Here is a 56,347-nt window from a genome sequence, read left to right as displayed (position 1 = left end):
CAGCAGTGGTGCCGGGGCGGGGGCGCCGCCCAGCAGGACGGCGTTGAAGCGGCGGAGCACGGCAAGGGTTTCCGGCGAGGGATTGTCGAGCAGACGCTGCAGCTGCGTGGGAACCAGGGAGGTGAAGCGGATCTTGTCCGTCAGTTCGAGCGCCGCCTCGGTGAAGGCTTCCGGCGTGAACCCGCCGGACATGTCCATCACCCACGGGCGCGTGCCCGCGAACAGCGAGCGCACCAGGACCTGGATTCCGGCCACGTACTGGACGGGCAGCGCCAGGAGCCACTGCCCCTCGCCCTTGAGCGCCAGGGCTGTAGCCATGGAGGACGCCGCCAGCGATTCGACGGTCAGGACCGTGGCCTTGGGGGCGCCGGTGGAACCCGAGGTGCGGACCACCACTACCGCGTCATCGCAGCCGGGAGTCTCCACGTGGCCCACCACCAGGGCGCCGTCCTCATCGATGGAAAGTTCGACGGCGGGGCCCTCGCCATGGAGGGCGGCCGCCAGGGCCCTGAGGGCCGGCTCGATGTTGAGCGCGTTCATGTGCCGCTCCTGCCTAGAAGTAGTGCGGGAAAGTGGACCAGTCCGGTTCGCGTTTTTGCAGGAAGGCTTCCTTGCCCTCCACCGCCTCGTCAGTCATATAGGCCAGGCGTGTGGCCTCGCCGGCGAACACCTGTTGCCCGGCGAGCCCGTCGTCGGCCAGGTTGAACGCAAACTTCAGCATCCGGATCGCCTGGGGCGACTGGCGGGCGATATCCGCCGCGTACTCAAGGGCAACCTCCTCGAGGCGTTCGTGGTCCACGGCCTCGTTCACGGCGCCCATGCGGACCATGTCCTCGGCGGAATATTCGCGTGCCAGGAAGAAGATCTCCCGCGCTGCCTTCTGCCCGATCTGCCGTGCCAGCAGGGCCGAGCCGTAGCCGGCGTCGAAACTTCCCACCGTGGCGTCCGTCTGCTTGAACTTGCCGTGCTGCCGCGAGGCGATGGTCAGGTCCGCCACCACGTGCAGCGAGTGCCCGCCGCCGGCCGCCCAGCCGTTGACGACGGCGATGACCACTTTGGGCATGGTCCGCATCAGCCGCTGGACTTCCAGGATGTGGAGCCTGCCGGCGCGGGCGGGGTCGATGGTTTCCTGGGTCTCGCCGTCGGCATATTTATAGCCGTCCCGGCCGCGGATCCGCTGGTCCCCACCGGAGCAGAAGGAATGGCCGCCGTCCTTGGGGGAGGGGCCGTTGCCGGTGAGCAGGACGGTGGCCACGTCGGGGGACATCCGGGCGTGGTCCATGGCCCGGTACAGCTCATCCACTGTCCCCGGGCGGAAGGCATTGCGGACCTCGGGCCGGTTGAAGGCGATCCGTACCGTGGGCAGGTCGCGGACCCAGCCGCCGTCGGAATCCCGTTCCACCTGCCGGTGGTAGGTCATGTCCTGGAAGTCCTCGAATCCGGCCACTGTCCGCCAGCGGGTGGGGTCGAAGACGTCGGACACGGGGGCGGGAATCTGTTTGCTCACCGTCCAAGTCTAGTAATCGGCCTCAACTGATGCAGAACTCGTTCCCTTCCGGGTCCGCCATGGTGTGCCAGGAGTGGGGTCCCTGGCTGGCCGTCCACAGGAACGTGGCGCCGCGGGCCTCCAACTCCCGGCGGACCTCGTCCTTGTCCCGGCCGGCGAGGTTCACGTCCCAGTGGACCCGGTTCTTGATGGTCTTGTCCTCCGGTGCGGTCTGGAAGAGGAGCCGCCGGGCGGGGGCTTTTGTTTCCAGTTCCTCCGGCGGGCGGATGGCGCAGCCTTCGCGCCACACCAGCTTGCCCTTGTGGGTCATGGTCTGGTCCTCGGTGGCGAAGCCCTGCTCGATCATGGAGCGGATGAAGCCTTCATCCTGGGGTTCAACGGCCCATTGGAGCGTCTCAGCCCACCAGTCCGCGAGCTCGTGAGGCTTGCTGCAGTCGACGACGATCTGGATGTTCAGTCCCATCCCAGCAGGGTACGGGCGCCGGCGCCGATGCGGTAGGTCCGGAAACAACGCGGGGTCTGGTCACGGCGATAAACAGCGGATTATCGGGCCTGATATGACCACGCGCTGCCGCCTACGGCTGGACCTGCTGGAGCTGTTCGAAGACTTCCGGCGGAATGGCGTAGATGAACACCACGGCCAGCAGGTTCTTGGCGGCGTGCACGAAATAGGCGAACATCAGGTTCTTCCCGGTCCACACGTAGACGAAGACCAGGGTGGCGCCCATGGCCAGGTACGGGAGGAGCGCCGCGAACGTAATGGCCTCCTGGCCCACGATGTGCAGGGCCGCGAACAGGACCACGGACAGCGCGCAGCAGATCCAGATGTTCACCCGGCGGCTCATCTTGCCGATCAGCAGGTGGCGGAAGATGTACTCCTCCACGAATGGCCCCACAACCACCAGAAGCGGAACCATAAGCCAGGCCGGCACCTGCTGCATGAGCTCCTGCAGCCCTTCTTGGTTTGCCGAAGTCTGGGCCTCCCCGCTGGCCGCCACCACCACGGCCGTCAGGATCATCATGGCGATCACCGCCGCGGGAACCATCAGCAGGGTGAACCAGGGCCGGGTCGCGAGCACCTTGAGGTCCCGGCCCACCACCTTCCGGGCGGCCAGGAACGCCAATATGCCCACAGACGCATAGAAGAGGAGGTTCACCGCATAGGAAGCTGCGGCCGGAGTCGGGGCGATCTGGCGGAGGAAGGGTGCCAGGAGTTCTCCGGCCACGGCGAAGAACGCTGCAATGGCCACGTACAGGACGAGGGTTGCGCCGTCCAAGGGGGAGAAGCGGTACAGCTGCGGCTGCGGAGCGGGGGGTGTTCGGTGGGCGGTAGCCATGGCTTCAGCCTATCCCCCAACTAGGTAGCGCTAAGTGTCGTTTTGAGCCCCTAAAACGACACTTAGCGCTACCTGGTTGGGAGAGCGTTGCTGGCGGAAACGTGATTCCCGTAGAATCTTCGGTATGCCTAAATTTACTTTTCGGTGCGCCAAAGTAGCCGCCCGGAGCAACGCCCGGCGCATGGTGCGCTTTAGGGCAGCGGCCGTCGCCGCCGTCGTCCTTTCCCTGCTCTTGACCGCCTGCGGTGGCGGGGCCTCCGGCAACGGCGGGGACAACAAGAAAGTGGTGCTGACCACGTTCACGGTCCTGGCGGACATCGCGCGGAACGTCGCCGGGGACAAGCTCACCGTGGAGTCCATCACCAAGGCCGGCGCGGAGATCCATGGCTACGAACCCACGCCCGGCGACATCCGGAAGGCCTCCAAGGCCGACCTCATCCTAGACAACGGCCTCAACCTTGAGGCCTGGTTCGGCCAGTTCGTGGAAGGCCTGGATGTGCCCCACGCCGTAGTGAGCGAGGGGGTGGAGCCCATGCCCATCAGCGAGGACTCCTACCAGGGAAAGCCGAACCCGCACGCGTGGATGTCGCCGGTGAATGTGCAGGTCTATGTGGACAACATGGTCCGCGCCTTCACTGAACTCGATCCGGACAACGCCGCCGCCTTCAAGGCCAACGGGGATGCTTACAAAGCCGAGCTCCAGGCCGTGCAGGACCAGATGACCACCAGCCTGGCCGTGGTGCCTGAAGCCCAGCGCGCCCTGGTGACCTGCGAAGGTGCGTTCTCCTACCTGGCCCGTGACGCCGGGCTCAAGGAGGTCTACATCTGGGCAGTGAACGCGGAGCAGCAGGCCACGCCCCAGCAGATCACCCGGGCCATCGAGTACGTAAAGGCCAACAAAGTCCCGGCCGTCTTCTGTGAGTCCACTGTTTCCAACGCCCCCATGCAGCAGGTGTTGGAAGCCACGGGCGCACGCTTTGGCGGCACACTGTACGTGGACTCGCTGTCCGAGGCGGACGGGCCCGTGCCCACCTACCTGGACCTGATCCGGCACGACGCCGAGACCATCACCAAGGCGCTCACCGCGGGGGTTGGGCCATGACCTTCCCGGCCATCCTGGTGGACAACGTCACCGTCCACTACGGCGAAGTTCTGGCCCTGGACTCCGCGTCACTGTCCCTTGAGCCCGCGCGGATCTGTGGCCTGGTGGGCATGAACGGCTCCGGAAAGTCCACGCTGTTCAAGGTGATCATGGGCATGGTCAAGCCCGACGCCGGCACGGTGCGGATCGCAGGCCAGTCACCTTCCAGGGCGCGCAGGGAAGGGGGCATCGGCTATGTGCCGCAGAGTGAGGAAGTGGACTGGCAGTTCCCGCTGTCCGTGCGCGACGTGGTGATGATGGGCCGGTACGGCCACCAGGGCTTCACGCGCCGGGCGTCGAAGGCGGACCGGGCTGCCGTGGACGAGGCACTGGACCGGGTGGAACTTGGCGACTATGCCGGCCGGCAGATCGGCCAACTCTCCGGCGGGCAGAAGAAGCGGGCCTTCGTTGCCCGCGGGATAGCCCAGGGCGCCACCACCATGCTGCTGGACGAACCCTTCGCCGGGGTGGACAAACGGTCCGAGGCCACCATCACCCGGCTCCTGCGGGAGCTGGCGTCCGACGGGTGCACCATCCTGGTATCCACCCATGACCTGCACGCGCTCCCGCAGCTCTGCGACGAGGCGGTGCTGCTGATGCACCGGGTCCTCATGCACGGCCCGCCGCACGTGGTGCTGCAGCCCGAAAACCTGGCCATGGCATTCGGCCTGGACGTGCTCAACCGGGAAGGGCGGAACTGACCCGTGGAATTCCTCCTCGAGCCCCTCAGCTACGACTTCATGGTCCGGGCCATCGTCACCACGGCGCTCGCCGCCGTCGTCTGCGCCGTCCTGAGCTGCTGGCTGGTGCTGATTGGCTGGTCCCTCATGGGCGACGCCGTCTCCCACGCGGTGCTGCCCGGCGTCGTCCTGGCCTACATTGTGGGCGCCCCCTTCGCGCTCGGCGCCCTGGTGTTCGCGCTGATCGCCGTGACCCTGATCGGGGTGGTCCGCAATACCAGCCGGGTCAAGGAGGACGCCGCGATCGGCATCGTGTTCTCCTCGCTCTTTGCCCTGGGCCTGGTGCTGATCTCCGTGACGCCCAGCCAGACGGACCTGAACCACATTATCTTCGGCAACCTGCTGGGCGTCAGTGAATCCGACCTGATCCAGGTGCTGGTGCTGGGGGTGGTGGCTTTCGTCATCCTGATCCTCAAGCGCCGCGACCTTACCCTCTACGCCTTCGACCCCACCCATGCCCACGCCATCGGCCTGTCACCGCGCAGGCTCGGGGCGCTGCTGCTGGGGCTGCTGGCCCTGACATCGGTGGTGGCCCTGCAGACCGTGGGCGTGGTCCTGGTGGTGGCCATGCTCATCATCCCGGGCGCCACGGCCTACCTGCTCACAGACCGGTTTTCCCGCATGCTGTTGATCGCCCCCGTGGTCTCGGCCCTGTGCTCCATTACCGGCATCTACGTCAGCTACTACCTCGACACGGCCTCCGGCGCCATGGTTGTACTCACACAGGGAATCGTGTTCGCCGCCGTCTACCTCTTCAGCCCGCGGCAGGGGCTGATCGGAACCCGGCTGGCGAAAGTCCGGCGCAAAAAGGCGGCGGCGCTCGCGGCGGTACCGGGGTAATCCCGACCGGAATGCGTCACTTTAGGCCTCGCCGTGCCGCAGTTGGCCCGGATTGGCGGGGTCTGCTCCCGTCGGGCAGGGCATAAGTGACGCATTTGGGGCAGCACCAGGCCCGGGAAACGGTGAGATTTGCGTTAAGCAGTCTTTACCGGGGGACCGGCGGCCGGAAACATCGGCGGCGGAAGATGGGGCCATGCCCGTCTTTCCGCCGGCCGAAAGGACTTGTCCGTGATCACCAGGAACGTTTTTATGCAGGGCATCTACCACTTCCAGGGCGTCGGGATGGAAAAGCCGGTGCCCCTGCACAGCGAGCTCACCCACTATGTCCCAGACGGCGTCATCAACCAGGCGCTGTACTTCCGCGGCGGCAATTCCAGCAGTGAACTGATTGCGGTGGTCCTCATGCGCAACGGCGTTCCCATGCGCTACTTTCCCATCGGGGCCAGAAGTGAGGTCCACGTTCCGCTGCGGGTGGTGGAGGATATCGACGGCGGCACGGCCATCGAGCTGTACGTGGCCGCACCGGAGGGCGTCCACGGGTCCGTGGTGATCGACCTGGGCATGGTGGAACACTGATGGCCAGCGTGGCGGAGCGGGTGCAGGTGCGTCCGCAGGCCCGGGAGCGGACGCGGCCCGGAAGGCGGGACGACCGCCGTCGGCTGGTGGTGGTCGGCAACGGCATGGCCGGCGCGCGGGCAGTGGAGGAAATCCTGGCGCGCGGGGGCGCGGAGCAGTTCAGCATCACCATGCTCGGCGACGAACCTTACGGAAACTACAACCGGATCATGCTCAGCCACGTCCTGTCCGGCGAGGAGAGCGACGCCAACATCTTCCTCAATCCGCTGTCCTGGTACGAGGACAACAGCATCACCCTGCACGCCGGGGTGAGGGCGGAAAGGATCGACCGCTTCGCCCGGCACGTCTTTTCCAGCGACGGGCGGGTGACGCCCTACGACACTTTGATCATTGCCACGGGAAGCCGCCCCCACCTCCCGCCCATGGACGGGCTCCACACCCCCGCAGGGTCCGTGAAACCGGGGATTTTCGGGTTCCGGACCATCGACGACACCCGCAGGATGGTTGCCTACGCGCAGCACGAGCACCACCGGCACGCCGTGGTCATCGGCGGCGGCCTGCTGGGCCTTGAGGCCGCCGCCGGCCTGCGCCGCTACGGGCTGGGCGTGGACGTGGTCCACTCCGGCGGACACCTGATGAGCACGCAGATGGGGCCCGACGGCGGCGCGGTGCTGCGCAGGAGCGTGGAGGCACTGGGCGTCGGGGTACTGACCGGCAGCCGCACCACAGCCGTGCTCGGCACGGACAGGGTGGCCGGCGTCAGGCTCCGCGACAGGCCGGACATTGCCTGCGACATGGTGGTCATGGCGGCCGGAATCCGCCCCAACGTGGACCTGGCGGTCCTGAGCGGACTGCCGGTGGAGCGGGCGATTGTGGTGGACGACAGCATGCGGGTCCAGGACGAGGACCACATCTATGCCGTGGGGGAGTGCGTCCAGCACCGCGGCCAGGTCTACGGCCTGGTGGCACCGCTCTGGGAGCAGGCAGCGGTGCTGGCCAGCCAGGTCACCGGCACTGACACCGGGGCCGCGTATCTGGGAACGCGCACGGCCACCAAACTGAAAGTGGCCGGCGTCGAGGTTGCCTCCATGGGCCTGCAGGGGCCCGAGCTCGATACGGACGAACACATCGTCTTCTCCGAGCCAAGCCGCGGAGTCTTCAAGTCCATCGTGATCCGCGACAACAAGATGGTGGGCGCCACGCTGCTGGGCGACAGCCGGAAGGTGGCCTACCTGACCCAGGCCTATGACCGCGGGCTGCCGCTGCCCGAGGAGCGGATCGGGCTGATGTTCGATCTCGGCGCCCCATCGGAGGAAGCCGGAGTGGCGGAGCTCGACGACGACGCACAGGTGTGCAACTGCAACGGCGTCAGCAAGAAGGACCTGGTGGACGCGGTGAAGGGCGGGTGCACCTCGGTACCCGGGGCCATGGACGCCACGCGGGCCGGCAAAGGCTGTGGCTCCTGCAAGCTCCTGGTGCGGCAAGTGGTGGAATGGGCGGCGGAGGGTGCGGTGGAAGAAGATCCGGCCGCCGCGTACTACGTGCCTGGCATTCCCCTGGACAAACAGGCCCTGATGGGGGAAATCCGGACACGCGGCCTCCGGTCCGTGTCGGCGGTGTTCCAAGCGCTGGCCCCGGGCGGCGTGGAGGACGCGAAATCCAAGATGGGCCTGGCCTCGCTGCTGAAAATGATGCTGGCGGACCAGTACATCGACGAACGCGATGCCCGCTTCATCAACGACCGGGTGCACGCCAACATCCAGCGGGACGGCACCTTCTCCGTGGTGCCGCAGATGAAGGGCGGTGTGACGTCCGTCCAGCAGCTGCGCCGGATCGCGGACGTGGCTGAAAAGCACAAGGTCCCGCTGATCAAGCTCACCGGCGGGCAGCGCATCGACCTGTTGGGAATCCGCAAGGAGGACCTCCCGCAGGTGTGGGCGGACCTGGACATGCCCTCCGGCTACGCCTACGGCAAGAGCTTCCGCACAGTGAAGACCTGCGTCGGCAAGGACTTCTGCCGCTACGGCACCGGCGACTCCACCAGGCTGGGCATTGAGATCGAGTCCCGGTTCCAGGGACTTGAGGCTCCTGCCAAGCTGAAGCTCGCCGTCTCCGGGTGCCCGCGAAACTGCGCCGAGTCGCTGGTGAAGGACGTGGGCGTGGTGGCCGTGGAGGGCGGCCGGTGGGAGATCTACATCGGGGGAGCGGCGGGTGCCCACATCCGCAAGGGCGATCTCCTGGTCACCGTTGACGATCCGGAAGAAGTGAAGGTCCTCGCCGGGCGCTTTATGCAGTACTACCGCGAACACGCCAACTGGCTGGAGCGGACCTACGCTTTTGTGCCCCGGATGGGCATCCAGCATCTCCGCGCAGTGATCGTGCAGGACGCAGAGGGGATCGCAGCCCGGCTCGATGCTGCCGTGCAGTCTTCCGTGGACAGCCACGTGGATCCGTGGCGGGAACGCGATGACCCGCAGACCCCGGGCCAGTTCCGCACCTCGCTGCCGCTGACTGTCCTTCCGCAGGTGCCGGTCCGATGAACGGCGTCCGGGTGCACGTCCTGGGCCCACTGGACCAGATCCCGCCCGGTGAAGGGCGGGCCTTCGGCATCGACGGGGAGCAGGTAGCGGTCTTCCGGCTGCGGGACGGGTCCCTGCGGGCCGTGTCCGGCGTCTGCCCCCACCGGGGCGGACCAATCGCTGACGGGACCATTGACCAGAAGGTGGTGATCTGCCCGCTGCACCAGCACGCCTTCGACCTGGCGACCGGCTGCTCCACCACAGGGGCAGAACCGCTGCAAAGCTACCGGATCAGCGTGGACGGCGGGCAGAACCTGGTGCTGGAGACCGGGCGGTTGTAGTGCGCGTCACGTAGCACTCCGGCGCGTCTTGTAGGATGGATGAGCCGCGTGAAGCTTCGGCTGTCCGAGGAATTGCGCTCACAATCGTCAGCCTGGATGGGCTTTGACCGAATTTGTGAGCTGCGTTACTCGTACCCCGGATGCGGCCAACCCCCAACCCACAAGGAATCGTTGTGCCTCAAAGTACCCCCACAGAACTCAAGAGCCAGACGCCGCCATCCTCCGTCGTCGACTCGACCCTCAGCGCCGAGGGCTACAAAAAATCCCTGAGCGGGCGCCAGGTCACCATGATCGCCATGGGCGGCGCCATCGGCGTCGGCCTGTTCATGGGCGCCGGCGGCCGCCTCGCCTCCACCGGCCCTGCCCTGATCTTCTCCTACGCCATTGCCGGCGTCATCGCCTACCTGCTGATGCGCGCCCTCGGCGAACTCATCATGTACCGCCAGACGTCCGGTTCCTTCGTCAGCTACGCCGGCGAAATGTTCGGCAAAAAGGGCGCCTACCTGTCCGGCTGGATGTACTTCATCAACTGGGCCATGACCGGCATCGCCGAGCTCATTGCGATTGGGCTGTACTTCCAGTTCTTCTTCCCCAACGTGCCGGTGGAACTCTCGGCCATCGCGGCACTGCTGCTGCTCGTCGGCGTCAACCTCCTCAGCGTCAAGGCATTCGGCGAGTTCGAGTTCTGGGCCTCCTGCCTCAAGGTGGGCGCGATTGTGATCTTCCTGGCGGTGGGCACGTTCATGGTGGTCACCAACGCTCAGGTGGGTGACGGCAATGCGTCCGTCAGCAACCTCTTCGCAGCCGAGGGCGGCATGTTCCCCAAGGGTGCCCTGGTGATGATCCTGGTCCTGAACGCCGTCATCTTCGCATACAACGGCATCGAACTCGTCGGCATCACTGCCGGCGAAATGCAGGACCCCGCCAAGGAGGTTCCCAAGGCGATCCGCGCCGTGGTCTTCCGCATCGTGGTGTTCTACGTCGGATCCGTCACCCTCCTGGCCATGCTGTTGCCGTCCGACCAGTACGTGGCCGGCACCTCGCCGTTCGTCACCGTGTTCGGCCAGATGGGCCTCGGCTGGATGGGCGACGCCATGAACATGATCGTCATTACCGCCGCGCTGTCCTCCTGCAACTCCGGCCTGTACTCGATCGGCCGCATCTTCCGGACCATGGCCAACAACGGGCACGCACCGGAATGGCTGACCAGGATGTCCAAGAACCACGTGCCGTACGCCGCTATCCTGGCCATCGGCGCCGTCTACCTTGTGGGCATCATGCTTAACATCTGGCTCGGCGGCTCGCACGCCTTCGACCTGGCGCTGAACTCGGCGTCCATCGGCGTGATCTTCACCTGGGGCGCCATCTTCGCCAGCCAGATCGCACTGCGGAAGAAGAAGGGCAGGGTCTCCTCCCTGCCCGCACCCGGCGGCGTCGCCAGCAGCTGGGCCGGCCTGGTTGCCCTGCTCGCCATCACGGTGCTGATTGGTTTCGACACCATGACCAGCAAGACGGGCGAGGTGTTCCACCTGGGCCTCTGGACCCTGGCCACCATCCCGTTCTTCGCCCTGGTCCTGTGGCTGGGCTGGCAGAAGGTCCGCAACAACGAACCGAAGAACGAGCTGTACAGCTAGTTCCACCCAAGCAGTACGTACGACGGCGGGACGCCCCTGGGGGCGGGCCCGCCGTCGGCCTTTCCCGTGTGCGTTCCTGCCCACTTAGTCGCTACGGCGCGGGCCCGGGGAGCCCCATGCCGCGGCTGCGCCTGGCTCGCGCCGGGAGTAACTGGGCAGGAACGCCTAAAAGTTCCGGTGCCTGCTGCTTCGCATGCTTGGCGGCGCGCCCACGCCGGGGCAGACTAAGGCGTGTGGACGAACCGTGGGTGCTGCATGTGGACCTGGACCAGTTCATCGCCGCCGTCGAAGTGCTCCGCCGGCCCGAACTTGCGGGTAAAGCGGTGATTGTTGGCGGCCGCGGTGATCCCACCGAGCGGGCGGTGGTGTCCACGGCGTCCTACGAGGCCCGGGCCTACGGCGTCGGCTCCGGGATGCCGCTGCGCATCGCCGCACGGAAAGTGCCGGACGCCGTCATCCTGCCCGTAGACCACGAGGCCTACCTCGCTGCCTCCGAAGAAGTCATGTCTGTGCTGCGCGCCCAGCCGGCCGCCACGGTGCAGGTACTGGGCTGGGATGAGGCGTTTGTTGGCGTGCGGACGGAAAATCCTGAAGCCTACGCGCTGCGGCTTCAGCAGGCCGTCCTTGCGCAGACCCGGCTGCACTGCAGCGTGGGCATCGGTGACACGCTGGTCCGGGCCAAGGTAGCCACGACCTTCGGCAAACCCGCCGGCGTCTTCCGGCTGACGGAAAGCAACTGGCTGGAGGTGATGGGGGAGCGGCCCACCATTGAACTGTGGGGTGTGGGAGTCAGGGTGTCGGCCCGCCTGGCCAAGCTCGGAATAGAAACGGTGGCCCAGCTCGCGGCGTCCAACCCTGATGACCTGGTTCCCGAATTCGGCCCGAAGATGGGCCCCTGGTATGCGCAGCTTGGCCGGGGCGACGGTGCGCGGGTGGTTGATGACACACCCTGGGTGGCGCGGGGGCACAGCCGTGAGACTACCTTCCAGCAGGACCTGACGGAACCCGGGCAGGTTGACGACGCCGTCAGGGAGTTGGCTGCACACGTCCTGGCGGACGTTGCGGCCGAAGGGCGTCCGGTGGTCGGGCTGACGTTGAAGGTCCGTTACGCCCCCTTCACCACCAAGACCTATGCCCGGAAGATTCCCGAGACGGCGGACCCCGAGGAAGTGCTCGCGCGCACCCTGGACCTGGTTGGCAAGATCGAGCCCGGCCGCGCCATCCGGCTCCTCGGCCTGCGGGCCGAAATGACCATGCCCGAAGACTCCCGGCAGGGGCACACCCCAACCCGCAGCGGATGGTGACGGGCGTGGTGCCGCTGAAATAGCGGCTACGCCGGTTCGGAGAATCTAGTCCGCAGATTCCGCTGGCTGGCAGGTCCTTAGCCTCTTATGACTCGGCGTTCACGTCCATAGCATGAGCGATGAGAGGCGCCCTTCGGGCAGCTTTTGGAAGAAGATGAGAGGGAATCAATGTGCTCTGACCGGAAGCTTGTCTCTCGAAGCATTCTTATGCTTTCCGCGGCACTGGCCCTGCTCCTTGGGGGTTGTGCGCAAGGTGGCACACCTTCGTCCCCAACAAAGTCAGCGTCATCTGAACCAACGCAGTCCCCCTCAACGGTGTCCGGCAGCCCGGCCTGTGACCTGATCACCCCGGACATCGCCGCGAAGATCGATCCTGAGCTGGCCCAGATGGGCCCGGGGGGCAAACCGGCAGGGAGCCCGGCATACTTGTGCAGCTACATGAGTAAATCGAGCAAGAGCCGGGCTCTCTCCGTCTCGCTGGCATCGCCGGCCTCGGCTGCGGAGATCGCCGAAACGAAAAAGACTCCGGACTGCTCAGCAGTGGATGGCATCGGTGACTTCGCATGCATGCAGTGGACGGGCTGGTTCCGCGGCGAGCCGGGTGGGGCATCAGCAAACACGGTGCTCAAGGCTGTCCGGGGCAACGAGTCCCTTGACCTGCGCATAGTCGACTCCCCGGAGTTCCCGGTACCGGACGGTGACGCCACGGCCCTCGCGCTTGCCCAGGCACTTGTCGAGGGCGGGTGGGGCAACGGGGCAGAGCTCCGTGTTCCGCCTGCGCCGTCTGTCGGTCCGCAGACTGAGACAAACAGCCCCGTTTGTGCCCTGGTCAGCGCCGATGCGCTCAAGCAGGCGTTTGGTGCCACAACCCAGGCGCAGGTTCTCCCGGGTGAGGGCAACTGCCGATACCTGTTTAGCGCACTGGGAACTCCTGGGCCGGACTCGCTTAAATTCGCCATCGAGCTCCATCAGGGCGGTGCGTCCGCGCTCTCAGGGCCTTTGCCGCCGGACGGCCAAAGCATCGAAGGTGTTGGCGATAAAGCTGTCCTGGTTATCCGGTCAGATCCCGGCGGACCAAAAGCGCTACGGCCGCCAAGCGATGTACCGGTCACGTACATGTCACTGATGGTGACCCGCGGCCAGAACATGGCCATATTCGTCGCAGAGATCCTGATCTCACCAGCTGGGCCCACGGAAGAGCAGGTCAAGGAACAGTTCGTCACGCTGGTCAAGGGGATCGACTTCTGACCCAGCCCATGCACGCCGCCCCAACAAACTCTTCGCGGAACGAATCGGAGGAGGACCCTGATGCATCCAGAAGCCGGAAGATGCGTGAAGATGCAGCCTTCCCCGGGCCGCGTCCGTCGGTCCGCCGCAGTGATTGCTGGACTGCTGTTCCTCACGGCATGCGGACCGGGTGAGCCACCTGGCACCACAGCGCCCAGCGACGCCAGCAGCACGACTGCACCTTCCAGTGCTACCGCTTCGCCGTCGGCTGACGCTACTGCCACGCCGCAGGAGGTCTTTTAGGGACCAGGAGCTCATGGCAATCAGCAGCAAGGTGCTGGAGCCGCACGGCGGAAGAGTGGGAGACACAGCCATGGCCCGAAAGTCTTATGCCTTAATGACCCAGCCGCCAGCGTCTGCTTCACCTTCGTCCATCCTGGGCCCTACCGAACCGGCTGAATGCAACGTCTTCCATAGGTCCTGGCAACACGAGGCGCAATTGGATCCCTCCATGGGCTTCGCGGTGGCGGAGATTTTTGACGTTGGCGCTCATGGCACCGGAATGATCCTCTTCGATGTAAGAAGCGCTCCCAGGGAGAGGCTCGCCAAAGCCGACTTTGATTACAGCCAGGAGCTGATGGTTCGCTGTGCCACGTTCGACCAAACGGTCTCCGGAGCCACCGGACCCCAGAAGATGACGATCCAGCTTCTTCCGGGTCCGGACATCGGGGAGAAGGCCTATGTAACCAAGGAATCCTTTGGCGGGAACGCTACTGGGGTCGGGCTCCGCGTCCTGGCCGGAACGGTGTCTTTGGACATGGGCGCAAACACGGGCATGGCGATTAGTGCGGAGGAGGCTCTGAACCTGATGTCGCAGGTCGCGAAAGAGTTTGTCGACGAGGTGGAGAATTCGCTCTAGCTCGAAGCAGTTCGGCGGGCCCCGGGATTCTTCTTCGTCGGGCGGACAAACAGAACGGCGGCGGAATCCCTTGGGATCCGCCGCCGTTTCGCTCTGTCACAGCCTGCCCGTGAGGGCTGCTGCCGCAGGAGAGGCTAGTCGCGCTTGAACTCGTCCTTCACGCTTTCGCCCACCTTCTTGGCGTCTGCCTTGACCTGGTCGGTCTGGCCTTCAGCCTTCAGCCGGTCATTGTCGGTGGCATTGCCGGTTGCTTCCTTGGCCTTGCCGCCGATGTCTTCTGCTGCGTTACTGATCTTGTCTCCGAGGCCCATGGTGGTGGCCTCCTTTCGTTTCCATTGATCAAACAGTGCATTTTCACCCTAACACGAAGCATGCTTACTAATTCAAGCCGTCCCGGACCGCCTGGATCCTGTCCGATGTCGGTGCCCCGGGCTAGGCTCAAACAATGGACCACAGCACCAGCCTCACGCAGCACATCAAAGCAACTCCGGAGAAAGTCTGGTCCGTCATCACGGACATTCCGGGTTCGGCGGCCACGCTGTCCGGGGTGGACTCCGTCCAGTTGCTGACGGACGGCCCCTATGGCGAAGGTACCCGTTGGAAGGAAACCAGGAAGATGATGGGCAGATCCGAGACGGTGGAGATGTGGGTGGCCGAAGCCGAGCCGAACCGCAGCACCACGGTCAAGGCTCTGCAGGGCGGTGCGGACTACACCACCCGTTTCACCCTGGCGCCCAGGGACGGCGGCACGGACCTCACCCTCACCTTCGGCGCGGAGGTCCTCAAGCCCACGGTAGGCGGCCGTATCCTGATGCTGCTCTTCGGCAGGATGGGCATGGCTGCCACCCGCAAGGCCCTCGCCAAGGATCTTGCTGAGATAGCGGCCAAGGCCGAAACGCTCTAATGGGCGCCCGTGTCCCGGGGAGCGGCAGGCCGGACGCCGCGGCGCCCCGGTTGGTGCCCGTGCTGCTTCAGGACCTCGTGGACGTGGATGAGCCCCACTTTCAGAGGGGTGAAAGGTACGACGGCGAGCGGTACAGCCGCGTCCGCGCCGACGGGTTGGACCTGGGCGGCACCGACTTTGCTGAGTGCGTGTTCCAGGGCGCCTCGTTCAATGAGGCCCAGCTCCGCGGGTCCACCTTCCGGGACTGCATTCTCGCAGAGCTGTACGCACCGGTTTTCCGGGCGGCGCGCTCCACCTGGAAGGAGGTGGAGCTCCGGAATCCCCGACTGGGCTCGGCTGAGCTGTATGAGAGCGGTTGGCAGTCCGTCCATATCGACGGCGGCAAGGTGGACTTCCTCAACCTGCGCGGCGCCAAGCTCACCGACGTCCTGGTCACCGGCTGCATCATCAACGAGCTCGATCTCGGCTCCGCCACGGCAACCCGGGTGGTCTTGAAGGACTGCACCATCGGCTCCCTGGACGTCAGCGGTGCCAAGCTCAAGGACTTCGATCTTCGCGGCAGCGAGTTTCGCGGCCTGAGCGGCCTCGGCAGCATGGCCGGCGCCGTCATTGACGAGTACCAGTTGGGGCTGCTGGCGCCGCTGCTGGCAGCTCACCTCGGAGTGACGGTCCGCTAGTCCCCAAACGCAGGGCGGTATCCACAAAAGACCGCTCCCGTGTACTATTTACAGAACGAACGGTCGGTAAGTGGGGCGCTGCCGGCCGCCGATGACAGTGCCGTTTATCGCGTGAAGGGTGTTTCCATGGCTGCAACCGCAGGTCCGCAGGCTTTCCTTGTTGGCGGGGTCCGAACGCCAGTGGGCAAATACGGCGGGGCGCTCTCGTCAGTCCGTCCCGACGACCTCGCAGCCCTGGTGCTCCGCGAGGCCGTGCAGCGTGCGGGCCTGGATCCGGACAGCATCGACGAAGTCATCCTGGGCAACGCCAACGGTGCCGGGGAAGAGAACCGCAACGTGGCCCGCATGGCTACACTCCTGGCGGGTCTTCCCCTCCATATTCCAGGCATCACCGTGAACCGCTTGTGCTCATCAGGATTGAGCGCCATCATCCAGGCCAGCCACATGATCAAGGCCGGCGCGGCTGACATCGTGATCGCGGGCGGGGTGGAGTCCATGAGCCGGGCCCCCTGGGTCCAGGAGAAGCCCGCCGCCGCCTTCGCCAAACCGGGCCAGATCTTTGACACCTCCATCGGCTGGCGGTTCACCAATCCCCACTTCCAGCACGGCGCCCTGTCCCGGGACGGCAAGATGACCTACTCGATGCCGGAAACCGCTGAAGAAGTGGCCCGCGTTGACAGTATTTCCCGCGACGACGCCGACGCTTTCGCCGTCCGCTCGCACCAGCGTGCCCTGGACGCGATAGCAGCCGGAAGGTTCAAGGACGAGATCGTTCCCGTCACCGTGAAGAGCCGGAAGTCCGAGACCGTGGTGGACACGGACGAAGGACCCCGAGCAGACACCAGCATGGACGTCCTCGCCGGGCTCAAGCCCGTCACCCACGGCGGATCCGTGGTCACCGCCGGCAACTCCTCCTCCCTCAACGACGGAGCGTCGGCCATTATCGTGGCATCGGAAGCGGCCATCGAGCGGCTGGGCCTGACGCCCCGTGCGCGGATCATCGACGGCGCCTCCGCAGGCTGCGAGCCTGAGATTATGGGGATCGGCCCCGTTCCTGCCACGCAGAAGGTCCTCAAGCGGAGCGGCCTCAGCGTCGGTGACCTGGACGCCGTCGAACTCAATGAAGCCTTTGCCACGCAGTCCCTTGCCTGCATCCGGCGCCTTGGGCTGGAGCCGGACATCGTGAACAACGACGGCGGCGCGATCGCCCTGGGGCATCCGCTGGGTTCCAGCGGGGCACGGATCGCCATCACCCTGCTGGGCCGGATGGAGCGTGAGGACGCCAAGGTGGGCCTGGCCACCATGTGCATTGGCGTGGGGCAGGGCACCGCCATGCTGCTGGAGAAGGTCTGATGCCGGGCGCCGTCGACCTGGCCGCCGAGAAGTTCCACGCCCTCCTGGTGGAGGAGCGCAGCGACCGGGTGGTGGTGCTGCTGAACCGGCCGGAGGTGCGCAACGCCATCGACCAGCAAATGGTGGACGAACTGCACGTGGTCTGCACCGCCCTGGAGCAGAACCCCAAGGTGCTGATCATCGCCGGGGCGGACGGTGTATTCGCCTCGGGGGCGGACATCGGGCAGCTGCGCGAGCGGCGCCGGGACGACGCCCTGCAAGGCATCAATTCCACCATCTTCGTCCGGATCGCCAAACTGCCCATGCCCGTGATTGCCGCCCTGGACGGGTACTGCCTGGGCGGCGGCGCCGAGCTCGCCTATGCAGCCGACTTCAGGATCGCGACGCCAGGTGTTCGGATCGGCAACCCGGAAACAGGGCTGGGCATCCTCGCCGCCGCCGGCGCCAGCTGGCGGCTCAAGGAACTGGTGGGGGAGCCCGTGGCCAAACAGATCCTGCTCGCCGGCAAGGTCCTCGGCGCCGACGAGGCCCTGGCCGTCAACCTCATCACCGAGATCCATGCCCCAGCGGAGCTTCTGGATGCGGCGCACAACCTGGCGGACAGGATCGGGCGGCAGGATCCCCTGGCTGTACGGATCACCAAGTCCGTGTTCCACGCACCGGCAGAGGCGCATCCGCTGATCGACCAGCTGGCCCAGGGCATCCTCTTCGAATCCGAGGCCAAGTTCCACCGGATGCAGCAGTTCCTGGACAGAAACGCTGCCAAGAAGGCCGACAGGAAAGCCGACACCGAGACCGGAGAGAAGAACTGATGAACCTACCGAAACCTGCCGCCGGCCTGCCAGCACGCGTAGGTGTCCTGGGCGGCGGACGCATGGGTGCCGGCATCGCCCACGCCTTCTTGGTCAAGGGCGCCGATGTACTGGTGGTGGAGCGGGACGACCAGTCTGCGGAAGCGGCCCGGGAACGGGTTGAATCCGCCGCTGCCAAGAGCATTGAGCGCGGAATGACGGACGCCAACCTGGACGAGATGGTGTCCCGGCTGGCCGTCGGCGTGGACTATGACGCGTTCGCGGACCGTCAGCTCGTGGTGGAGGCCGTCCCCGAGGACTGGGACCTGAAAGTCACCTCGCTGCGGGGCATCGAGGAGCGGCTGGGCCACGACGCATTCCTTGCCTCCAACACGTCCTCGCTTTCCGTCAACGGCCTGGCCGGGGAGCTGAAGCGGCCGGAGAACTTCCTGGGACTGCATTTCTTCAACCCCGTACCGGCGTCCACGCTCATCGAAGTGGTGCTGGGCGAGCGCACGTCTCCCGAGCTCGCTGCCGCCGCGAAAGGGTGGGTGGAGGCACTCGGCAAGACCGCCGTCGTCGTGAATGATGCTCCCGGATTTGCCTCCTCCCGGCTGGGCGTAGCCATTGCCCTGGAGGCCATGCGCATGGTGGAGGAGGGGGTGGCGTCCGCGGAGGACATCGATGCTGCCATGGTCCTGGGCTACAAGCACCCCACCGGCCCGCTGCGGACCACGGATATCGTGGGCCTGGATGTCCGCCTGGGGATCGCGGAATACCTGCACTCGACCCTCGGCGAGCGTTTTGCCCCGCCCCGGATCCTTCGGGACAAAGTGGCCCGGGGAGAACTGGGACGCAAGACCGGTAAGGGCTTTTTTGACTGGCCCGGCCAGTAAGGGGGCCAGCAGGGCGGGCTAGTCGAAGAACCCGACGATGTAGCCGACGAAATATAGGAGCGAGAGCAGGACTACCGCCGCGATGATGGCGATCCAGAAGACCTGGGTGCTTTTCTTCGTGCCGTGTTCGTCGTGCCCCTGCGTGGTGGTGGTGGAGGCTTCCCCTGGGGGCGTTTCCCCTGGCGGAACCCCGCCGCCCGGCTCCAGGCCTGTGATCTTGTCTTCTTCCGGATCCGGATTGCTTCCTGACACAATGACTCCCTAGCTCGCCGTCCTGGTGCTTTCCCAGCCTAACCGGCCCTTCTTGTTGGACCTAGGCTGGTGCAGTGACTTTCCTAGAACCCCTTACCCTCACCGGGCGGCACGTAATCCTGGAACCACTGTCCGGTGAGCATCACGACGCACTTGTGGACGCTTCCCGGGACGGCGAGCTGTGGCGGCTTTGGTACACATCTGTGCCGTCGCCCGAGGAGATGGCAGCCGAGATCCAGCGGCGGCTCGCGTTGCAGGAGCAGGGGTCCATGCTGCCCTTTACCACCCGGCTGATCGATCCCGCCACCGGTGGCCCCGGCCGGGTCATCGGGATGACCACCTACATGAATATCGACGCCGGGACGCCCCGCCTGGAGATCGGCTCCACCTGGAATGCGGCTTCTGCGCAGGGAACAGGGACCAACGCCGACTCAAAGCTGCTGCTCCTGCGCCATGCGTTTGAGGTGCTTGGCTGCCCGGCGGTGGAGTTCCGGACCCACTGGCTCAACCACCAGTCGAGGGCGGCCATCGAGCGGCTTGGCGCCAAACAGGACGGCATCCTTCGCAGCCACTCCCGCACCCGGGACGGACTCCTGCGGGACACCGTGGTGTTCTCCATCCTTGAGCACGAATGGCCCATGGTCCGGGCGGGCCTGGAGTACAGGCTCGCCCGGCGCGGGTGAAGCCGTTGTCCTAGTTATCGTCGTGCCAGTTGTCCGGGCTTGACTGCGGCGAGAAGTCCGGCGGCATAGGCGCGATGGCCTTCGGGCGTGGGGTGGAAGTTGTAGTCTGCTGTGAAGTCCGTTGGGGATAGCTGCAGCCACGGATCTGAGGAGTTCACTTCGTGCCCGGCGAACCGTCCGGTCACATCGACATACTGCACGTCGGCGGCGGCGGCCGCGTTTGCAATAGTGGAGTTCACGACCAGCGTGGCCTGATTGATGAGCATTTGTTTGGCCGCTGGAAGGGGAGCAAATGAGCTATTGGGATCAAACAGAAGCGGGTAGCCCAGCGCAGTGATTTGCGAATTTGGGGCAACTGCACGAATGGTCCTGTAGGTTTGCACGAGACCCCCAGTTAGCAGCGCGAGGGAGTCACCTGAAGTGGCCTGAGCCACTGCTCCCTGGCATTCAATGTCGCTATAGAAGGCGCACACGCCCAGGACGTAGGCAAAACCAAGGTCGTTGGCTCCTGCAGTTATGGACACAAGGTCAGTGTCTCCGGAAAGGCGTCCGTCCATTACAAGCGAGTCGATCTGCTCGTGCACGGTCGGCGTCAAAAGCACCTGGTCATAAAAAGGGCTGAATCGGGAAAGCACAGCGCCATGACATGCCGCGTTGGCGGCCAGGTTCACGTTGCCCGTCTTCGCCACATTGTTTACATATCCCGGAGTGCTCTGCCAGCAGTCAACTCCAAGTGGCCGTTCTGCCGCGCCTGCACCAGTCCCGGCCGTGTAGGAGTCGCCCAGCGCCACGTATTCAGCTTTGGTCTGGGGTGCCGCATCCGCGGGAATTGCTGTAAAGCCCATCGCCATGACAAGGCTGGCGAGGCCCGCTGCAAAAGCCGAGTGACGCCGTCGTGCTGCTGTTTGTCTCAAGATAATTCTCCTTTGAATGTCCGCACTGAAATCGGTACCGTCACCGTACTCCGGGGGTGGCCAAAGCGCTGGGGCCTTTGTGCCCTTTGTTCCCCATGCGCCCTATGTGGCGTGCGACCAATGTGGCCTATGTGATTAGCTGTGCGAATGGAGAAACCGGGCAGGTCCATGGACTGGGATGGTGCTGTCAACGCGTGGCATGTGGCGGGCGGCGTCTACCGCATGGGCCGGCGGGAATGGCTCACGGAAAGAGGATGGCGCCAGGCATACGACGACGGCGTCAGGACCGTGATCGATCTCCGCAACAGTGCAGAGGCGCGCCGGAGGGACACGGACCCCGTGGTCAATGGCGCTGCGTGGTCCGGAATGACGGTGGTTTCGGCGCCCACGGAGGAGCCTGGCGATCCGCGGCTCACTGCAGTGACCGGACCCTACCTCAACGATCCTGCCCATTATGCGGAGAATGCCCGGATCTTCCCGGAGAAGCTCGCGGGGGTTTTCCGGGAGCTGGCTGCCGCCTCGGTCCGGGGCGCCGTGGTGCTGCATTGCGCAGCAGGGCGCGACCGCAGCGGCATGGTGGCCGCCATGGTGCAGGACCTCGCGGGGGATTCCGACCAGGACATTGCCGAGGCATACCGGCGCGCGGCCCGCGGCATCAACGAGCGCTACCGGACCCATGGCCCGCCCCACGACCGGGAGCGCTACCTCGCCGAGGACGAACTTGCGCCGCTGCTTGAGGCGCGCGGACAGGCCGTTGCCCGCTTCGTCCGTGAACTGGATACCCGCGGGTTCCTCCTTGATCACGGGCTGACCGCGGCGGAGTTGGATGCAGTCCTCGCCCTTTGCGGAGCGGGGGTGGCCCGGTGAGGGCCGGCCTGGCGCGTTTGCTCACTGCCGGCGCCGCGGCGGGACTGCTCGCTTCATCCGGCTTCGCCGCCGGTCCCGTCCGGGCCGCCGACGGTTCCGAACTCCCGGCCCCTTCAGCCACTGCCACGCAGCCCACTAGCAGCCCAGGCTTGTCCGAGGCGGCCCTTGAGGAAGCTGTTGCCCGGGACCTTGGCCTGACGCCCGAAGAGTTCGCTGCTGCCGGTGAGCGGGGGACCCAGGCGGCCGCTGCTGCGGGGAAGCTCCGCGACGTTCCGGGATACCTGGGAATCCGGCTGCAGGACGGCAGGATTGTGGTGTCCGGATCCGGGGACGAACTGCACGCGGCGGTGGCCGCGCTCGCTGCGGATGTCCCAGGACTCACCGTTGAAGCTCCGCCGGTCCCGGAAGAGACTCCGCAGCCCGCCCCGGAAGAGACTCCACAGCCCGTCCCGGATCCGGGTTCCAAGCTGGCACTGAGCACTGAACAGCTCTTCAAGGCGTACCTCGACGAAGTGGGGCCGCGTGGCTTGCAGGCGGTGCTTTCGGCTGGCGGCAAGTTTGTCATCCGGACCGGAGCCGACAACTCCGCAGAAGCCGGAAAGGACGCGGGCGGAACGCCCTCCACCACGCCCGGCGCCGCCGCCCCAGGCAAGATCTCGCCGGCAGAGTTCGTGGCGCGGTTCGCCAACGTGGAGCTCGACGGCGGCGCGCCCCTTGGGCCTGAGGCCGACGTTCCCGGGGGAGTGGGTTACATCGCCGACACCGGGTGGGTCTGCTCCACCGGTTTTTCCGCCTTCGATCCGGCCGGCCTGCCGTCCGTCCTGACCGCGGGCCACTGCACTTCTGACGGCACCGCCCAGACGGCCGAACTGGAGTTCCAGTTCAACCGCACAGGCCTGCTGGGCCGGTTCGGCTTCAGCCAGTTCGGCGGTCCGGGGAACTCTCCGGTGGTGGAAGATCCGCTGGACCCGGACAACCTGGGCAATGTAGGTACGGATGTGGCCGTGGTGGAATCCCTGCGCGCCGACCTTGATCCGATTCCGGCCGCCAGTACCTGGGGTGACCCGTCGGAGCCGGAACCTGACGTCAAGATCATCGGCACTGCGGATCCGGTTGCGGGAATGGAGGTCTGCAGGTCGGGACGGTCGTCCTTCTGGTCCTGCGGCACGATTGCAGGGGTGGGCATTATCGTGGTGCCCGGCCCGAACTACGCCCAGGACTCCCTGGACTTGCGGGCTTTCCGTGGTTTCGCTTCCTACGATGTCCAGTCCAGCGGCGGAGACTCGGGCGGTCCCTGGGTGAGCGGAAACTATGCCGTGGGAACGCATGCAGCAGGTGAGACGGCGGGTTCGGCCAATGTGGCTATCGGGGCAACGCTGAAAGACGGCCTCGCGGTCCTGCCTGGCTATGAACTGGAGTTGTTCCTGAACAAACCGGCCGTTTCGTCACCGGCGCCGGGTGGCACGTATGAAGGCGGGCAGGTTATCAGCGGGAAGGTTCCCGCCGCCCCCGCCTCTGACGTCCCGGCAAACTCAGCAGTGCGGATCACCATTGAGGGACAGGATCCGTTCGAGGTCCCGGTGGGCGCTGACGGCAGTTGGAGCTTCACAGCGCCGGACAGTAACGAAACGCTCCGTTTCACGGCAGAAACAGTCAATGGGTACAGCGCTTCGGGCACTGCGGCATTTGAGTTCGCCTCCGCGGTGCCTGCCCGGCCTGCGCCCCCGGTCACGCCCCCAGCTGGAACCAACCCCGCCCCGTCCCCCGCGGGGACGGAGGACGGGGGCGGCAGCACCGCCGTCGTACCTTCCCCCGTCAACACCCCTCCTGCTGACCTGGTGGACACCGGGTACGACCGCCGAAGCAGGGGTACCACAGGCGACCTGGCCTACACAGGTGCCAGCGCGCTTCCGGCAGCAGGTGCCGCGGCAGCTGCGATCCTGGTGGGCGCCCTGCTGATGGTGCTGGTCCGTCGCCGGAAGCAGCATTCGGCCAGGTAGCAGCTACTTGTGGCGCCGCATCAGCAGGTTGGTGATGCGCAGGGTGCAGAGCCGCTGGCCCGCCTCGTTGGTGATGAGCACCTCGTGGGTGGTGAGGGTGCCGCCCAGATGGATGGGCGTTGCCGTGATGGTCACCAGCCCTTCCCGGGCGGAACGGTGATGCGTGGCCGAGACGTCCACGCCCACCGCCGTCTTGCCCATGGTGCTTGCGTGGATGACCGCGGCCCAGGAACCCACCGCTTCGCCCACGGCCAAGGACGCCCCGCCATGCAGCAGGCCGAAGGACTGCCGGTTCCCCTCCACCGGCATGGTGGCCACTACCCGCTCCACGGACTCCTCGACGATCTTCACGCCCATTTTCTCGTCCAGCTCGCCGAGGGTGATCTTCCACAGCTCGTGGGCAGGCTGCTGCTCTTCCGCAGTTTCCTTGGGTGACGGCGCGCTCATGGTTCTCCTTTGGGTGGCGGAATCAGTCCCGGCCTTCTAGTGTGCGGCACGGCACTTCATGTATGGTGAATATATTACCGAACGGACGGTCAGTAATCAGTGGCCGCTTCTGTCTGCCCCTTTGTTGGAAGGACCCGTCAACGATGACCACCACTGCCACAGCTCCCGAGGCCACGGTCGACACCGTCGAGACAGTGCCCAGCTTCGTCCTGGATTCCTGGTGGACGCCCGACGCCGGATCGGCCGCGTCCGCGACGCCCGTCAGGGATGCGAGCACCGGGGAAGTCCTGGCCAAGGTGAGTACCGAAGGGCTGGACCTGGCCGAGGTGGTCGACTACGGCCGGACCACCGGCCAGGAGGAACTGGGACGGCTGACCTTCCACCAGCGCGCCCTCAAGCTCAAGGAACTGGCGCAGTACCTGCACGCCCGGCGCGAGCACTTCTACACCTTCTCGGCGCAGACCGGTGCCACCAAAGTGGACAACCTGATCGATATCGACGGCGGCATCGGCGTCCTCTTCACCTTCGGGTCCAAGGGCCGGCGCGAGCTCCCCAACTCCCAGGTGGTGGTGGACGGGCCCATGGAGGTGCTGTCCAAGGACGGATCCTTCGCCGGCGAGCACATCTACACACGCATCCCGGGCGTGGCCGTGCAGATCAACGCCTTCAACTTCCCGGTCTGGGGGATGCTGGAGAAATTCGCGCCTGCCTTCATCGCCGGTGTGCCCACTATCGTCAAGCCGGCCACGCCCACCGGGTATGTGGCCGCAGCCGTGGTCAAGGCGATCGTCGAATCCAACATCCTGCCCAAGGGCTCGCTGCAACTGATTTCCGGCTCTGTCCGGGGGCTCCTGGACGTGCTGGACTACCGGGACCTGGTGGCCTTCACCGGCTCCGCCTCCACGGCGCTGTCCCTGAAGTCCCATCCCAACGTGGTCCAGGGCGGAGTCCGGTTCACCTCCGAAACAGACTCTCTGAACGCCGCCATCCTTGGCCCTGACGCCGTGGAGGGCACCCCCGAGTTCGACGCCTTCGTCAAGTCCGTGGTCACGGAAATGACCGCCAAGGCAGGCCAGAAGTGCACCGCCATCCGCCGGGCCATCGTGCCGCAGGACCTGGTCCCGGCAGTGTCCGCTGCCGTCGGCAAGCGCATCAGTGAGCGGATTGTCCTGGGCGATCCGCGGGCAGACGGCGTGACCATGGGCGCACTCGCCTCTGTGGAGCAGCTCAATGACGTCCGGGCTGCCGTCCAATCAATGCTCGACGCCGGAGGTGAGCTTGCGTACGGAACGCTCGATTCGCCGTCGGTCACCTCTGCCGACGGAACCACCGGAGTGGTGGAAGGCGGCGCGTTCATGGCGCCGGTCCTGCTGAACTGGCAGGACCCCGAAGCGGAGGAAGTCCACTCACTGGAGGCGTTCGGTCCCGTCTCATCGGTGATCGGCTACAAGGACCTTGCCGACGCCGTCCGCCTCGCCGCCCGCGGCAGCGGCTCCCTGGTGGCCACCGTCTGCACCAACGATCCCGAGGTGGCGCGCGAACTGGTCACCGGCATCGCAGCCCACCACGGCCGCGTGCTCATGCTCAACCGGGAGGACGCCCGCAGCTCCACCGGCCACGGCTCGCCGGTCCCGCACCTGGTCCACGGCGGCCCCGGCCGCGCCGGCGGCGGCGAGGAACTGGGCGGCATCCGGTCGGTGATGCACCACATGCAGCGCACCGCCATCCAAGGCTCGCCCAACATGCTCACCGCAGTCACCGGCGTCTGGCATGCCGGCGCGGACCGCAACTTCACGGTTGAGACCGAGGGGACGCACCCGTTCCGGAAGTCGCTGGAGACGCTGCGGATCGGCGACGCCGTCCGGTCCGACCTGCGGCAGGTCATGCTGGAGGACATCACCGCGTTCGCCAACTCCACCGGGGACACGTTCTACGCCCACACCAACCAGGAGGCCGCGGAAGCCAATCCGTTCTTCCCGGGGATTGTGGCGCATGGCTACCTGCTGCTCGCGTGGGGCGCGGGACTGTTCGTGGAGCCGGCGCCGGGCCCTGTCCTGGCCAACTACGGCCTGGAAAACCTGCGCTTCATCACTCCGGTGGCCGCAGGGGACTCCATCCGCGTGACCCTGACCGCCAAGAAGATCACCCCCCGCGAAACGGACGAGTACGGCGAGGTGGCCTGGGACGCAGTCCTCACGAACCAGAACGACGAGATCGTGGCCACCTACGACGTCCTCACCCTCGTGGAGAAGTAGCCCCACCCTTGCGGGGTATTTTTTCGCGGGCAGAAGCGTAAAATTCTGCCCGTAGGAGGTGGCTAGATGAGCCTTAGATTGAACACAGTCACAACCGTCCTGCCGGTCGATGATCCGGCGCGGGCCCGCAGGTTCTACACCGAAAAACTCGGACTCCCGCACCGCGGCAAGGCAGATGACGGTAGCGAACTACTCGGCAGCGACGGCGGTCCGATGCTGCAGTTGATGCCGGTTTCGGACGGGAAGCACTCCGACCATACGGCCTTGAGCTTCGAGGTCACGGACATCGAGAAAACCGTCCGCGACATGGAGTCCAGGGGCGTGCAGTTCCAGGACTACGACCTGCCGAACCTGAAGACAGAGAACCATATCTGCACCACGGACTCGGAAAAGTGCGCCTGGTTCATGGACACGGAGCACAACATCCTCTGCGTGCATGAGAAGCTCGGCGTGCAGGCTGAATACGAGCTGTAAAGGGCATAACGCAAGGCAACGGCAGGGGCCCTTCCGGATAACCGGAGGGCCCCTGCCGTTGCCTTCAGTACTGAACGAGGGTCAGGACTCGGCGCCGCCGTGCAGGCCGTCGTCACTGCTGTCATCCTCAGGCCCGGTCCCGTGCCCGCTTTCGCTCTGGTCCGAGAGGTCCATGTTGCCGCGGGCCTCGGCCATGGTGGGGCCGCCGGAGGGGACGCTGTAGGTGTCCGGCCGGATGCCGTGGGACTGTTCCTCGATCAGGGCCTGTTCTTCGCTGAAGCGGATTACGTTGGCCTCGTCACCGGCGTCGCCGGGGATGTCCTCCCGGACCTGGGAGGGGTCCGGAATGATGTAGCCGGCGTCCGGTTCTTCCTTGGGGTGGCTCATTTTCTTACCTTCCTATCGGGTGTTACTTGTTGGCCGGGCGATGAGGTCCGCCTTAAGGTCGAGGCTCTGGCCATTCCGCTTGACCTTGAAGCCTACGGTATCGCCGGGGTTGCGGTTGCGGAGTTCAGCCAGCAGCTTCTCAGGGACATTGAGTTCCACGCCTTCCATGGACTCCAGGACGTCGCCGGGGCGGATGCCCGCACGTCCTGCGGGGCCGTCGTCGTCCACTGCCAGGACCACCACGCCGGTGGTGGCCTCGATGCCCAACTGCTCGGCTATCTGGGCGGTCAGTTCGCCGGGAGTGAGGCCCAGGTAGGCGTGTTCGGCGGTGCCGTCCGCAAGCAGTTCCTCCGCGACCTCCACGGCGGTGGCTGCGGGAATCGCGAAGCCGAGCGACACTGCGCCGGCAGAGGGCGGAATGTAGGCCTCGCTGATGCCGATGATCTCCCCGCGCATGTTGATCACGGCGCCGCCGGAATTGCCCGGGCTGATGGGCGCGTCGGTCTGGATCAGGTCCACCAGGGACAGGCTGTTGGAGGCAGACCCGGGAATGGAGCGGTGCAGTCCCGAGATAATGCCGGACGTGGCGGTGTTTTCAAAGCCGAGCGGGGAACCGAGGACCAGGGCGCCTTCGCCCACGCGCGGCAGGTCGGTCTGGTACACGGGTTTGGGGAGTCCGGTGCGGTTGGCCTGGACCAGGGCGAGGTCCGTGACGGGATCGGTGGCCCTGACGGTGCCCTCCACCCGCTGGCCGTCCGCGAAGGCTACTTCCACCCTCTCGTTGCCCCGGATCACGTGCTCGTTGGTGAGGATGAGGCCGTCCTCCGAGTAGACCACGCCGCTGCCCAGTCCGCCCTCGGTGAAGATGGTCACCACGGAGGGAGCCAGGTTCTCCACGAGCTGCGGGATGTCGCCGGCGGCGGCGGGTGCCGGGGCCGCGGCGGTGCTGCCGGGGGTGGCCGTGGAGGTTGCTCCCGGGGAGGATCCGCTGGGCGTCGGGGGAGGGGTGGAGCCGGTGCAGGCGGCCAGGGTCAGCGACGCCGCCAGGACCGCTGCTCCGGCTGCCGCGCGGAAGCGGACGCGCGGGCGTGATGTTCGGCTGCTGCTGGTGCTCATTGACAACCTCCTGCGGATCCTGGCTGGTCCTACCACCGTAGTCGGGGATCTGCAGAAATACCAAGCATCCTTATTATTTTCGAGGGGCGCTGTTCCGATCCGGGGACGCCCAGCAGGAGGTGCCCAGCCCAACTAGGTAGCGCTAAGTGTCGTTTTGGGCGGTCAAAACGACACTTAGCGCTACCTAGTTGGGGTGATTAAGGCTTAGTGGAGTGCAGGCCGTCGAACGCCATGGTGATCACGTCGTCGGCCAGCCGCTGCGGGGAGAGCGAGCCGCCTGGTTTGTACCATTCCACGATCGAGTTGATCATGCCGAACAACAGGCGGGTGACGGTGCGCGGATCGATGTCCTGGCGCAGTGATCCTTCGTCGCGCGCCGCGGAGATCAGTGCGGCCACCTTGTGGTCGAACGTCCGGCGGCGTTCCAGGGCATCCCGCTCGATCTCGGTATTGCCGCGCAGGCGCAGGAGCAGCGTAACGAACGGCAGCCTCTCCACCAGGACGGCCACCGTTTGGCGGAGCACGAACTCAAGGCGCGCGTCGGCCGCGCCGGAAGTGGCGGCGGGTTCTTCCAGAATGGCTTCCAGCCCACCGAGTGCGTGGTCCAGGGCCAGTTTGAGCAGGTCGCCCTTGGAGGGGACGTGGTGGTAGATGGCAGACTTGGAAATGCCGAGGTTGTCGGCAAGGATGCCCATGGACGTCGCGTCGTAGCCGTGCCGGTTGAAGACGTCGACGGCGATGCGCAGCACCGATTGCTGGTCGTATCCCGGGCGGCCGCGCTTGGTGGGTGCATCAGTTGTGGACATACCGGCCATTTTCTCATGAACGTTCGGTAATTAGCGTTATTAGTTGATCGGGACCTTGGACTCTGGGCCCCCCTTGGCCGGGCGGCCACGCTGGTTGGGGAGGCCGCTGCCGCCTCCCGCGCACGCCTGACTAAGGACTGACCCAGGAAAAGGCTGACCAGGAAGGCCCGCTCATGGACCCCGCAATGCCCCAGCCCACCGCCGTCGCGGACGGCGTGTACCAGCTCAGCACCGGAAGGGGCCGGCTCGCCTCCCACGTTTACCTGGTGCGCTCCGGCCAGGGGTGGGTCCTGGTGGATACAGGCTGGCCGAATGCCGCAGAGCAGATCGTGGCGGCGGCGAAATCCCTTTTCGGCGCGGACGTGCCGGCGGCGATAGTCCTGACGCATATCCACCCCGACCATTCCGGTGCCGCCCCGGAACTGGCCCGGCGGTGGAACCTGCCCGTCCACGTCCACCCTGCTGAGCTGCCGCAAGCTCCCGGACAGCTGCTTGATGAGTATGCGAACCCCCTGGACCGGTGGGTGCTGAGGCCGTTGCTGAAGGTCCTGCCGCCAGGGACCATGCCGGCGACGGACATGAGCGGTGTGGTGCGCCCCTTCGATCCGGCCGGCGGGGTGCCGGGGCTGCGGGACTGGACGTGCGTGCCCACGCCCGGGCACACGCCGGGACATGTCGCACTCTTTCGCGAGTCCGACGGCGTGCTGCTTACAGGCGACGCCCTGCTGACCACGGACCTGAACTCGGTGCGCGGCCTCCTGGGACGCACGCCGAGGGTCAGCGGTCCGCCCTGGATCGCCACCTGGGACTGGCCGACGGCGGAGGCTTCGGTGCGTGCGCTGGCGCGGCTTAAGCCGCGGGTGCTGGCCAGCGGGCATGGTCCCGCAATGAGCGGGCAGGAAGCCGCGCGGCAGCTGGACGAGCTCGCTTCCCGGAGTGCGGCGCGCGGTCCCGCCGGTCCCGCCTCTGCGGCGCCTGCCGATTATCTTTGCGTGGCCGCCGCCAGGATGGGCGGGCCGGAAGTACTGGAAGTTGTACGACGGCGGCTGAGGGCGCCGCGCCGGGGCGAGGCCAGGGTGCGGGTCGAGGCCTGCAGCGTGAGCGCCGTCGACGTGCAGGCGCGGAACGGTCTCTCCACCTACCCGCCACAATTCCCGTTTGTGCCCGGTTACGCCGTGGTGGGCGTGGTGGACGCAGTAGGACCGGGTGTCACTGCGGTGGCCGCCGGTGACAGGGTGGTGGTGATGACCGAGAAGGGCGGGTACGCCGAGTACGTCTTTGTCAGTTCGCACCCAATGATGCGCATTCCCGCCGGCCTGGACGCAGGGGACGTGGTGGCGGTGGCGCTGAACTACCTGGTGGCCCACCAGGCGCTGTCACGGGGTGCCCGGATTCGGCGTGGCCAGGCGATCCTCATTCTCGGCGCGGCCGGCGGGATCGGAACAGCGCTTGTCCAGCTCGGCCAGTTGTTGGAGCTCCGGATGTACGGCGTGGATATCCCAGCAAAGCACCCGTGGCTTAGCGAGCACGGGGTGGTGCCGCTGGACCCGTCACCGGAGGACGTGGTCAAGGCACTGCAAAGCATGGAGCCCTCCGGCGTGGATGCCGTTCTGGACGGAGCAGGCGGGAGCTGGGTGGACACCGGCCTGGTGGTCCTGCGGCCGGGCGGGGTGCTGGTGGAATATGCCAACCCGGGGAGCCCCGGTGCAACTGTGCGTCTCATGCTGCGGGCCCTGGGCCGGAAGCTGGTTCCGAAGGGAAGGCGGATCCGCCTGTACGGAACAACGTCCTGGCGGCTGGACCGGAAACCGCTGATGGACGCGTGGGCTACGCTGTACTCGCTCCTCGAGGACGGGAAGATCAGGCCCGTGATCGCGGACCGGTTCCCGCTGTCCAGGGCAAAAGAGGCGCACGCCCGGCTGGAAGGCGGGGACGTCGTCGGAAACCTCGTCCTGCTGTCGGAAAACTCCTGACGGCCGGCAGCAACAGACCCCACGGAAACGCGAAGGCGCCGGCAGCCGAAGCCGCCGGCGCCACCTGAAGCGCTACGCCTTGGGGCGCAGGTCGTAGATGCGGCGCAGCTTGCCGTTGGACCGCTCCAGCGACCCCGGCTCCACAACATCCACCGCGCATGAAGAACCCACGTGGATCTTGATCTGCTCCTTCAAGGTGCGCGCCGCCGTCGCACTCTGCTCCACGGTGACCGAATCGCGGCGCTCAATCTTCACCGTCATCTGGTCCATCCGCTGGCCCTCGGGCCGCGTGAGTTCCAGCTGGAAGTGCGGGCTTAGCTCGGGGATCCGCAAGGCGATTTCCTCGATCTGCGACGGGAACAGGTTCACGCCGCGCAGGATAATCATGTCGTCGCTGCGGCCGGTGATCCGTCCCATCCGGCGGTGGGCCGGTCGGGCCGAACCGGGGAGCAGGCGGGTGAGGTCCTTGGTGCGGTAGCGGATGATCGGCAGCGCTTCCTTGGTGAGCGACGTGAAGACCAGCTCGCCGTGCTCGCCGTCGCGCAGGACGTTCTCCTTGCCCACCACGGGGTTGAAGGGGTCGATGATTTCGGGGCGGAAGTGGTCCTCCCAGATGTGGCTGCCGTCCTGCGTTTCCACTGCTTCGCCGGCCACGCCGGGGCCCATGACCTCGGACAAACCGTAGATGTCGCAAGCCTTGAGGTTCATGGTCACCTCCAGCTCGTGCCGCATCTCCTCCGTCCACGGCTCCGCGCCCAGCACGGCGTATTTCAGGGACGTGGAGGCGGGGTCGATGCCCATGTGCGCCATGGCGTCCGCGATGGTCAGCAGGTAGGTGGGGGTGGCCAGGATCGCATCGGGCTTGAAGTCCTGGATCAGCTGGATCTGGCGTTCGGTCTGGCCGCCGGAGATGGGGATGACGGTGCACCCCAGGGCCTCGGCGCCGGCATGGGCGCCCAGGCCGCCGGTGAAGAGGCCGTAGCCGTAGGCGTTGTGGACCTTCATGCCGGGGCGGATGCCGGAGGCGCGGAAGCTGCGTGCCACCAACTTGGCCCAGTCGGCCAGGTCCTGCTTGGTGTAGCCGACGACGGTGGGCCGGCCCGTGGTGCCCGAGCTGGCGTGGACGCGTGCCACCTGGTTTTGCGGCACCGCGAACATGCCGAACGGGTATTCCTCGCGCAGGTCATCCTTGGTGGTGAAGGGGAAGTTACCCAGGTCGTCCAGTTCGCGCAGGTCGTTGGGGTGGATGCCGGCGTCGTCGAACTTCCGCTTGTACAGGGGCACCCGCTCGTAGGCGTAGGCGACGGTGTGCTGCAGCCGGCTGAGCTGGAGGGCCTCGAGCTCGTCGCGGGAGATGGTCTCCTCGCGGTCCAGTCCGGCGCCGGCTGCTGTGGTGGCTGCGGGGGATTCAGGGGCGTGCAGGGTCATGGTTTCCTACTTCTTGGGGATGGTGCGGCTGCGTCCGCGGAACTCGGCAATGAGCTCGCCGGGCTGGTTCGGGGTGGGCTGGCCTGGCTCGGCGGACGCCTGGGTCTCCGCGTCGGTGGCGAAAATCTGGATGTCGTACAGGCCGCTGCGTCCGGCGCTGGAACGGCGGTCTGCGACGGCGGTGAGCACTTGGCCGCGGAAGGCCGGCTTGAGGAAATTGATGTCAACGCCGGAGGCCACGGTGATGCTGTTCTCCTCACCTGGCACCGGCACCGCTGGGTTGCAGGCGAGGGCGAAAGCGGTGTCACCGAAGGCGAAGATCATTCCGCCATGGGCCATGCCGAAGCCGTTGAGCATTTCCTGCCGGAGGGTCATCCGGATGGTGGCATGCCCGTCGCTGAGGGCGAGGACCTGGATTCCCATCCACTCGGAGGCATAGTCGTTCTCGAGTATCTGGTGTGTGGGCCCGGAAAGGGCGGTTTCAGCCATGCGTCATTGCCTCCAGCTTTATTTACCGAATGTTCATTAGGTAATCCCATAAGGGGGTCCGGTGTCAAGGGGATGCGGCTCCGGGGCGTGCCTTCCTGCCCACTTACTTCGGCGGGCCGGCGTGCTGGGGCCGGGACACGCCGTCGTACGCGGCGCGCCGCCCGGTGTGGGGAAAAGCAACTGGGCAGGAACGCACTGTCGCGGCGCGCACCTAACCGTGAGATGGCACGTAGCGGCGGACAAGGCGGCGGACATTGCGGTGAAGTGCCATCCCGCGGGGCGCGAAGTGCAAGGATGGAGGGACCGGCACCAGCACAGCAAAGGGCGGACCATGGCCAAAGGCATCTATGTCAGCGCAACCACCCCCGGCTCGGGCAAGTCACTCGTGGCCCTGGGTCTGGCGGACACCCTGCACCGGCACGCGGACAGGATCGGCTTCTTCAAGCCGGTGGTCCACGGCCCGGATGCCGCGGCCGATCCCATGGTGGCGCTGATGAAGTCCCGCTTCGCGCTGGAGGATGAGCGGTGCCGCGGCGGCCTGACTTACACCGAAGTCCGGAACCTGCTGGCGGAGGGAAACCGGGCCGAGATCGACGCCCGCTGCGTGGAGATCTTCGCTGACATCTCACGCCACTGCGACGTGGTGATCGTGGAGGGGACGGACCTCGTGGGCCAGGACTCCGCCGTCGAATTCGACCTCAATGCCCGGTTGGCCAACAACCTGGCCACCCCCGTGGTGGCCGTGGTGGGTGCCAAAGGACTGACTGTTGCCGAGGCCGCCGCCGCTGTCGAGGTCGCCCGCAAGGAACTCGCCGCTGAACGTTGCACGCTGCTGGCCATCCTGGTGAACCGCGCGGACCCGGAGGACGTGGAAGGCATCGCTGCGGAAGTGAAGCCCGGCGCCTCCAAGCGTCCCGTATACGTCCTGCCTGAGCTGGAGGAGATCGCACGCCCCACCACCGGCGAGGTGGCCACCGCGCTGGGCGTGCGGCAGATCGCCGGGCGCCGGGACATGGAGCGCGACGTGAAGGACATCAAGGTGGCGGCCATGAACGTTGGCAACTTCCTGAACGTGCTCGACGACGGTGCCCTGGTCATCGTGCCGGGGGACCGCGCGGACGTGATGGTGGCCTGCCTGGCGGCGTCGTTCTCGCCCGAGTTTCCCGTGGCGTCCGCGCTCATCCTCACGGGCGGGCTCGCCCCGGACGCCAACATCTACCCGCTCCTGGCGCAGGCGCCGTTCCCCGTGTTCGCCGCCAAGGAGGACACGTACACCACGGCCCGCCGGGTATCGGAGGTCCGGAGCGAGATCTGGTCCGGGCACCGCCGCAAAGTGGCCTCCGCCCTGGGCCTGTGGTCCCGGCGGGTTGATGAGACCGAGCTGGTGGAACGCCTTCACCTGCCGCGGGCTGAGCGGATGACGCCGCTGCGCTTCCTGCATGACCTTATCGAAAGGGCCCGCTCGCAGCGCCGGCACGTGGTTCTCCCCGAAGGCACGGACGTGCGGATCCTCCGGGCGGCGGAAATCCTGCACCGCCGCGACGTCTGCGACCTGACAGTCCTGGGCCCGGAACCTGACGTCCGCGAACTCGCCTCAGCGAACGGCATCGACCTCACCGGGATCAACATCGTGGACCCGGCCACCTCGGACCTGCGGCAGAAGTTCGCCGAAAAGTATGCCGAGCTGAGGGCACACAAGGGCGTGGACCTGGCGAAGGCGCTGGAAATCATGCAGGACGTCAGCTACTTCGGCACCATGATGGTCCAGCTGGGGGTGGTGGACGGGATGGTCTCGGGAGCGGCGCACACCACGGCGCACACCATCCGGCCCGCCCTGGAGTTCGTGAAGACCCGCCCCGGCGTGAAGATCGTGTCCTCGGTATTCCTGATGCTCATGCCGGACCGGGTGCTGGTGTACGGGGACTGCGCCGTGAATCCCGATCCCAACGTGGAGCAGCTGGCGGATATCGCCCTGGCCTCGGCTGAAACCGCGGAACAGTTCGGCGTGGAGCCGCGGGTGGCCATGCTGTCCTACTCAACGGGCGGTTCCGGCTCCGGCGAAGCCGTGGACGAGGTGCGGCAGGCAACCGAACTGGTGCGCCAGCGCCGCCCGGACCTCGCCGTCGAAGGGCCTATCCAGTACGACGCCGCGGTGGACGCCTCGATTGCGCAGTCCAAAATGCCGGGGTCCTCGGTGGCCGGGCAGGCCACGGTGTTCATCTTCCCAGACCTGAACACCGGCAACAACACGTACAAGGCGGTGCAGCAGAGCTCGGGCGCCGTGGCTGTGGGACCCGTGCTGCAGGGGCTGCGCAAGCCGGTCAACGACCTCTCGCGCGGCTGCACCGTCGAGGACATCGTGAACACGGTGGCCATCACTGCGATCCAGGCGCAGGCGCCCGCTTCCTGAGCCAACAAAAAGGGCGACGGCGGCACCCGCGTGGGTGCCGCCGTCGTCCTTGTGCAGGTCTTAGCTGTTGTCCGGCTTGGCGAGGCTCTCGTCGTCCTCCTGCTTGGCGGGTTCGTCCGAAAGGCCCTGCGGGGTGAGGTCCAGGTCCTCGGTGTTCTCCGGGGCTTCAGGGGCTTCGCCGGTTTCGGCGGCCTTGAGGTTGCCGGTGTCATCCAGGGCCGGGTTGGCGCCCTCGACGCCGGTGGGGTCCTTGGTCCCGGAGCCGGTCCCGGTGTCCGAATCCGCCTGGGCATTCAGGGGAGCGGTGCTGCTGGATCCCGTGTTGGTGGGATCATTCTCGTCAATCGACGTTGGTTCGTTCGTCATGGCAGTGTCCTCTCGCGCGTGGTCCAGCCTGTCCGCCCCGACTCTAGGCGCAGCCGGGCCCCCACCGCAAGGAAACGGCAGGCGCGCCCACCTATAGTGGGGTTTGAACTGCAGAAGCAAGGCTCAGGAGGCCCCGCATGCTCGTGCTCGTCATCAACTCCGGCTCGTCCTCGCTCAAGTACCAGGTGCGCGACGTCGCAGCCGGGAGCGTCCTGACCGAGGGGCTGATCGAGAAGATCGGCATGGGCAACGGCGGCGGCGGGGATGGCGAGATCGAGGGCCCGCGGGACCACGCGGAGGCCCTGGAGCAGGTGGAAGCAGCCATCCACCAGGAGCTGGGCGACCTGGAGCTGGCCGCGGTGGGGCACCGGGTGGTGCACGGCGGCGAGCGCTTCGCCGAGCCCGTGCTGATCGACAACGAGATCACGCGCGCCATCGAGCGGCTGAACCCGCTGGCGCCGCTGCACAACCCGGCCAACGTGCTGGGCATCCGGGCCATCACCAAGAAGTGGCCGGACATGCCGCAGGTGGCCGTCTTCGACACCGCCTTCCACCGCACCCTCCCTGAGCACGCCTGGCGCTACGCCGTCCCGGACGAGCTGTACACCAACCACGGCATCCGCCGCTACGGCTTCCACGGCACCTCCCACGAGTACGTCACGCGCCGCGCCGCAGCGCTGCTGGACCTCCCCGTGGAGGAGTTCGACGGCGTGATCGCCCACCTGGGCAACGGCGCCTCCGTCACGGCCATCAGGGGCGGCCAGTCAGTGGACACCTCCATGGGCTTCACCCCGCTCGAAGGCCTGGTGATGGGCACCCGCTCCGGGGACCTGGACCCGTCCATCCTCGTGTTCCTGGGCCGGGCAGGCTGGACACCGGAAGACATCGACACCATGCTCAACCGCGAATCCGGGCTCAAGGGCCTGGCCGGCAACAACGACATGCGCTCCGTGGTGGAGGCTTCCGAGTCCGGCGACGCCAGGGCCGCCATGGCGCTCGCGGTCACGTCCTACCGGCTTGCCAAGTACATCGGCGGGTACCACGTGGCCGTCGGCGGGGCGAAAGCGCTCGTGTTCACGGCCGGAATCGGCGAGAACTCGCACCAGTTCCGCGCCCTGGTGGCGGACAGGCTGGGCGCGCTCGGCATCGAGCTCCACGCCGGCCTGAACACTGAGCGGTCCAAGGAGCCGCGGGTCATTTCCACCCCACAGTCCGCCATTCCCGTCCTGGTGGTTCCCACGGACGAGGAACGCGCCATCGCGGAGGCGACGGCCGCCGTCGTCAGCGGTTAAACCCAGCCCCCGGACGCTCGCTCACTCGATGTGGGTTTTCCCCGGATGCTCTCTCAGGTCAGGCGCGGCCCTTGAGGATCATGTTCCAGTAAACCTGCGGAAAAATGTCCCGGTCCACCAACCAGGACAGCCTGCTCTCGTTCCACGTGGGCACCCGCGGGATGGTGGGCATGGGCCGGTAGCGGTCGTCGAACTCCGCGAACACCACAGTGTCCCGGGATACCGTGAAAGGGCATACCGAGTAGCCGTTGTACTTGGCCCGCAGAGGTTTGCCTTTCCGCGCGGCCACCAGGTTCCTGGCCAGGACCTTGGTCTGCTTCCGCAGGGCGCCCCCGGATTTGGAGTTGGTGGTCCCGGCCGCGTCTCCCAGCGACCAGACGTTCTGGAACCGGATGTGCCGGAGCGTCTGGCGGTCAACCTCCACGAAACCTCCGGCGTCTCCCGCTGCCGGCAGGTCGGTTGCCTTGAGCCAGTCAGGGGCGGACTGGGGAGGGACGGCGTTGAGGACGTCGTAGTGCAGGCTTTCCTCCGTGCCCGCCTCAAGGTTCCGGATTGTCGCTGCCTGTCCGGCCGCGTCCACGGCCACCAGTTCGCTGTTGGTCCACAGTTCGATGCCGTACTCCGCAATCTTCCGGTCCAGCTCCCGGTCCACCTCCGGCACCCCGAACGCCGTGGGATAGGGCTGGACCATCACCACCCGGATCTTGTCCAGCACGCCCTGTTCGCGCCAGTAGTCGCAGGCAAGGTACATAGGTTTCTGGCTGGCGCCGCCGCATTTGATGGGACCTGAGGGCATAGTGAACACGGCCGTGCCGGAGGTGAGGCCGCTCAGCAGGGTCCACGCCTTGGACGCCAGTTCGAACTCGTAATGCGACGTACCGTGGGGCGAATGAACCGCTTCCGCCATCCCCGGCACGGCGTCCCAGTCGTACTGCAGCCCGGGGCAGACCACCAGCTGGCCATAGGACACGGCGGAGCCTGAGGCCAGGGCTACGGTGTTGGCGTCGGTGTCCACATCCACCGCGGCGTCCCGGATCCAGGTGACTCCGGAAGGCGTCACGGATTCCTGCGAGCGGACGGCCTCCTGGGCCTGGGCCCGTCCCCCGGCGATGTGCGAGAACAGCGGCTGGTAGAAGTGGTGGTCCTTGGGCTCGACAATGGCGACATCCTTCACCCCGTAGCGCTCCAGGCGGGCGGCCAGGGATACCCCTGCGTTGCCGCCGCCGATGACGACCACCTCGTGCTGCGCGGCCATGGTGCTACTTCTTCTCGTTCTGGCTGGCTTCGGTCAGGGCAGAGGCCTTGTGTGCCGCCCGTGCCCCGGTCTTGGCGGATTCCACCACGTACTGCGGTTCGTCCCCGCTGGCCCGGTGGGTGTTCCCGTCCAGTTCAAAGTCGCTGGTTTTCTTCTCCACGATCTTGCCGTGGGTCTTGCCCTGCGGGGTGTTCCATTCCACGGACGTTCCCTTGCGTAGCGGCATCCCTGCTCCTTCAAGTGGGCCCGGAAACGCTCGCGCCCGGGACGGAAAACAACTGCTCCACAATAGTAAGCATGGTTAGCTTCCGGGGCACCGTCCCTTTGCCCGGGGTCTGGGCGGGCAGACGGGGGGAGACTCTGCCGGGCGAAGACGCTGGTGAGCGGACGACGGCGGCACGCGGCCGCCGTCGTGCGCTTACTTCCGCGCCAGCAGGCGTTGCGCTGCCCCCGCGATCCTGTTGCAGAGGGCCCAGTAGGCAATCCCGGCCGCCAGCGAGGCGGCCAGCGCCAGCGGCAGGCCCAGCCCCGTCAACGGCGGGTAGACCAGCCAGTGCACGAGGTAGATATGCATGGACGCGCTGGCCAGCAGGACCAGAATCCGGCTCAGCGCCCGCGGCACCGGCAGGGTGGGCAGCCAGGCCAGCAGCAGGATTCCGGCCATCACGGTGAGGTCGCGCGTGGGGTCCGTGAAGAATCCCGGAACGGTGAGCACGGCCAGGGCGGAGACGACGCAGCGCTGGGCCAGTGTGCGCGAGCGGGCCACCGCCCAACCGAGCGCGAACAGCCACAGGGCCGGGACCGTATAGGGGACGCCGGGTTCCACGATCTCGTACCGGGTCAGCAACCCGCCGCCGAACAGGATCAGCGGAAAAACGAAGGGGAACCGGCGCTCGGCGCGGTGCAGCCACGGGATGGAGAGCAGGGCCGTCATGGCGAGCAGGATGTAGACCATCACCTCGATGAACCAGAAATGCCACTGTGTGGTCACCTGCTCGTCTCCCAGCATGGAGTTCAGGAGGAGGATGTTCACCAGCCCGTAGCGGTCCGTGATGAGGTCGGCGAAGGCGATGAACACCATGCTGGGAACCGCGATCCGGGCCACGCTGGTGAGCTGGCGGCGCAGGCGGGGCAGCCGTTCGCCGGCGAGCTGGAAGCGGGCAAAGTTGAACCCGGCCGCCGCGATGAGCACGTGGGCCATGCCCTGCCAGCTGAGCAGGCCAATATGAGTGCCGGCGATAAGGAAGATTCCCACCGCCCGGAGGACGACGCTGGTGTCTACCGGGGCAAGCAGCCGGGCAACCCTGTCCCTGGCCGGTTTGCTGGCCGGCCTCGGCTTCAGGTTCTTGACGGGAGTGATGTGCCAGTCGGGCGGCAGGTGGCCCAGCGCCTGCTCCAGCCGGACCGAGGCTGCCACAAAGGAGAGCGAATCGCCGCCGAGCGAAACGAAGGTGTCGGTGTCGGCGATTTCGGGCTGCTCCAGGGTCTCTTCGAAGATCCTGCGGACAGTATCGGGGCGGGCGTCAATGGTCTCAGGCGTGGTGGTCCTTGGCGCGTCCTGGCTGTCCTGCCTCTTTGTCAGGGCTGCCACGGCCGGGTAGTCCACCTTGCCCGTGGCCAGGCGGGGGAGTTCGTCCACGGTATGGAGTTCGACGGCGGCCCGCGGCAGACCGAGGCCCTGGGCCAGGACTTTGGTGAGCAGCCGCGTGTCCTGGGTCCCCTCGACGGCGACCACCAGCCCCTGGTCAGTTCCGGCGCTGGCCGCCTTCACGCCCAGGTCCGCCAGGATGCGTTCCACCTGTCCCAGGTCAACGCGTAGTCCCACGATCTTGACGAACCGGCTGCGCCGCCCGCAGACCTCGTAAAGGCCTGCAGCGTTCTTCCGGGCGAGGTCTCCGGTGCGGAGTTCCGTGACGGTCCGGCCCAGCGCCAGGTCCTGCGGGGACTCCGCATAGCCCAGCATCACGTTGGGTCCCGTGTATACCAGTTCGCCGTGCTCCAGGCCCGGCACTGGCTCAATGCGGAAGTATCCGCCGGGAACCGGAACGCCAATAGCGCCCGGGTTGGCCGCGGCCAGGTCCGGGGGGAGGTACGCCATCCGTGCGGTGGCCTCCGTGGCGCCATACATGACGAACAGGTCCCAGCCCTGCCGGCTGCCCAGTTCGGCATAGTGGCGAACAGCTTCCGGGGCAAGCTTCCCGCCGGCCTGGGTGACATAGCGGAGGCGGGGCAAATCCATGTCCGCGAAGCCTACGCGTTCCAGCAATTCGAACGTGTAGGGAACGGCCGCGAACGAGGTGGCACCTCCGCTCCGGAACGCATCCCAGAAGCATGGATCCACCACGGAAAGGCCGGTCAGGACCAGCCCGGCGCCGCGGAGCAGGTGGCTGTTGATGACCGAGAGTCCGTAGCAGTAGGACATGGGCAGGGTTGTGGCGGCCCGGTCCTCAGGCGTGATACCGAGGTAGGTGGCGATGGACTCGGCGTTCGCCTGCAGGTTGGCGTGGGACAGCCGCACCAGCTTCGGGGAACCGGTTGACCCTGACGTGCTCAGGAGGAGCGCGAGGTCCGGGTGGAGCTCATGCGCGGTCCCCGGCCTGCGCTCGTCCAGGAGGCACTCGCCGTTGGCCGACCGGACCACCACGTCAGCGTCGTAGGCCGCCACGAGGGATTCCAGTGCTGCCGGCTTGTCTTCGGGCAGGAGGAGCAGGGGGTGCCCGGACACGAGGGCACCCAGGTATGCCACCAGGGACTCGACGTCGTTCGAGGCCGCGAGGGCGACAAGGCGCCGTTCAGTGCCCAGCTTCCGGGCAAAAGCGTCGACGCGGGCGGCGAGTTCCCGGTAGGTCAGGGTCAGCCCGTCGGCAAGGATGGCAGGTCTGTTTCCGTAGCTCGCAAGATCGGCAGCGAAAGAAACCCGCGCGAAGTCAAGCTGCGTGGTCATCCGACGATGGTATTAGTTAAGCCTTACCTAACTAAAATCCGCCGTTATAGAACAACTGATGGAGAAATAAAGGCGTACGGTTCCCTCCTACTTCAGCCCGGCACCCGGCAGCAGCTCGGTGGCGTCGAGGGAATCGGCGATGAAGGCGTAATCCCAGGCGCGCTCGCGCCATTGCACGTAACGGCCGGAGGCGCCGCCGTGGCCGCCGTCCATCTCGATCTTCATCACGATCGGTTCGGTGCCGGTGGTCTTGTTCCGCAGCTCCTGCACCCACTTGGCCGGTTCCACGTAGAGCACCCGGGTGTCATTGAAGGACGTGACGGCGGCGATCTTGGGGTAGGCAGCCGCCCGCACGTTCTCATAAGGGGAGTAGGACTTCATGTACGCGTAGGCTTCGGGATCCGTGATGGGATTCCCCCATTCCTCCCACTCGAGCGCAGAGAGCGGAAGCTCCGGATCCAGGATGCTCGTGAGCGGATCCACGAACGGCACCTGCGCCACAATGACGGCGTACTTTTCCGGAGCCATGTTCGCCACCGCGCCCATCAGTAGTCCGCCTGCCGAGCCGCCCAGGGCAGCGATCCGCGTCGGATCCACCCAGCCCGAGTCCGCGAGCCAGTCGGTGGCGTCCACAAAATCGGTGAAGGTGTTTTTCTTCTCCAGCTTCTTGCCGTTCTCGTACCAGTGCCGGCCCAGCTCGCCGCCGCCGCGGATGTGGGCGATCACGAATACCACGCCGCGGTCCAGGAGCGACAGCCGGGCGATGCCGAAACCGGGATCCATGCTCATCTCATAGGAGCCGTACCCGTACACCAGGCCGGCCGCCGTCGAATCCTGCTTGACGGCCTTGTGCCGCAGCACCGAGAGCGGGATCCTGGTGCCGTCAGCGGCATCGGCCCATTCGCGGGTGGCAATGTAGTCGCTGCCGTCATACCCGCCCAGGACCGGACTTTCCTTGCGCAGCAGGAGCTCACCGGCGGGCTTGTCCTCGGTGGGCAGCACGAAGTCATACACCCGGGAGGGCGTGAAGTAGGACGTGTAGCCCAGCCTGATGACCGGCGCCTCATAGTCGGATCCGCCCACCCCGGCGGTGTAGAGCTCCTCGTCGAAGGCCGGCTCCACCGGAACCTCCTGCGCGGGCGTGCCCAACCCGGCCAGGCCAATGAACTGCACCCGTTCAATGGTGTCCTTGCGGATGGAAACCACCAGGTGCGTGGAGGTGACGCCGGCGCCGTTGACGCGGACGTCGTCGGAATGTTCGACGACGGTGACCCACTCCTGCTCGGCCAGCGGCTTGGCAAGCCCGGCCGGGTCCGCCAGGGAAACCATGGAGTTCACGGCGCCGCGGTTGTGCGTGATCAGGATCCGCTCGCTCTTCTGCCCGTCCGGCCCGGGCAGCAGGAACGGCTCAGCCTCGTACAGCACCCGCTCGTCCCGCGGAATGACAGTGGTGACCTCCTGCGCGGGATCGTCGAAGCGGAGCAGGCGCGTCTCGCTGTACTCCGAGCAGCCGATCCCCAGCACGAGGTAGCGCCGGTCAGAGGAAAGTTCGAAGCCCAGCCACATGGCGGCGTCGTCCTCCTGGTAGATGACCACGTCATCGGCCACCGGCGTGCCCAGGGTGTGGGCCTTGACCTGGTACGGGCGCCAGGAATCGTCCACCACAGTGTAGAAAAGCCGGGTGCCGTCGGGGGAGAAGGCGACGCCGTAAAAGATGTTTTCAATGACGTCGGGGAGCAGTTCGCCGGTCCGGAGGTCCTTGATGCGGAGGGTGAAGCGTTCGTCCCCGGAGTTGTCCACGGCGTAGGCGTAGAGGTTCCCGTCCACGGTCACGGCGGAGCCGCCTACCGAGAAGAAGGGCTTGCCTTCGGCCTCCACGTTGCAGTCCAGGAGGATCTCCTCGCCGGGAATGCCGACGCCGGGCTGCACTGCGGGCGGCGTCCAGTCGGCGATCTTGTCCTCCGTGTCCGCGGCCCTGACCCGGCAGTGGATGCCGTATTCCTTGCCCTCCACGGAGCGGCTGAAGTACCACCAGCCGTCCTTGCGGTGCGGCACTGACAGGTCGGTCTCCTGCGTGCGGCCTTTGATTTCCTGGAAAATCGCCTCCCGCAACGGCTCCTGGTGGGCCGTCACCGCCTCCTGGTAGGCATTCTCTGCTTTCAGGTGTTTCACCACCTCCTGGGATTCCTTGTCCCGCAGCCACTCGTAGTTATCCACGAAAACGTCCCCGTGGTGGCGCCGTTCAGTGGGGACCTTCTTGGCGACCGGAGGCATGGGAGCGGACGTGGCGGCGGAGTCCTGCAGCGGAGTCTGGGTCATTCCTTCAATATATAGAGCCGCCCGGACAATTCACCCGCCGTTCGCTACCGGACGATTACCCAGCATCCCGGGGCGCGGGGGCCGGCGAAAGAGGGCCAAAGACCCTAGGTCCGGGGCCGCGGGGTGCGGGAGGGTGGGGAAGTAGGCCGGTTGGACCAGGCCGGCCGCTTGGACCGGGCAGGAAGGGAGAAACCGATGTCCAGCGATTCGGGTCCGGCGCCCAGGGCACGTGCTTGGAAAGCAGTGGCCCGTTGTGCGGGAAGGAGCGCAGTAATGCTCGCCCGCCGGCAGGTCCACCTGCCCAAGGAAAATGTGGGAAGGATCCTGCAGTTTGCGGACGGCAGCACCACAAGGGTTTACCGGGAGACCACCGTTGACGGCGGTGGGCCCGTTGAGCCGTGTGTGCTGGTGGTCGCATTCACGCTCAGGCTGGTGCGGGGACGCGCGCACCGTTTCTTTGAGGCGGAAAGCCTGCTTAACACGCCGCTGTTCGTCGGGTTCCCGGGATTCGTGTCCAAGCTCTGGTGCGCGCATGACAGTCGTGGAGTTTATCGGGGGCTCTACGAATGGGATGGCGCAGCCAGGGCCCGCCACTACGCGTCGTCGCTGTGGCGGGTCCTGGAACTGGTCAGCGTTCCAGGCTCCATCAGTTACAAGGTTCTGCCGGGGCTGCGCCGGGATGAGGTGCTGGCCAACCCGGAACGGATGCAGGACATGGTGTCGGGTTCCGGGCAGGGGTGGTGGCGGCTCCTCAGCCGCACATGAGCGCCCAGAGCGACATCCTGGTGGTCGGCGCCGGCCCTGCCGGCCTGGCGACAGCACTTCAGGCCCATGCCCACGGAGCCACGGTCCGCATCGTCGACAGGCGGTCGGAGCGGGTCCGGCCCTCTCGAGCCTTGATGCTCCATGCCCGGGCGCTGGAAGGGCTTCGGCCGCTGGGCGTCACGGACGAGCTGCTCAACAGGGCGGACACCACGCCCGAAGCGAGGATCCACTTGGGGAAACGGGTGGTGCAGGCCAAGCTCGGCCACGCCGACCTTCCTGACACTGCCTTCCCGCACCTGACGCTGGTCCGGCAGGCCGACGTCGAGGACGTTCTCTGGCACGCCCTCCAGGCCAGGGACGTGCCGGTGGACTGGGGAGTTGAGTTCCGCGGCCTGGAAGGCCATGGCAGGGATGGCGCGTCCGGCAGGGACGGCGGGGTACGTGCGGAGCTGGCGCTGGCCGGCACGGACCCGGGACATACCCGCACGGACCGGCGCCTGGAACAGCATGAATGCCGTTACCTCGCCGGTTGCGACGGGCAGTCAAGTATCGCGCGGGGCCTGGTCGGCGCCGAATGGCGCGGCGCGCCGTACCGGGTGGAGGCCGTCCTGGCGGACCTTGAACTCGACGGCCCCCTCGATCCCGGACTCCTTCACGCCGCCGTTGCAGGTCCGGGGCTGGTGTTCCTTTTCGCACTCGGGGAAGGGGCAACCTGGCGAATGCTCGCCACCCGCCCGGCCGGGCCACATCCTGCCGGGCCATTCGGGCAGCTGGGGCCGGCGGTTCCCTGGAAGGACGTCGCGGAGCTGGTGGACGGCTCTGGGCTGGGGGCAACAGTCCGGGAGGTGCGCTGGTCCGCCCAGGTCCCGCTGCAGCACAGGCTCGCGAGCAGGTTCCGCAGCGGACCCCTGTTCCTGGCAGGCGACGCGGCGCACGCCCATTCCCCAGCCGGCGGGCAGGGAATGAACAACGGCATCCTGGATGGGCTGAACCTCGGCTGGAAGCTGGGCCTTGCCTCAGCCGGTGGAGAGCACCGGGAGTTGCTGGACTCCTACGACCACGAACGGCGCCTGGCGGCCCGGCGCGTCCTGGCCCTGACGCACGTTATCTTCTTCGGCGAGGCATCACCCCACCCCCTCGCCCGTCTCCTCCGCAGCGTCCTGCCGCTATCCGCCCCGTTGCTGCCGGTGCTCCTGCGGCAGCGGCGCCTCACCGCCGTCGGCATCAGGCTGCTGGCCCAGCCTTTCGTGAGGTACCGGCAGAGCCCGATTTCCCTGGAAGGGACCCCGCCTGCCGCAGGGTGGCCGCGGCCGGGGGACAGGTTGCCGGATGCGGCTGCTGCTGTGGAGGGCGGGCAATGCACGCGGCTTCACGAGCTGACTGCCACGCCGGGCCTCCATGTCTTCGTGGAGCGCGACGCCGGGTGGGACACCTTGGGTGCCGGTCCAGCCTTCTCCAGCAGCAGGGTTCACGTCCATAGGCTCACCAGCCACCCCGGTCGGGGCATTGTGGGGGTGCGTCCGGACGGCCATGTCGGGTTCCGCTGCGGGGAGGCGGACCTGCAGCAGTTGGGTGCCTGGCTCCGGCTGGCGGGCGCGGTCGGGGACTGGCGGGCCTAGTGGGCTTGAGGCGGCAGGCGTATCCTGTTCACGCCAAGGCACGTCCATCAAACGTGAGAGGGGAAAGTCGATGACCATCCCGCCAGTGCACGAGCCCGAGCCGTTCCCGCCGGAGCCTGGCCCGGATCAGCCTGATCCCGCCCACCCCGGCCACCCCGGCCCTAATCCGTTCCCCACGCCGCAGCCCCCGGGGCCCCTCCCGGTGCCGGATCCTGGCCCGGCGCCGCTGCGTCCAGATCCCACCCGGAGCTGATCCGGCGGGAGTTGAGGGGCTCTCCGCATGCTGCGGAGGGCCCCTCAACCACGTCCGGCCACTGCCCGAAAACCAGGAAAAAATTCTTCCCTGGACCCCTTGCAGACCTGCTTTGGCAGTGCTAAAAAATCTATATCAGCCAATACAGATCGGCTGATATGAAAACAAGTGTTGGACCGTCTCTTACGAGGAGGGAAGCCATGTTGATGCGAACCGATCCGTTCCGCGAGCTGGACAGGCTGGCCCAGCAGGTCCTCGGCACGGCGGCGCGCCCGGCAGCGATGCCTATGGACGCGTGGCGGGAGGACCAGGAATTTGTGGTGGCCTTTGATCTGCCTGGCGTCGCACTGGATTCTGTGAATCTGGATGTGGAACGGAACGTCCTGACGGTACGGGCCGAGCGTCCCGAACCCGCGGGCAAGGACACCGAGCTGATCGCCTCCGAGCGGCCGAGCGGCGTCTTCAGCCGCCAGCTGATCCTCGGGGACACCTTGGATACCGAGAATGTTAAGGCTACCTACGACGCCGGTGTCCTGACGCTGCGGATTCCTGTCGCCGAAAAGGCCAAGCCGCGCAAGATCGAAATTGAGACGAAGGGGGCAAAGCAGGAGATAGCCGCCTAGTTTCAACACAGGATCGGGACGTCGGGCATTTGCTGACTGCCTTTAGGGCGGATCGCGAAGTATGCACGCCACAGCGCTTAAAGCGCACCGGCAGCCTACGCCCGCACTTCCCGATATGGCGGCCCCCGGCTTCGGCCGGGGGTCGTCTCATGCCCGCAGAGGGCAGGGGGAATCAGGTGTTCAGCTCCAGCATCAGGGCGGGCACTTCATCGGCGAGCTCCCGGGCCAGGAAGCCCAGGGGTCCCAGCCGGCTGGCCAGCCGGTCCGCCGCCGCGGCATGAAGGTGCGTTCCCCAGCACGCTGCCTGCGCTTCGCTGGTTCCCCTGGCGCGCAGGCCGGCGATCGCACCGGCCAGGACGTCGCCGCTGCCGGACGTCCCCAGTCCGCCGTACCCGGTGGTGATCTTCCACAGCTCAGGCTCCTCCGGCGCGTCGCCCGGCGGCCGCGCAATCAGTCCCTGGCAGCTCACCACCGCCCGGTACTTCGCGGCGATCTCGGCCACGTCCGCCTCCAGGTCCTCCACCTCCCGGCCCAGCAGCACGGCGGCCTCCTTGGGGTTCGGGGTGAGGATCAGCCGGCCCATCCACGGCTCCAGCAGGTCCCCTACCTTTACCAGTCCGCCCAGGGCGTAGGCATCGAGCACGACGGCGGGACCTCCCGCCGCCCCCGGCCCACCTCGGCCTTCCTCCCGTTCCAGGAGGGCCCGCAGGAGTTCCTCGGCCAGGTCCGGATCATCCAGGCCGGGGCCGACCAGAATGGCGTCCGACCGGTCCAGGTAGGAGGAAATCCGGTCCAGTCCCTCAGCTGTCACCGATCCATCGGGGGTTTCCGGCAGGCCCATCGCACCACATTCGGGCAGGGCAACCCCCAGCTGGACTGCCACGGATTCCCCCACTGCGAGGGTGAGTTTTCCCGCGCCGGCGCGCAGCGCCGCAGTGCCGGCCAGCAGGGCTGCGCCGGGCGTGGCCCGGGCACCGCCGATCACCAGGACCGATCCCCGCGAGTACTTGTCCTCTCCCGGGGCGGGCAGCGGCCAGTCGCGCAGCAGGGACGGCGTGACCAGGGTGGGCCACGCAGCCCCGTTCTTACCGCGGGTGGACACTGGTATCCCCGCCATGTTCTGTCACCGTGACTCCCTGCTCGGTGAGGTGGTCCGCCACGTTGAAGCTCTCCAGCGTCCATGGGCCCTGGCCGGCCGGACGCACGTAACGGGTCATGGAGGCATTCAGTACCGAGGTGGTGGCGGCAAGGTCCAGGAGCTCCCGTTCGCTCAACCCTTCGAGCACATACCGGAACAGCATGATTACCGCATCGTGGCAGACCAGCATCACCCGGTGGCCCGTGCCCAGGTTGTTCAGCTCGGACAGCACCGAGCGGAGCCGCAGCGCCACGTCGGCCCACGATTCCCCGCCAGGCGGACGGTAGTACAGCTTGCCCAGCCACTCCCGGCGCTCCACTTCCTCGGGGAAACGCTGCTCCACGCCCATCCGGGTGAGCCGGTCCAGGATTCCCAGTTCGCGGTCCCTCAGCCGTTCATCGGTGCGGACCTGCACAGGCCAGCCCGCCGTTTCCACCGCTATCTCCGCCGTCTGCCGGGCACGCTCATAAGGTGAGGAAACCACGGCGTCTGGGCGGAATTCCTCGGCGATGCGTGCAAGCGCGGCACCCAGGGCCTTGGCCTGCTCCTGGCCGGTAACGGACAGGTTCACATCAGCATCACGGGCCGGTACGGCGATGACCTCCGCCCCGGCCAGCCGGGCCTCGGTGGCCGCAACGTTGCCCTCGCTCTCGCCGTGGCGGATCAGCAGCAGCTCCACCGCCCCGGCTTCCTGGACAGCCTCTGTCAGCGCATCCTCGTTCACAGAAAATCACCCCGTCTGAGTTCCGGTCGAATGCAGGAACACTACCAGCGGCGTACCCCGCGGGCCGGGAAAATAACGGACGACGGCGCCGGCCGCCTTACGTGGAAGGGTTGCGGCCAGGAAACAATTGCCGGAGTCCCCGAGACATGGTGGGTGGGACTGGTTAGGCTAAGCGTCTCAGGACGAGCCACGGGAGGACTTCATGCCCGGAGATGCAGATCGACCAAGGGAGCCGGAGGCGCCGTCAGGCCCCCGGCAGGCAGCGGGGAAGCGCCGGCTGCCGTTATGGCTGGTCCCTGTCCTGCTGCTGGCTGTCCCCCTGCTGGTCCTGGCCGGGTTCACGCTTGGCGGCAGCAATGATGGCGGACAGTCCCGTCTCCCGGGGTTCGTGGGGGCGGAGGGCCGCGAGCTGGTGCTGGACGGCGCCCCCACCCGGCTCAAGGCCGTGAACTTCTCCAATTTCTACCACCGGAACCTCAAAGGGTCCGAGCTCCTGGACTCCCCGCACCATTCAGAGCAGGACTTTGCCCGCGTGAAGGAGCTGGGATTCAACAGCGTCCGCTTCGCCTTCGATGGGGACTGGTACGTGGATGACCCGAAGGTCTTCATGGAGTGGCTGGACCGGAACGTGGCCTGGGCGCGCCAGCACCAGGTCAAACTGATTTTGGACCTGCACACCCCGATCGGCGGTTTCTGGCTGGACCCCACCAGCGACGCCGTGAGCTTCGACCTTTGGTCCCAGCCCCGGCTGCAGGACCAGAACGCCGACCTGTGGCGCGTCATTGCCGAACGCTACAAGGATGAACCCGTCATTGCCGCCTACGACCTCCTGAACGAGCCCGTCACCACGGACGCCACCGGACAGCAATGGAAGGACCTGGCGCAAAAGCTCGTCGCAGCGGTCCGTTCCGTGGACCGGAACCACCTGCTGGTGGTGGGTGGGATCTACGGGGTCAACGGGCGGTACGGCACCGCCGGCATCGACCCCCATTTCCTGGTGGATGACACGAACGTGGTGTACGACTTGCACTTCTACGAGCCCATCAAGTACACGCACCAGTACGCCTCGTGGGTGGAAGGGCCCATCCAGGACGGCGGGCGGTACCCGGATCCCGGCGTGATCCTTCCCACCGGCCAGCGCACCCTGTTGCCGCAGAGCACGGTGGCCACCCCGCCGCTGGACGCCGGCAGCTCTGACTGGAAGGTGTACGACAGCGGGCTGATCCCCCTGACAGACAAATCGGCGGTCGCTGCCATGCCCGTTGTTACGGCCAAGGGAGGGATGCGGGGCACCGCGTACTTCGACACGCTCGTTGTGACCGAGCACGGGCCGGACGGGAAGCAGCTCCGTGAAGTGGTCCGTGATGAGCTCAACGCCGAGACCATCCTGGACTGGCATGAGTGGACCAGCGGCGGCGATCCAAACCAGGCCGCAGGGTTTGCGCGGGAACCCGCCGGCAACGGGGACAACGGGAGCCTCTCAATCTCCAACGCCGCCGGCTCCCAAACAATCGCCGGCTGGAGCAATGACGAGCACCTGTTCAAAGTAGTGCCGGGCAACCAGTACCGCATCACCGGCTTCATGCGGGGGCAGGACGTAGCGCCGGAGGGTGCGGGCACGAACATCGGGTTCCATCTGGACGTTTACGCTGAAACCCCCGGGGCTCCGGGGGGTGGATTCCTGGAACGGGGCCGTGAGTACCTTGCCCACGAACTGGCAAAGCGCACCAAGTTCGGGGCGGACCACAACGTGCCCATGTCCGTCCTGGAATTCGGCCTGGTCCGCCAGGCCTTCGAAATGGAGGGCAAGGGCGGCAGTCAGTGGGTGGCGGACATGGTGGGCCTGTTCGAGGCCAACAACCTGAGCTACTCCTACTGGGAATACCACGGGGCCCAGATGGGGCTCTACCTCAGCAGCAGCGGCCCGCCCACAGAACCCAACATGGCCCTGCAGGACGTCCTGGTCCGCGAGCTGCCGTGATCCGCGCGTCGGAAACGAATTTGGGTAGCCCCAGCGGAGTCGTGGCGCGGCGCCGGCGAGGACTTTCGGGCGCCAGCGCGGGCAGCGGCAGCCCGGGATTGCCTTACGGCCTGGCCAGCTCCCCGATCCGGCCCTCCCGCAAGGCAGCCCCCACCGCGTTGATCGCCCCGTAATCGGGAAGCAGCACCGACTGGCCGGCGATGAAACCGGATCCGGCAGTGGGCAGGGTCATGGTGCCGATGGCGTTCGCGTCCAGGTTCCGCAGGCTGTACGCCAGGATCGCCGCCTGCACCGGATCGAATCCCTTGTTTACCGTCAGGCAGCAGGACGCAAAGTCCACCAGCCCACGGACAGCCGTGACGTCGTTCAGGGCGCCGCCGGCGGTGAGGCGGGCAAGGATGGCCTTGAGCAGGATCTGCTGGTTGCGCACCCGCTGGAAGTCGCCGTCGACGAACGCATACCGTTCCCGCGCGAACTCCAGCGCCGCCTGCCCGTCCAGGTGGTTCACGCCGGGTCCGAAGACGTGCCCGGTGTCGTGCGTGGACTGGAACGGGACGGGCACATTGACGTCAATCCCACCCAGCCCGTCAACCAGGAGTTTGAAACCGCCGAAGTCCATCATCAGGGTGTGGTCGATGGTGATCCCGAACAGTTGCTGCACGGTCTGCGTGGTCATGTCGATCCCGCCGTACTGCAGGCCTGCATTGATCTTGCCGCCGCCGAAACCCGGGATGTCCACCCATGTGTCCCTGTTGATGGACACGATGTACAGACTCCGGCGGTCGGCCGGGACGTGGACAAGCATCAGGGCATCTGACCGCTGGTCCATGGTCTGGCCCGTCGCGGCCGTATGGGCCGCCGCTTCCCTGGCATTCCCGCGCATGTCACTGCCAATGACCAGGACGTTCATGGGAGCCGGCGGAAGCTCCGGGATGGGAGGTGGCGGCGGCGGGGGTGGCGGTGCCGGGGGTGTTGTTTCGGTGGGCGTTGCCGAGGGGGACGGCGATTCGCTTTGCGTGGCGGCGGGCTGCGCGTCAGTGCCGGAACGGTTGAGGTTAACGATCGCGACGACGGCCACCACCACCAGCGCCAGCGCCAGCAAGGCCGCAATCCAGCGCCGCCGGCCGTGGGCCACCCACCCTCCGCCATGCGGGCCGGACGCGGAAGGGTCAGATGGGCCAGTGCCACCGGAACCGGGACCGGAAGCCCCCGGCCCGGAGGGATCAGAACCGCCAGGCGTGCTCATGTGTGCCTCACCTCGTTGTGAATTGGTGGGATCAGTGTCCGCCCGCCAGGCCCCTGCTGGCTACAAAGTTGTCCAAACTGTCACCTGCCAGTGCCTGCGAGATGGCCGCAATGGAGCTGTAATCCGGGAGCACGATGGACTGGCCATCAGCGGAGGTCCCTGTGCCCAGCGTGGGCAGGGTGAACATCACCATGTCACCGGCCCGTACCTCGCGCAGTTCCAGCGCCAGGCGCGCCAGGGCGGCGGCGTCCAGTCCGCTGTCCACGCTGATGAACGGTGCCATGGACGAAATGACGTTGTGGACCTTTACCGGGTTCAGGAGCGTTTCAGCACTGAGGTTCTTGGCGAACAGGGCTTTCACGAATGCCTGCTGGTTTCGCACCCGCTGGTAGTCGCCGTCGGCATAGGCATAACGCTCACGGACAAATTCAAGGGCGCGCTCCCCGTCCAGGATCTGCGGACCGGCATTGAAGGTGAAGTTGTGGTGCAGGGACACGAAAGGCTGGGTGACGTTCACCTCCACCCCGCCGAGCGCGTCGGTCATGCCCACGAATCCCTCGAAGTCGATCATGGCCACGTGGTCGATCCGCTGGTTGAACAGCGATTCCACCGTCTGCACCATCAGCGGAACCCCGCCGTAGGCCAGGGCGGCGTTGATCTTGGCCCGGCCGTGGCCCGGGATGTCGATCCAGAGGTCCCGCATCAGGGAAATGGCATAGATCCTGGTCCGGTCGGCCGGGATATGCACCAGCATCAGGGTGTCCGCACGCTGGTTGGAGTTGCCGCCGGACAGCGCTTCGTCCGCCGTGGCGCCGCGGCTGTCACTGCCCATCACCAGGATATTCAGGCCACCGCCGGTGCCGGATTCGGTGCCGTCCTGCTGGCTGCCGGCCGCTGCCGGTCCGGCGCCTCCGCCGGCTGCGGCACCCCCTGCTGCGGCTTGGGGATCCCCGCCGGCCTGCTGGCGCTGGGGGCGGGTGGATTCGGCAGGAAAGGGGTTGTCCAGGGTGGTGCTTTGGGAGTCGAAGACCTGGCCGAGACTGTACAGGTAGGCTCCGGCAGAGGCCGGGACAAGGACCGCTACGGCCAGGAGCACCAGCAGGATGGTCCGCAGCGGGCGGCGCCGGCGGCGTCCGGATGTACCGGACGCCAGTGTGCTCGGATACTTCGGCTGGAGGGCCATTTCCGAAAATTAGCACCGGGAAAATCAGGTGGCATCGGGGGAATCCGCAGAAAAACCGCAGAGTATCCCGCAGGGAAATGACGACGGCGGAGGGCCCGGTCAGGCGGGTGTGTTCAGGCGGGCGTGGCGGAGGATCGAGACGATTGCCGGCGCGAGTTCATCCTCCATCTGCCGGTACACCTCGGGTGCCCGGCGGTAGGGATCCACGATGTCGTTGTCCGCCGAGTCGGCGGGCAGGGAGAGATGGCGCACCCCGGCTGCCCGGGCGGGCAGGCCCTTCCAGAAGGCGGTGTTGGCAGCCAGCCGCCCGCCGTCGTCGTTATTCTTCCCGGCGGGCGCGTCTCCTGCCGCGTCTGCCGCGCGCTGGTCCAGCACGTCGAGCATGCGGGCGAATTCGCGGATGGTGAAGGTCCGTTTGAGGAGTGAGGCATCCAGCTGGAGCACCTCACCGCGGTGCGCGGAGGTCATGGTGAGCACCAGGTCCACGCCGCGGAGGATCTTCGGGGTCAGCTGGCGGGCAGCAAAGTTGTCCGGATCGCCGCCGAAAGTGCGCACAATGTCCGCGGAAATCGGCTGCATGGGGTCGCCCGCCATGGCGCGGGTCCCGGCGCTGGAGACGTGGAAACCGCCCGGCACCACCTGGTTCAGTCCGGCCTGCAGCAGTCTCTCGGCCACCGGCGAACGGCAGATGTTGCCGGTGCAGACGGTCAGGATTCTTACTGGTTCGGACGTGTCCAAGGGGATTTTCTCTTTCCAGCCGGTGCGCAGACTGGTCCAGCCCGCGGATTTCAACTTAACACGTGGCCCCCTGTGACGCTCTCTCACTTGACGCCGCTTTTTCCGCGATGCTCTCTCAGCAGATGCGGCTTTTTCCGCGACGCTCTCTCACTTGACGCAACGGAGGCACGATGATGTGAAGGTGGAAAGCGTTATTGAGCGGGACTGCGTCATTGCCGGAGGAGGCCCGGCCGGGATGGTCCTCGGCTACCTGCTTGCGCGCGCCGGAATGCGGGTCACCGTCCTGGAGAAGCACGCGGATTTCTTTCGCGACTTCCGGGGTGACACCGTGCATCCCTCCACCGTGACCCTGCTCGGGGAACTCGGGCTCCGCGACAAATTCCTGCAGCTGCCGCTCACCCGCCTGCCCCGGATGGATGCCGTTCTCGACGGCGGGCGGTTCACTTTGGTCGATTTCGGCACCCTCCGCGGTCCGGACAACTTCCTGGTCCTGGCGCCGCAATGGGACTTCCTGGATTTCCTCGCCCGCGAGGCGGCAACGTTCCCCAACTTCGAGCTGCGCATGCGTACCGAGGCGTCGGCCCTCATCACGGGCGACGGCGAGGTTCGCGGCGTCCGGGCAACGGGACCCGACGGCCCGCTGGAAATCCGGGCACCGCTTACAGTAGCCGCGGACGGACGGGCTTCAGCCCTGCGCGCTGCTGCCGGAATGACTCCCGAGGAGTTCGGCGTACCCATTGATGTGTTGTGGTTCGGCCTTCCCAAGCCGCCGGATGCTCCGCCGCCCACCCTCGGCTACATATCTGCCCGCGGCATGGTGCTCACCATTGACCGCGGCGACAGGTACCAATCGGGCATGGTCATCCGGAAGGGCGGTTACGACGAGCTTCGGGCGGCAGGACTGGGCGCACTTCGTGAGCGCCTGAGCCATGCAGCGCCCGTGCTGGGTCCCGTGGCCGGCAGCCTCGTGGACTGGGACCAGATCAAGCTTCTCTCCGTCCGGGTCAACCGGCTCCGGCGCTGGTACGCCCCTGGGTTTATCGCCATTGGAGACGCTGCCCACGCAATGTCACCCCTGTTCGGGGTGGGAGTGAATTTCGCCATCCAGGACGCCGTCGCGTTGTTCAATGCTGTTGCCGGCGACCTCGCAGCCGGTGCCGTGCCTGTAAAGAAGCTCGCGGCGGTGCAGCGGCGCCGGGAAAGGCCGGTCAAGGTGATGCAGCTGCTCCAGCGCGCCGGCCACAGGGCCATCGCCAGGGCGGCCGCAGGAAACAGGGTGGTGCCGCGCTGGGTCCCGAAATTCCTCCGCCTCGCGTCACCGGTGCTGCGCCGCATCACGGCACGCTTTATTGGGGTAGGCATCCTCCCAGAACACGTCCGCCGCCCCTGAATCCCCCCGGGCCCGGACGCTCTCACCTTTGGTGCGGCAGGTGATAGAGCGTCCGGGGGAAACGCGCATCAGGTGAGAGAGCGTCCGGGGGAAACGCGCATCAAGTGAGAGAGCGTCCGGGGCGGATTCAAGTGGTGGTCGCAACACGTTCTATGCTGCTGATTCTTCCAGTATTTGTTGGAGGGCTTGGGCGGGGGTTTTCCAGCCGAGGGTTTTGCGTAGGCGTCCGTTGAGTCCGGCTGCGGCGTAGTCGAGGTCCTCGGGGGTGACTTTGGTGAGATCCATGCCTTTGGGGAAGTACTGGCGCAGGAGTCCGTTGGTGTTCTCGTTGCTGCCGCGCTGCCAGGGTGAGTGAGGGTCGCAGAAGTAGACGTCCGCTCCGGTGGCGATCTTCACGCGTTCGTGAATGCCGACCATCTCCGCGCCCTGGTCCCAGGTCAGGGACCGGCGCAACTGAGCCGGGAGCGTAGGCAAGGTGTCCTGGATGGCGGCCAGTACCTGCTCGCCGGTGTGTCCGTTGGGCAGGTGCAGGAGCATCACGAAGCGACTGCTGCGTTCCACGAGTGTTCCGATCGCCCCGGCGCCGGGGGTACCGATGATCAGATCGCCCTCCTTACGATTTTGTTGTGGGTGATTTCGGAGCTGTCGTAGTGTTTCGATCACCCTCGGGTGGCGGGTATGGCCTAGGTCGCCCTGCCGCTTGGATGGCTCACTGGGAATGGCCGCCCGCTGCCCGCCGATGACTCGACCGCTGATTGAGAATTACGACATTGATCGTTGGGTAAGGACGTGCCGGCGTAGTTATCGACAGGGCCAACCGAAATTGGAGCTGATCGAAGGAGACTGAACATGCCGGCATTCTGGGTAGGAATCGACTCAGGCAAAAGAGCACATCATTGCGTCGTGATCGATCAGACGGGGACCGTGCTGCTCTCGAAACGGGTCGAGAACGACGAAAACGCAGTGCTCGAACTCATAGCCACGATCGCGGAGATCGCGGCCGGGGGCGAAGTCTGCTGGGCCACGGATCTGAATTCCGGCGGAGCGGCCCTGTTGATCGAGTTGTTGGCCGCGCACGCCCAGCAACTGCTCTATATACCTGGACGGATCGTGCATCACGCTGCGGAGACCTACCGCGGAGATGGCAAGACCGACGCGAAAGATGCCAGGATCATCGCTGACCAGGCACGGATGCGCACGGACCTCCAACCAGTCCGCCGCACGGACCAGATCAGCGTTGACCTGCGGCTCCTCACCGCCCGCCGTACGGATCTGATCTGCGACCGTGTCCGGGCGATCAACAG

General features: G+C 66.5%; 52 protein-coding genes and 1 pseudogene (2 of these 53 running past the window's edge). 29 read left to right on the top strand and 24 right to left on the bottom strand.

Features of this window, described 5'->3' with window-relative positions; all coding sequences use genetic code 11:
• The 4 genes from ASPHE3_RS15845 to ASPHE3_RS15830 form a co-directional block, all read right to left on the bottom strand.
• Positions 1–540, bottom strand: partial view of an AMP-binding protein gene (locus ASPHE3_RS15845; protein WP_013602205.1) — the beginning only. 627 nt of this gene lie to the left of the window's left edge; the window shows 540 of its 1,167 coding nt (coding positions 1–540); the start codon lies at positions 538–540; its stop codon lies beyond the left edge, outside the window.
• 13 nt (positions 541–553) lie between these two features.
• Positions 554–1,507 carry a 1,4-dihydroxy-2-naphthoyl-CoA synthase gene (locus ASPHE3_RS15840; RefSeq protein WP_013602204.1) on the bottom strand — a complete coding sequence of 318 codons (954 nt, stop codon included), beginning with the start codon at positions 1,505–1,507 and terminating at the stop codon, positions 554–556.
• A 22-nt stretch (positions 1,508–1,529) separates the two neighbouring features.
• Positions 1,530–1,970: a VOC family protein gene (locus ASPHE3_RS15835; RefSeq protein ID WP_013602203.1), complete on the bottom strand. Its 441-nt coding sequence runs from the start codon at positions 1,968–1,970 to the stop codon at positions 1,530–1,532.
• Between the two features lie 112 nt (positions 1,971–2,082).
• Entirely contained in the window at positions 2,083–2,844 is a 762-nt protein-coding gene (locus ASPHE3_RS15830; protein ID WP_013602202.1) for a CPBP family intramembrane glutamic endopeptidase, read from the bottom strand.
• A gap of 124 nt (positions 2,845–2,968) precedes the next feature.
• Between ASPHE3_RS15830 and ASPHE3_RS15825 the strand changes: the two genes are divergently transcribed.
• From ASPHE3_RS15825 to ASPHE3_RS15780, 10 genes are all read left to right on the top strand, one after another.
• Positions 2,969–3,946, top strand: a complete 978-nt coding sequence (locus ASPHE3_RS15825) for a metal ABC transporter substrate-binding protein (protein WP_041652278.1) — start codon at positions 2,969–2,971, stop codon at positions 3,944–3,946.
• Positions 3,943–4,686 carry a metal ABC transporter ATP-binding protein gene (locus ASPHE3_RS15820; protein WP_013602200.1) on the top strand — a complete coding sequence of 248 codons (744 nt, stop codon included), beginning with the start codon at positions 3,943–3,945 and terminating at the stop codon, positions 4,684–4,686. The genes ASPHE3_RS15825 and ASPHE3_RS15820 overlap by 4 nt, the downstream gene beginning before the upstream one ends.
• A 3-nt stretch (positions 4,687–4,689) precedes the next feature.
• Positions 4,690–5,565, top strand: coding sequence for a metal ABC transporter permease (locus ASPHE3_RS15815; RefSeq protein WP_013602199.1), 876 nt, complete (start codon positions 4,690–4,692; stop codon positions 5,563–5,565).
• Positions 5,566–5,793: 228 nt separating this feature from the next.
• A complete protein-coding gene (locus ASPHE3_RS15810) occupies positions 5,794–6,141 on the top strand; it encodes a hypothetical protein (protein WP_013602198.1) in 348 nt (115 codons plus the stop codon).
• Positions 6,141–8,681 carry a nitrite reductase large subunit NirB gene (gene nirB / locus ASPHE3_RS15805; RefSeq protein ID WP_013602197.1) on the top strand — a complete coding sequence of 847 codons (2,541 nt, stop codon included), beginning with the start codon at positions 6,141–6,143 and terminating at the stop codon, positions 8,679–8,681. The genes ASPHE3_RS15810 and nirB overlap by 1 nt, the downstream gene beginning before the upstream one ends.
• A complete protein-coding gene (locus ASPHE3_RS15800; protein WP_013602196.1) occupies positions 8,678–9,001 on the top strand; it encodes a Rieske (2Fe-2S) protein in 324 nt (107 codons plus the stop codon). Before nirB ends, ASPHE3_RS15800 begins: the two co-directional genes overlap by 4 nt.
• Before the next feature lie 173 nt (positions 9,002–9,174).
• On the top strand, positions 9,175–10,635 hold the full coding sequence (locus ASPHE3_RS15795; RefSeq protein ID WP_013602195.1) for an amino acid permease: 1,461 nt from the start codon (positions 9,175–9,177) through the stop codon (positions 10,633–10,635).
• Positions 10,636–10,868: 233 nt separating this feature from the next.
• Positions 10,869–11,939 carry a DNA polymerase IV gene (locus ASPHE3_RS15790; RefSeq protein WP_013602194.1) on the top strand — a complete coding sequence of 357 codons (1,071 nt, stop codon included), beginning with the start codon at positions 10,869–10,871 and terminating at the stop codon, positions 11,937–11,939.
• 438 nt (positions 11,940–12,377) lie between these two features.
• Positions 12,378–13,187, top strand: a complete 810-nt coding sequence (locus ASPHE3_RS15785; protein ID WP_254362902.1) for a hypothetical protein — start codon at positions 12,378–12,380, stop codon at positions 13,185–13,187.
• A 295-nt stretch (positions 13,188–13,482) separates the two neighbouring features.
• Positions 13,483–14,085 carry a hypothetical protein gene (locus tag ASPHE3_RS15780; RefSeq protein ID WP_041652277.1) on the top strand — a complete coding sequence of 201 codons (603 nt, stop codon included), beginning with the start codon at positions 13,483–13,485 and terminating at the stop codon, positions 14,083–14,085.
• A 134-nt stretch (positions 14,086–14,219) separates the two neighbouring features.
• Here the strand turns inward: ASPHE3_RS15780 and ASPHE3_RS15775 are convergent, their stop codons facing one another.
• The gene (locus ASPHE3_RS15775) at positions 14,220–14,396 is read right to left on the bottom strand and encodes a CsbD family protein (RefSeq protein WP_013602191.1); all 177 of its coding nucleotides are present in this window, start codon (positions 14,394–14,396) and stop codon (positions 14,220–14,222) included.
• A 134-nt stretch (positions 14,397–14,530) separates the two neighbouring features.
• Between ASPHE3_RS15775 and ASPHE3_RS15770 the strand changes: the two genes are divergently transcribed.
• From ASPHE3_RS15770 to ASPHE3_RS15750, 5 genes are all read left to right on the top strand, one after another.
• Positions 14,531–14,989 (top strand): SRPBCC family protein, encoded by a 459-nt coding sequence (locus ASPHE3_RS15770; RefSeq protein ID WP_013602190.1) that lies wholly within the window; start codon positions 14,531–14,533, stop codon positions 14,987–14,989.
• Positions 14,989–15,666: a pentapeptide repeat-containing protein gene (locus tag ASPHE3_RS15765; RefSeq protein ID WP_013602189.1), complete on the top strand. Its 678-nt coding sequence runs from the start codon at positions 14,989–14,991 to the stop codon at positions 15,664–15,666. The genes ASPHE3_RS15770 and ASPHE3_RS15765 overlap by 1 nt, the downstream gene beginning before the upstream one ends.
• Positions 15,667–15,792: 126 nt before the next feature.
• Complete coding sequence (locus ASPHE3_RS15760; RefSeq protein ID WP_013602188.1) at positions 15,793–17,019, top strand: thiolase family protein; 1,227 nt, start codon at positions 15,793–15,795, stop codon at positions 17,017–17,019.
• Positions 17,019–17,831, top strand: coding sequence for an enoyl-CoA hydratase/isomerase family protein (locus ASPHE3_RS15755; RefSeq protein WP_013602187.1), 813 nt, complete (start codon positions 17,019–17,021; stop codon positions 17,829–17,831). The genes ASPHE3_RS15760 and ASPHE3_RS15755 overlap by 1 nt, the downstream gene beginning before the upstream one ends.
• Positions 17,831–18,706, top strand: a complete 876-nt coding sequence (locus ASPHE3_RS15750; protein ID WP_013602186.1) for a 3-hydroxyacyl-CoA dehydrogenase family protein — start codon at positions 17,831–17,833, stop codon at positions 18,704–18,706. The genes ASPHE3_RS15755 and ASPHE3_RS15750 overlap by 1 nt, the downstream gene beginning before the upstream one ends.
• A gap of 18 nt (positions 18,707–18,724) precedes the next feature.
• Here the strand turns inward: ASPHE3_RS15750 and ASPHE3_RS15745 are convergent, their stop codons facing one another.
• A complete protein-coding gene (locus ASPHE3_RS15745) occupies positions 18,725–18,958 on the bottom strand; it encodes a DUF6480 family protein (protein ID WP_013602185.1) in 234 nt (77 codons plus the stop codon).
• Between the two features lie 74 nt (positions 18,959–19,032).
• Here ASPHE3_RS15745 and ASPHE3_RS15740 point away from each other — a divergent pair, with 74 nt between their 5' ends.
• On the top strand, positions 19,033–19,641 hold the full coding sequence (locus ASPHE3_RS15740; protein WP_013602184.1) for a GNAT family N-acetyltransferase: 609 nt from the start codon (positions 19,033–19,035) through the stop codon (positions 19,639–19,641).
• A 14-nt stretch (positions 19,642–19,655) separates the two neighbouring features.
• On the opposite strand, the gene ASPHE3_RS15735 is transcribed toward ASPHE3_RS15740, so the two are convergent.
• Entirely contained in the window at positions 19,656–20,555 is a 900-nt protein-coding gene (locus ASPHE3_RS15735; RefSeq protein ID WP_041652274.1) for an SGNH/GDSL hydrolase family protein, read from the bottom strand.
• A 147-nt stretch (positions 20,556–20,702) separates the two neighbouring features.
• Between ASPHE3_RS15735 and ASPHE3_RS15730 the strand changes: the two genes are divergently transcribed.
• On the top strand, positions 20,703–21,422 hold the full coding sequence (locus ASPHE3_RS15730) for a tyrosine-protein phosphatase (protein ID WP_041652272.1): 720 nt from the start codon (positions 20,703–20,705) through the stop codon (positions 21,420–21,422).
• On the top strand, positions 21,419–23,422 hold the full coding sequence (locus ASPHE3_RS15725) for a S1 family peptidase (protein ID WP_013602181.1): 2,004 nt from the start codon (positions 21,419–21,421) through the stop codon (positions 23,420–23,422). Before ASPHE3_RS15730 ends, ASPHE3_RS15725 begins: the two co-directional genes overlap by 4 nt.
• A gap of 3 nt (positions 23,423–23,425) precedes the next feature.
• On the opposite strand, the gene ASPHE3_RS15720 is transcribed toward ASPHE3_RS15725, so the two are convergent.
• On the bottom strand, positions 23,426–23,869 hold the full coding sequence (locus tag ASPHE3_RS15720) for a PaaI family thioesterase (RefSeq protein WP_013602180.1): 444 nt from the start codon (positions 23,867–23,869) through the stop codon (positions 23,426–23,428).
• Between the two features lie 143 nt (positions 23,870–24,012).
• On the opposite strand from ASPHE3_RS15720, the gene paaZ reads away from it, so the two are divergent.
• Entirely contained in the window at positions 24,013–26,124 is a 2,112-nt protein-coding gene (gene paaZ / locus ASPHE3_RS15715) for a phenylacetic acid degradation bifunctional protein PaaZ (RefSeq protein WP_013602179.1), read from the top strand.
• A 66-nt stretch (positions 26,125–26,190) separates the two neighbouring features.
• Complete coding sequence (locus tag ASPHE3_RS15710; protein WP_041652270.1) at positions 26,191–26,598, top strand: VOC family protein; 408 nt, start codon at positions 26,191–26,193, stop codon at positions 26,596–26,598.
• Positions 26,599–26,679: 81 nt separating this feature from the next.
• On the opposite strand, the gene ASPHE3_RS15705 is transcribed toward ASPHE3_RS15710, so the two are convergent.
• The 3 genes from ASPHE3_RS15705 to ASPHE3_RS15695 all read right to left on the bottom strand — a co-directional run bounded on the left by ASPHE3_RS15705 (position 26,680) and on the right by ASPHE3_RS15695 (position 28,907).
• Positions 26,680–26,985, bottom strand: coding sequence for a hypothetical protein (locus ASPHE3_RS15705; RefSeq protein WP_013602177.1), 306 nt, complete (start codon positions 26,983–26,985; stop codon positions 26,680–26,682).
• Positions 26,986–26,997: 12 nt separating this feature from the next.
• Entirely contained in the window at positions 26,998–28,101 is a 1,104-nt protein-coding gene (locus ASPHE3_RS15700) for a S1C family serine protease (protein WP_013602176.1), read from the bottom strand.
• A gap of 197 nt (positions 28,102–28,298) precedes the next feature.
• Entirely contained in the window at positions 28,299–28,907 is a 609-nt protein-coding gene (locus tag ASPHE3_RS15695; protein ID WP_013602175.1) for a TetR/AcrR family transcriptional regulator, read from the bottom strand.
• A 173-nt stretch (positions 28,908–29,080) separates the two neighbouring features.
• Between ASPHE3_RS15695 and ASPHE3_RS21590 the strand changes: the two genes are divergently transcribed.
• Positions 29,081–30,880: an MBL fold metallo-hydrolase gene (locus ASPHE3_RS21590; RefSeq protein WP_013602174.1), complete on the top strand. Its 1,800-nt coding sequence runs from the start codon at positions 29,081–29,083 to the stop codon at positions 30,878–30,880.
• A 72-nt stretch (positions 30,881–30,952) separates the two neighbouring features.
• On the opposite strand, the gene paaK is transcribed toward ASPHE3_RS21590, so the two are convergent.
• Both paaK and ASPHE3_RS15675 read right to left on the bottom strand, forming a co-directional pair.
• On the bottom strand, positions 30,953–32,308 hold the full coding sequence (paaK, locus tag ASPHE3_RS15680) for a phenylacetate--CoA ligase PaaK (protein WP_013602173.1): 1,356 nt from the start codon (positions 32,306–32,308) through the stop codon (positions 30,953–30,955).
• A 6-nt stretch (positions 32,309–32,314) separates the two neighbouring features.
• A complete protein-coding gene (locus ASPHE3_RS15675) occupies positions 32,315–32,797 on the bottom strand; it encodes a hotdog fold thioesterase (RefSeq protein ID WP_013602172.1) in 483 nt (160 codons plus the stop codon).
• A gap of 331 nt (positions 32,798–33,128) precedes the next feature.
• Between ASPHE3_RS15675 and pta the strand changes: the two genes are divergently transcribed.
• Positions 33,129–35,207 (top strand): phosphate acetyltransferase, encoded by a 2,079-nt coding sequence (gene pta, locus ASPHE3_RS15670; protein ID WP_013602171.1) that lies wholly within the window; start codon positions 33,129–33,131, stop codon positions 35,205–35,207.
• A 60-nt stretch (positions 35,208–35,267) separates the two neighbouring features.
• On the opposite strand, the gene ASPHE3_RS15665 is transcribed toward pta, so the two are convergent.
• Positions 35,268–35,573 (bottom strand): hypothetical protein, encoded by a 306-nt coding sequence (locus tag ASPHE3_RS15665; RefSeq protein ID WP_013602170.1) that lies wholly within the window; start codon positions 35,571–35,573, stop codon positions 35,268–35,270.
• Positions 35,574–35,710: 137 nt separating this feature from the next.
• On the opposite strand from ASPHE3_RS15665, the gene ASPHE3_RS15660 reads away from it, so the two are divergent.
• The gene (locus tag ASPHE3_RS15660; protein WP_013602169.1) at positions 35,711–36,865 is read left to right on the top strand and encodes an acetate kinase; all 1,155 of its coding nucleotides are present in this window, start codon (positions 35,711–35,713) and stop codon (positions 36,863–36,865) included.
• A gap of 58 nt (positions 36,866–36,923) precedes the next feature.
• Here ASPHE3_RS15660 and ASPHE3_RS15655 read toward each other — a convergent pair whose 3' ends face one another.
• The 4 genes from ASPHE3_RS15655 to ASPHE3_RS15640 form a co-directional block, all read right to left on the bottom strand.
• A complete protein-coding gene (locus ASPHE3_RS15655; protein ID WP_013602168.1) occupies positions 36,924–38,120 on the bottom strand; it encodes an NAD(P)/FAD-dependent oxidoreductase in 1,197 nt (398 codons plus the stop codon).
• 4 nt (positions 38,121–38,124) lie between these two features.
• Positions 38,125–38,346, bottom strand: coding sequence for a hypervirulence associated TUDOR domain-containing protein (locus tag ASPHE3_RS15650; RefSeq protein ID WP_013602167.1), 222 nt, complete (start codon positions 38,344–38,346; stop codon positions 38,125–38,127).
• Positions 38,347–38,538: 192 nt separating this feature from the next.
• Complete coding sequence (locus ASPHE3_RS15645; RefSeq protein WP_013602166.1) at positions 38,539–41,064, bottom strand: AMP-binding protein; 2,526 nt, start codon at positions 41,062–41,064, stop codon at positions 38,539–38,541.
• Between the two features lie 87 nt (positions 41,065–41,151).
• A complete protein-coding gene (locus tag ASPHE3_RS15640) occupies positions 41,152–43,383 on the bottom strand; it encodes a S9 family peptidase (protein WP_013602165.1) in 2,232 nt (743 codons plus the stop codon).
• A gap of 273 nt (positions 43,384–43,656) precedes the next feature.
• On the opposite strand from ASPHE3_RS15640, the gene ASPHE3_RS15635 reads away from it, so the two are divergent.
• The 3 genes from ASPHE3_RS15635 (at position 43,657) to ASPHE3_RS15625 (ending at position 46,643) form a co-directional block, all read left to right on the top strand.
• The gene (locus ASPHE3_RS15635; protein ID WP_013602164.1) at positions 43,657–44,148 is read left to right on the top strand and encodes a hypothetical protein; all 492 of its coding nucleotides are present in this window, start codon (positions 43,657–43,659) and stop codon (positions 44,146–44,148) included.
• Positions 44,145–45,767: an FAD-dependent monooxygenase gene (locus tag ASPHE3_RS15630; protein WP_013602163.1), complete on the top strand. Its 1,623-nt coding sequence runs from the start codon at positions 44,145–44,147 to the stop codon at positions 45,765–45,767. Before ASPHE3_RS15635 ends, ASPHE3_RS15630 begins: the two co-directional genes overlap by 4 nt.
• A gap of 453 nt (positions 45,768–46,220) precedes the next feature.
• Entirely contained in the window at positions 46,221–46,643 is a 423-nt protein-coding gene (locus ASPHE3_RS15625; protein WP_013602162.1) for an Hsp20/alpha crystallin family protein, read from the top strand.
• 172 nt (positions 46,644–46,815) lie between these two features.
• Here ASPHE3_RS15625 and ASPHE3_RS15620 read toward each other — a convergent pair whose 3' ends face one another.
• Entirely contained in the window at positions 46,816–47,760 is a 945-nt protein-coding gene (locus ASPHE3_RS15620; RefSeq protein ID WP_049786086.1) for an NAD(P)H-hydrate dehydratase, read from the bottom strand.
• The gene (locus tag ASPHE3_RS15615; RefSeq protein ID WP_013602160.1) at positions 47,729–48,505 is read right to left on the bottom strand and encodes a histidine phosphatase family protein; all 777 of its coding nucleotides are present in this window, start codon (positions 48,503–48,505) and stop codon (positions 47,729–47,731) included. Before ASPHE3_RS15615 ends, ASPHE3_RS15620 begins: the two co-directional genes overlap by 32 nt.
• Positions 48,506–48,707: 202 nt before the next feature.
• Between ASPHE3_RS15615 and ASPHE3_RS21275 the strand changes: the two genes are divergently transcribed.
• Positions 48,708–50,486: a glycoside hydrolase family 5 protein gene (locus tag ASPHE3_RS21275; RefSeq protein ID WP_013602159.1), complete on the top strand. Its 1,779-nt coding sequence runs from the start codon at positions 48,708–48,710 to the stop codon at positions 50,484–50,486.
• Between the two features lie 103 nt (positions 50,487–50,589).
• Here the strand turns inward: ASPHE3_RS21275 and ASPHE3_RS15605 are convergent, their stop codons facing one another.
• From ASPHE3_RS15605 to ASPHE3_RS15595, 3 genes are all read right to left on the bottom strand, one after another.
• Positions 50,590–51,621: an LCP family protein gene (locus ASPHE3_RS15605; protein ID WP_013602158.1), complete on the bottom strand. Its 1,032-nt coding sequence runs from the start codon at positions 51,619–51,621 to the stop codon at positions 50,590–50,592.
• A gap of 142 nt (positions 51,622–51,763) precedes the next feature.
• Positions 51,764–52,915, bottom strand: coding sequence for an LCP family protein (locus ASPHE3_RS15600; RefSeq protein ID WP_013602157.1), 1,152 nt, complete (start codon positions 52,913–52,915; stop codon positions 51,764–51,766).
• A gap of 99 nt (positions 52,916–53,014) precedes the next feature.
• On the bottom strand, positions 53,015–53,653 hold the full coding sequence (locus tag ASPHE3_RS15595; protein WP_013602156.1) for an arsenate reductase/protein-tyrosine-phosphatase family protein: 639 nt from the start codon (positions 53,651–53,653) through the stop codon (positions 53,015–53,017).
• A gap of 181 nt (positions 53,654–53,834) precedes the next feature.
• On the opposite strand from ASPHE3_RS15595, the gene ASPHE3_RS15590 reads away from it, so the two are divergent.
• Positions 53,835–55,043, top strand: coding sequence for an FAD-dependent oxidoreductase (locus tag ASPHE3_RS15590; RefSeq protein WP_148258123.1), 1,209 nt, complete (start codon positions 53,835–53,837; stop codon positions 55,041–55,043).
• A gap of 150 nt (positions 55,044–55,193) precedes the next feature.
• Here the strand turns inward: ASPHE3_RS15590 and ASPHE3_RS22110 are convergent.
• Positions 55,194–55,655: pseudogene (locus ASPHE3_RS22110) on the bottom strand (IS30 family transposase); the annotation flags it as partial.
• Positions 55,656–55,892: 237 nt separating this feature from the next.
• Between ASPHE3_RS22110 and ASPHE3_RS15580 the strand changes: the two are divergent.
• Positions 55,893–56,347 carry the start of an IS110 family RNA-guided transposase gene (locus tag ASPHE3_RS15580; protein WP_013599339.1) on the top strand. The gene runs 748 nt beyond the window's last position, so only the first 455 of its 1,203 coding nucleotides appear in the window; its start codon is at positions 55,893–55,895; the stop codon falls past the right edge of the window.

The organism is Pseudarthrobacter phenanthrenivorans Sphe3 (assembly GCF_000189535.1).
Lineage (GTDB): Bacteria > Actinomycetota > Actinomycetes > Actinomycetales > Micrococcaceae > Arthrobacter > Arthrobacter phenanthrenivorans.
Note: the sequence above shows the minus strand (reverse complement) of the source record. Positions and strands in the feature narration are given on the sequence as shown.

Bases quoted from the DNA above. Each gene is read 5' to 3' on its own strand.
- ASPHE3_RS15835 (WP_013602203.1), bottom strand. From the start codon at position 1,970: ATGGGACTGAACATCCAGATCGTCGTCGACTGCAGCAAGCCTCACGAG.
- ASPHE3_RS15830 (WP_013602202.1), bottom strand. From the start codon at position 2,844: ATGGCTACCGCCCACCGAACACCCCCCGCTCCGCAGCCGCAGCTGTAC.
- ASPHE3_RS15825 (WP_041652278.1), top strand. From the start codon at position 2,969: ATGCCTAAATTTACTTTTCGGTGCGCCAAAGTAGCCGCCCGGAGCAAC.
- ASPHE3_RS15820 (WP_013602200.1), top strand. From the start codon at position 3,943: ATGACCTTCCCGGCCATCCTGGTGGACAACGTCACCGTCCACTACGGC.
- nirB (WP_013602197.1), top strand. From the start codon at position 6,141: ATGGCCAGCGTGGCGGAGCGGGTGCAGGTGCGTCCGCAGGCCCGGGAG.
- ASPHE3_RS15800 (WP_013602196.1), top strand. From the start codon at position 8,678: ATGAACGGCGTCCGGGTGCACGTCCTGGGCCCACTGGACCAGATCCCG.
- ASPHE3_RS15785 (WP_254362902.1), top strand. From the start codon at position 12,378: ATGAGTAAATCGAGCAAGAGCCGGGCTCTCTCCGTCTCGCTGGCATCG.
- ASPHE3_RS15780 (WP_041652277.1), top strand. From the start codon at position 13,483: ATGGCAATCAGCAGCAAGGTGCTGGAGCCGCACGGCGGAAGAGTGGGA.
- ASPHE3_RS15775 (WP_013602191.1), bottom strand. From the start codon at position 14,396: ATGGGCCTCGGAGACAAGATCAGTAACGCAGCAGAAGACATCGGCGGC.
- ASPHE3_RS15770 (WP_013602190.1), top strand. From the start codon at position 14,531: ATGGACCACAGCACCAGCCTCACGCAGCACATCAAAGCAACTCCGGAG.
- ASPHE3_RS15765 (WP_013602189.1), top strand. From the start codon at position 14,989: ATGGGCGCCCGTGTCCCGGGGAGCGGCAGGCCGGACGCCGCGGCGCCC.
- ASPHE3_RS15760 (WP_013602188.1), top strand. From the start codon at position 15,793: ATGGCTGCAACCGCAGGTCCGCAGGCTTTCCTTGTTGGCGGGGTCCGA.
- ASPHE3_RS15755 (WP_013602187.1), top strand. From the start codon at position 17,019: ATGCCGGGCGCCGTCGACCTGGCCGCCGAGAAGTTCCACGCCCTCCTG.
- ASPHE3_RS15750 (WP_013602186.1), top strand. From the start codon at position 17,831: ATGAACCTACCGAAACCTGCCGCCGGCCTGCCAGCACGCGTAGGTGTC.
- ASPHE3_RS15730 (WP_041652272.1), top strand. From the start codon at position 20,703: ATGGAGAAACCGGGCAGGTCCATGGACTGGGATGGTGCTGTCAACGCG.
- ASPHE3_RS15720 (WP_013602180.1), bottom strand. From the start codon at position 23,869: ATGAGCGCGCCGTCACCCAAGGAAACTGCGGAAGAGCAGCAGCCTGCC.
- paaZ (WP_013602179.1), top strand. From the start codon at position 24,013: ATGACCACCACTGCCACAGCTCCCGAGGCCACGGTCGACACCGTCGAG.
- ASPHE3_RS15710 (WP_041652270.1), top strand. From the start codon at position 26,191: ATGAGCCTTAGATTGAACACAGTCACAACCGTCCTGCCGGTCGATGAT.
- ASPHE3_RS15705 (WP_013602177.1), bottom strand. From the start codon at position 26,985: ATGAGCCACCCCAAGGAAGAACCGGACGCCGGCTACATCATTCCGGAC.
- ASPHE3_RS15700 (WP_013602176.1), bottom strand. From the start codon at position 28,101: ATGAGCACCAGCAGCAGCCGAACATCACGCCCGCGCGTCCGCTTCCGC.
- ASPHE3_RS15695 (WP_013602175.1), bottom strand. From the start codon at position 28,907: ATGTCCACAACTGATGCACCCACCAAGCGCGGCCGCCCGGGATACGAC.
- ASPHE3_RS21590 (WP_013602174.1), top strand. From the start codon at position 29,081: ATGGACCCCGCAATGCCCCAGCCCACCGCCGTCGCGGACGGCGTGTAC.
- paaK (WP_013602173.1), bottom strand. From the start codon at position 32,308: ATGACCCTGCACGCCCCTGAATCCCCCGCAGCCACCACAGCAGCCGGC.
- ASPHE3_RS15675 (WP_013602172.1), bottom strand. From the start codon at position 32,797: ATGGCTGAAACCGCCCTTTCCGGGCCCACACACCAGATACTCGAGAAC.
- pta (WP_013602171.1), top strand. From the start codon at position 33,129: ATGGCCAAAGGCATCTATGTCAGCGCAACCACCCCCGGCTCGGGCAAG.
- ASPHE3_RS15665 (WP_013602170.1), bottom strand. From the start codon at position 35,573: ATGACGAACGAACCAACGTCGATTGACGAGAATGATCCCACCAACACG.
- ASPHE3_RS15660 (WP_013602169.1), top strand. From the start codon at position 35,711: ATGCTCGTGCTCGTCATCAACTCCGGCTCGTCCTCGCTCAAGTACCAG.
- ASPHE3_RS15655 (WP_013602168.1), bottom strand. From the start codon at position 38,120: ATGGCCGCGCAGCACGAGGTGGTCGTCATCGGCGGCGGCAACGCAGGG.
- ASPHE3_RS15650 (WP_013602167.1), bottom strand. From the start codon at position 38,346: ATGCCGCTACGCAAGGGAACGTCCGTGGAATGGAACACCCCGCAGGGC.
- ASPHE3_RS15645 (WP_013602166.1), bottom strand. From the start codon at position 41,064: ATGACCACGCAGCTTGACTTCGCGCGGGTTTCTTTCGCTGCCGATCTT.
- ASPHE3_RS15640 (WP_013602165.1), bottom strand. From the start codon at position 43,383: ATGACCCAGACTCCGCTGCAGGACTCCGCCGCCACGTCCGCTCCCATG.
- ASPHE3_RS15635 (WP_013602164.1), top strand. From the start codon at position 43,657: ATGCTCGCCCGCCGGCAGGTCCACCTGCCCAAGGAAAATGTGGGAAGG.
- ASPHE3_RS15630 (WP_013602163.1), top strand. From the start codon at position 44,145: ATGAGCGCCCAGAGCGACATCCTGGTGGTCGGCGCCGGCCCTGCCGGC.
- ASPHE3_RS15625 (WP_013602162.1), top strand. From the start codon at position 46,221: ATGTTGATGCGAACCGATCCGTTCCGCGAGCTGGACAGGCTGGCCCAG.
- ASPHE3_RS15620 (WP_049786086.1), bottom strand. From the start codon at position 47,760: ATGGCGGGGATACCAGTGTCCACCCGCGGTAAGAACGGGGCTGCGTGG.
- ASPHE3_RS21275 (WP_013602159.1), top strand. From the start codon at position 48,708: ATGCCCGGAGATGCAGATCGACCAAGGGAGCCGGAGGCGCCGTCAGGC.
- ASPHE3_RS15600 (WP_013602157.1), bottom strand. From the start codon at position 52,915: ATGGCCCTCCAGCCGAAGTATCCGAGCACACTGGCGTCCGGTACATCC.